This is a genomic window from Variovorax boronicumulans (assembly GCF_040544675.1).
In the GTDB taxonomy this organism is placed as follows: Bacteria; Pseudomonadota; Gammaproteobacteria; order Burkholderiales; family Burkholderiaceae_C; genus Variovorax; species Variovorax boronicumulans_D.
This window is the reverse complement of sequence record NZ_JBEPKK010000013.1, coordinates 1-56,761: the sequence shown is the minus strand read 5'-3', so window position 1 is coordinate 56,761 and position 56,761 is coordinate 1. Positions and strand designations below refer to the sequence as shown.

The following is a 56,761-nucleotide window of genomic DNA, read 5'->3' as shown; positions in this document are numbered from 1 at the left end:
TCACGGCCATCGTGCTGGCGGGCGCCGCGGGCCTGCGGCTGGGCTATTCGTGGATCGCGCCCGGCCGGCACACCCGGCTCGAGGCGCTGCGGCTGGCTTCGCGCCACGCGGTGGTGGTGATCTACGGCGTCATCGGGCTGCTGCTGGTGGCGGCGGCGGTCGAGGCTTTCTGGTCCTCCGCGCGCTGGGTGGCACCGGCCGTGAAGTACGGCGTGGGCGGTGCCTGCTGGGTGCTGGTGCTCGCCTACCTGGGCTGGCAGGGCCGGCCGCGCGCGGCGGCCTCCAATGGAACGGCCGCAGCGGCCACCGCGACCGCAACAACGACCAAGGCCGGCCATGCAGGTTGACGGCCTCGCGATCGTGCTGCGCCCCCGGCCGATGGCCGAGGCGGCGGACCTGGGCGCCACGCTGGTGCGCCACCACGCGCGCTCGGTGTGGTTCACCTTCCTGCCGGTGTATCTGGTGGTGGTGGCGCTCGCGTTCTGCACGGTCGAGATCGCCGGCTGGCTGCCGACCCTCGTGATCTTCTGGCTCAAACCCTGGCTGGACCGCAGCCTGCTGTTCATCCTGTCGCGCGCGGTGTTCGGACAGGACACGCGCTGGGCCGATCTGTGGGCGCAGCGCCGCGCGGTCTGGGGCGGCCAATGGCTGCGCACGCTGGCGTGGCGGCGCTTTTCGCCCTGGCGTTCGTTCACGCAGGCCATCGAGCAGCTCGAAGGCCAGCGCGGCGGCGCGCGCCGCAAGCGCCGCACCCAACTGCTGCGCGCGCGGCGCGGTGCAGCCACCGGCATGCAGCTGATCTTTGCCAATGTGGAGATGGCGCTCAATGTCGGCCTCCTGTCGCTGCTGGTCTGGTTCGCGCCCGAAGGCGATGCGAAGGAGGTCATGACCTGGCTCATCTCCAGCAGCACGGGCGAGAGCCTGCTGGCCGCGGCGGCCTACGCGCTGGTCGTCGGGGTGCTGGAGCCGTTCTACGTGGCGGCCGGTTTTGCGATGTATCTCAATCGCCGGGTCGAGCTCGAGGCCTGGGACATCGAACAGGAGTTCCGGCGTGGCTTTCGCTGACACCCGGCCACGGCTGCTGGCCTGGGCGCTGGCCGTGCTGTTCGCAGCCGGCGCGCCGGCCGCATGGACGCCCGCGTCCGCGGCACCGGCCTCGCCGGCCCAGGCGGTCACGCGCGAGCAGGTGAACGCCGCCGCCGAGCGCGTGCGCGCCGATCCGAACATGCCCGGCACCAAGACCGAGAAGAAGCTGCGCTTCAAGGACCGCGACGAGGAAGAAGACGAGCCCGAGAAGAAAACCGACAGCCTCGACTGGCTGCGCGATTTCGTGCGCTCGATCGCCGACGGCGCACGCTGGCTGGTGTGGGCGCTGGGCGCCCTGGCGCTGGCGTGGCTCGCGGTGCGCATCCATCGCTGGGTGAAGGTGCGCGCCGTGGGCGCCAGGCCTGGCAAGGAGGCGCTGCCCAGCCATGTCGGCAGCCTGGACATCCGCCCCGAGACCCTCCCCGACGACATCGGCCAGGCAGCCGCCGCGCTGTGGCAGCGCGGCCAGCAACGCCAGGCGCTGTCGCTCCTGTACCGCGGGGCGCTGTCGCGCCTGGTGCATCTGCATGGCGTGCCGGTGCGCGCGGCGAGCACCGAAGGCGAATGCGTGGCGCTCTCGGCCACGCGGCTCGCCCCGGCGCCGCAGGCCTTCTTCGTGCGGCTGGTCGATGCATGGCAGCTCGCGGCCTACGGGGGCCGGCTGCCCGCCACCGCGCAGGTGCTGGCCGTGTGCGCCGAGTTCGACGCGCATCTTTCCGTGGCCGCGGCTACAGGCGCTGCGGCGGGCAGTCCGGCAGGCACGCCAGGCGAGGTGCCCGCATGAACGTCTGGCTGGTCCGCATCGCGTCGGTGCTCGCGCTGGTGCTGCTCGGTGCGTGGCTGGTCTCGGCCACCGAATGGGCCGACGCCGAGGTGCCCACACCCGCCAAGGGCGAGGCCAGGACCAATTCGCTGTACGCCACGCAGGCGCTGCTGCGCGAACTGGGCGCCAAGGTGGTCAAGCGCGACAGCCTCGATGCCATGCCGCCCGCCGGGGCGCGGCTGGTGCTCGCCTCCAACCACTGGGACCTGTTTCCCGAGCGCGGCCAGCGCCTGCGCGCGTGGGTCGAGCAGGGCGGCCACCTGGTGATGCCCAGCTACCTCGTCGGCGAGGACATGCTGGAAGACTGGGTGCCGCTGGTGGAAGAAGAAGACAAGCCGGTCGTCAAGAAGGACACGCCGATACCGACGCCGCCGTCCAAAAAGAAGTCGCGCGACCAGGCCGAGAAGGACGCGAAAGACGAAGACTGCCATTCGGTGGTCGAGCCCGACACCGTGCCCGCCAGCTTCGCCGGCGGCCGCCGCTTCAGGCTCTGTGCCGCATGGTCGGGCACGCAATACCTGCCGTCCGACGAGAAGCCGGCGCTGTGGGCGGCCGAGGGGCCCAGCGGCACCGAGGCGGTTCGCGTGGGCGTGGGCCGCGGCACCGTCACCGTGATGCCCTGGGGCCTGCTGCACAACACCAGCCTGCTGCGCGCGGACAACGCGCTGTTCGCCACGGCCGCGTTCCAGGCCCGGGCCGGCAGCGAGGTCTGGTTTGTCATGGAGGAGGCGCGCGAGCCCTTCCTGAAATGGATCTGGCGCCATGGCTGGGCGGCCATGGTCGTCGGCCTGCTCGCGCTCGCCGTGGCGCTCTGGCGCGCGGCGGTGCGCTTCGGGCCGCTGGCGCTTTCGGCCGGCACGCACCGCCGCTCCATGGCCGAGCAGGTGCGCGGCACCGCCGGCTTCCTGCACATGCACGGCAGCGGCGCGCTGCACGAGGCGCAACTGCGCGCGCTCAACGAATCCGCCGGCCGCCACCTGCGCCGCTACCGCGATCTGGCGCCGCCTGCGCGCGCGGCCGCGATCGCACAGGCCACGGGGCTCGCGGCGGCCATGCTCACACGCGCGATGTCCGCGCGCGCCCGCGCCCCCGAAGCCATGGCGGTCGACCTGGAGGTGCTCGAAACCGCGCGCCGCCGGCTCGAGGCCAACGGGCCGCGCCAGCCTTCATCTGTTTTGCCTTCCTCACCCTCCACCACCACCTCCTTCTGAAACCAGAGACCTCCATGCAAGCCATCTCCCCCGAAGAACTGACGCGTGCGTCCCAGTGGCTGCAAACCCTCCGCGCCGAAGTCGGCCGGGCCGTGGTCGGTCAGCTCGAAGCCGTCGACCAGACGCTGGTGGCGCTGGTCGCCTCCGGCCACGTGCTGATCGAAGGCGTGCCGGGGCTGGGCAAGACCCTGCTCGCGCGCGCGCTGGCGCAGGCGATGACCTTGCGCTATGCGCGGGTGCAGTTCACGCCCGATCTGATGCCCTCGGACATCACCGGCCATTCGGTGCTCGACCCCTCGGTGCGCGGCGACGGCGGCATCGGCACGCTGCGCGTGCACCAGGGGCCGGTGTTCACCAACCTCCTGCTGGCCGACGAAATCAACCGCGCGCCGGCCAAGACACAGAGCGCATTGCTCGAAGTGATGCAGGAGTACCAGGTCACGCTCGAAGGCAAGGCCATGCCGCTGCCCAAGCCCTTCATGGTGATGGCCACGCAGAACCCCATCGACACCGAGGGCACCTATCCCTTGCCCGAGGCGCAGCTGGACCGGTTTCTGTTGAAGATCGACATCGGCTTTCCGAGCCACGCCGAAGAAAACGCCATCGTGCAGCTCACCACGCTGCAGCGGGCAGGCAACCAGTTCCCCCTGGAGGCGGTGGGACCCTGCCTGGACGAAGCGCAGGTGATCGAGCTGCAGCGCCTGGCCTGCCTGGTGCAGGCCGACGAGCGGGTGATCGACTATGCGGTGCGCATCGCGCGGGCCACGCGCGACTGGCCGGGCCTGTCGTCGGGCGCGGGGCCGCGCGGCACGATGGCGCTGGTGCGCGCGGCGCGTGCCGCCGCGTTGATGGGCGGGCGCGATTTCGTCACGCCCGACGACGTGGCGCGCCAGGCGCTGCCGGCGCTCCGGCACCGGGTGATGATTTCGCCCGATGCGCAGCTGGAAGGCGTGGGCGTCGACGACCTGCTGCGCGCCGCGCGCGACAGCGTGGAAGCACCGCGCTTATGACCTCCCCCAGGCGGTACTTGGACTCGCCCCCAGGCTGCGCGCACTTCGTGTCGCTTCGCCAACCCCCTACCGGGGGCACCACGGGTGGCCCGGCAAAGCCGGCTCCACCGTGGTCCACGAAGGGGGCAAGGCGGCGGTGAGGCGCGTGGTTGCTGTTCCTTCGCGGGCGCTGGTGCTGGCATTGGCGGGCGTGGCCGTAGTGGCCGCTGTGGTGCTGCTTTTCGGGGTGCCGGTCAATCGCGTCGCGGCCGTGCTTGGCGTGCTGCTTCTGCTGGGCTTCGTGGGTGTGGGCTTCGATGTCTGGCGCAGCTGGCGGCTGTGGCGCGCCGCGCCGCTGCGCATCGAGCGCACGTTGCCGGGCGCTTTCTCTCTGGGCGTGCCGACGGTGCTGACGCTGTCGTTGGTCAACGAAGGCGCGCAGGGCTGGCAGGTGGCGGTGTTCGACGAGCTCGATGCGCACTTCGCGTTCGAGGGGTTGCCGCAGGCGGTGACGGTGCCGCCGGCCTCGCGGGTCGAGCTGCGCTACACGGCAACGGCCACGCAGCGCGGGGTGGCGCAGTTCGGGGCCACGCAGTTGCGCTGGCGCACGCGGGCGGGGAGCTTCGAGGTGCGCCAGACGCTGGGCGAGCCGCGGCGGGTGCGGGTGTATCCCAACTTTGCGGCGCTCGCGCGCTATGCGTGGCTCTCGGGAGACCGGCGGCTGGCGCAGATCGGCATCAAGACCTATGCGCAACGCGGGCTGGGCACCGACTTCCGGCAACTGGCCGACTACAAGACCGGCGATTCGCTGCGCCACATCGACTGGAAGGCCACGATGCGGCACCGCCGCCCGATCGTGCGCGAGTTCCAGGACGACCGAGACCAGTGCGTGTTCTTCCTGCTCGACTGCGGCCGCCGCATGCGCGCCGACGAGGGCGGCGCCGCGCAGCAGGCCGGCAGCCATTTCGACGAGGCCCTCAACGCGCTGATGCTCCTGAGCTACGTGGCGCTGAAAGAAGGCGACGAAGTGGGCGCCATGACTTTCGGCAGCCCGCCCGAGGAGCGGCGCGACTTCGCCCCGCGCAAGGGCACGGCCACGCTCAATGCGCTGATGAACCGGCTGCACGACATCCAGCCCGGCGCCACGCATTCGGACTACCTCCTGGCCGCGCAGACGCTGCTGGGCGTGCAGCGGCGGCGCGCGCTGGTCATCGTGCTGACCAACTTCCGCGACGAGGATGCCGCCGAGCTGCGCCCCGCGATCAAGCTTTTGCGCCGCAAGCACCTGGTGCTGGTCGCGAGCCTGCGCGAGCGGGTGCTCGCGCGCATCGCCGGGCAGCCGATGGCGCAGGCGCGCGATGCGGTCGATGTGGCGGCGGCGCACCTGTTCGAGCAATCGCGGCGCGACGCCTTCGCCCGCGTGGTCGGCAACGATCCGCTGTCGGTCGATGTCGAGCCGTCGGAGCTTGCCGTGGCGTTGGTGAATCGCTACCACGCCGTCAAAAGGGCTGGCCTTCTGTAGGCCTCCCTGACCACAATGTCCATTCCAACAACAGAGGAGAAGGCCATGTCAGAGATGCTGAGTTCCAACCCCTATGCCGCCCCCAATGCGGCGGTGGCCGATATGTACGACGAGGCGCGCGTGCAGCCCGTCAAGTTGTGGTCCGCCAAGGGCCGGATCGGGCGGGTGCGCTTTCTGGCGTATTCGTTCTATTCGTACCTGATCTTCATCATGGCGGCCATCGCGCTGGGCGTGGTGATCGGGCTTGCCGGCGTCGGCAAATCGGAAGGCGCCGTCACGCTGGTCACCATGGTGATCGCCATTCCGTACCTGGTGTTCTACGTGCTGATCGGCATCCAGCGCTCGCACGACATGGACTGGTCGGGCTGGATGCTCTTTCTGGCGCTCATTCCCTTCGTCGCGCTCATCTGGGTCTTCAAGCCGGGCACCAAGGGCAGCAACCGCTTCGGCGCGCCGCCGCCGCCGAACACCCTGAGCGTCAACATCGGCGCATGGCTCCTGCCGATCATCGTGGGGCTGGGCATCGTCGCGGCGATCGCGCTGCCGGCCTACCAGGGCTATGTGAACAAGGCCCGCGACGCGCAGGTCGAGCGGCCCTGATCCTAGGGCGCCGTCAGCGCACCAGCGTCGACTTGCCGAACAGGCTCTCGATGAGCTCGACCGCCACTTCGGCGGTCTGGTTGCGCACATCGAGCGCGGGGTTGAGCTCCACCACGTCGACGGAGCCCAGCCGGCCGGTGTCGGCGATCATTTCCATGCACAGCTGCATCTCGCGGTAGGTCGGCCCGCCGCGCACGCCGGTGCCCACGCCGGGCGCGATGTTCGGGTCCAGGCAGTCCAGGTCGAAGCTCACATGCAGGTGGGTGTCGTCGTCCACGTCCTGCAGCGCCTCGGTCATGGTGGTGCGCATGCCGTGCTCGTCGATGTGGCGCATGTCGAACACGCTCAGGCCCAGCGTGCGAATGGCTTCCTTCTCGTCGGCGTCCACGCTCCGGATGCCGATGAAGCGAATGGACTCGTGCGCCAGCGCCGCGGGCTCCCCGCTCCAGCCGGTGAGCACCGCGGGCCCGTGGCCCAGCAGGCAGGACACCGGCATGCCGTGCAGGTTGCCGCTGGGGCTGGTGGTTTCGGTGTTCACATCGGAGTGCGCATCCAGCCACAGCACGCGCAGCTTCTTGCCGCGCTTGCGCGCATGCCAGGCCACCGCGCTGATCGAGCCGATGGCCAGGCAGTGGTCGCCGCCCAGCATCAGCGGCACATGGCCCGCGCCCAGCGCGCTGTCGACGGCGTCGTACACCGAGCGGTTCCAGGCGACCACTTCGTCCAGGTGGCGCAGGCCGTTCGCGGGCGCGGTCCACGGCGTGGCGGGGCCGGCGAGGTTGCCACGGTCGATGACGGCAAAGCCCTGCCGCGCGAGCGCCTCCGGCAGGCCCGCCACGCGCAGCGCGTCGGGGCCCATGCCCGCGCCGCGAACGCTGGCGCCGATGTCGGTCGGCGCGCCGATCAGCGCGAGGGTGGATGCAGTGGAAATGCTCATGCCGCCGGCCTTCCGATGTGCTGCCACAGGTACGCATAACCCAGGGCATCCATGAACGCGGATTCCTTGTTGTCCGAGGCCGCGCTGTGGCCGCCTTCCAGGTTCTCGTAGAAGCTGGTGGCATGGCCCTGCGCGGCCAGCTTCGCGTGCATCTTGCGCGCATGCACCGGGCCCACGCGGTCGTCGCGGGTCGAGGTGGTGAAGAGCGCGGGCGGATAGGCCTGGCCCGGCTTCGCGTTTTCGTAGGGTGAGAAGGTCTTGATGAATTCCCACTCGTCGGGCTGCTCGGGGTCGCCGTACTCCGCGATCCACGAGGCGCCGGCCGACAGCTGCGTGTAGCGCCGCATGTCCAGCAGCGCCACCTCGCTCACGATGGCGCCGTAGAGCTGCGGGTACAGCGTGAGCATGTTGCCCATCAGCAGGCCGCCGTTGCTGCCGCCCATGGCGCCCAGGTGCGCGGGCGAGGTGATGTTGCGCGCGATGAGGTCCTCGGACACCGCCGCAAAGTCTTCGCAGGTGCGCAGCCGTTTCTCCTGCAATGCGGCCTGGTGCCAGCGCGGCCCATACTCGCCGCCGCCGCGGATGTTGGCGATGACGTACACGCCGCCCTTCTCCAGCCATGCGCGGCCGATGCTGCCGCTGTAGCTGGGCTGCAGCGAAATCTCGAAACCGCCGTAGGCGTACTGCAGCACGGGGTTGCGGCCGTCGGCCTTGAGGTCCTTGGCGGCGATCTCGAAGTAGGGCACGCGCGTGCCGTCCCTGGACACCGCAAAGTGCTGGCTCACGGCGTAGCGCGAGGCGTCGAAGAAGCCGGGGCTGATCTTCAGCACCTCGGGCTCGCCCTGTCCGATGGTGCCGATGTAGAGCGTGGTCGGCTGCAGGAAGCCGCTCACGGTGAGGAAGTAGTCGTCGCCCTCGTCCTCGTCGATGCCGGCGGCCGCAATGGTCGAGAGCGCGGGCGCGCCGCCCAGGCTCTCGCGCTTCCATGCGATCGATGCGCCCGAGCCGGCGGGCGGCGGCGTGAGCACCTCCAGCTTGTTCACCACGTCGTGCATCACGTTGAGGATCAGGTGATGGCGCGTCCACGAATGGTCGTCCAGCGCGGTGGTGTCGTCGGGCTCGAACAGCACGGTGAGCTCGCGCTTGCCCGCCATGTAGTCGTCGAACTTCGCGGCCAGCAGCGAGCCCGAGCGGTAGGTGGTGCCGCCCACGGTCCAGTCCTCGCGCGGCTCGATCAGCATCCACTCGCGGGTGATGTCGGTGTTGGAGTCGTCGGGCACGTCGATCTTCACGAGCGCGCCGTCGGCGGCGCGCAGCCAGGTTTCGCTTTCGTAGAAGTCGATCTGGCGCGAGACGAAGTCGCGCTCGAAGCCCGGCGTGTTGTCGCGATAGGCGCTCACCGACATGTCCTCGTGCGCGCCTTCGTACACCGTCATGGCGCTGGACAGCGGCGTGCCGCGCTTCCACTCCTTCACGATGCGCGGATAGCTGGAGCTGGTCATCGAGCCCGGGCCGAAGTCGGTGGCCACGTAGAGGTGGTCGATGTCTTTCCAGGCCACGTGGTTCTTCGCCTCGGGCAAGGTGAAGCCGCCTTCGACGAACTGCCTGGTGTGCAGGTCGAACTCGCGCACCACGTCGGCATCGGCACCGCCGCGCGAGAGCGAAACCAGGCAGCGCCGGTAGTCGGGCTCCAGGCAGTCGGCGCCGTGCCACACCCAGTTTTCCTTGTCTGCCGCGGCCAGCGCGTCGATGTCGATCACGGTTTCCCATGCCGGCTGCGGCTTGCGGTACTCGGCCAGCGTGGTGCGGCGCCAGAGGCCCTTGGGGTGGTCCTTGTCGCGCCAGAAGTTGTAGAAGTTCGCACCGATCTTGCGGACCATCGGGATGCGGTCGTCCGAGTCGAGCACTTCGAGGATGCCCGCTTCGAGCGCCTTGAAGGCGGGCGATTGCGCATAGGCCTCGACGGTCTTCGCGTTCTCCCGGCGGGCCCAGTCCAGCTGGGCTTTGCCGTCGATGTCTTCGAGCCAGAGGTGATCGTCCGGCGGCGTATCGAGCGCCTGTGCGGCGGGCTTTGGTTGGAGGCTGGATGTCATGGCCTCAGTGTACGGAGCCCTTGTGAAAACGGCACCGCGAGGGCATGGTGCGGCAGCGGACGCTTTTTCATTACTTGGGGCAAACCCCGGTGCCTCCCCCGGTGGAAACACTGAAGCAGGCGGTGCCCGGGAACGGCGCGCCAGGGGTATCCTGCCGGACGGCGCATGCCCCACCAAGGAGACACAACACATGAAACACCTGAGCGGTCTTGATGCCACCTTCCTGCACCTGGAGACGCCCGAGATGCCCATGCACGTGGGCTCGCTCAACGTGCTGGACCTGCCCGAGGGCTACACGGGCGACTTCTACGAGGACGCCAAGGCCTTCATGGCCAGCCGCATCCACCTGGCCGATGTGTTCACCCGCAAGCTCGCGCTGATGCCATTCGACATGTCCAACCCGGTGTGGGTGGACGACGAGGACATCGACATCGATTACCACGTGCGCCACATCACGCTGCCCAAGCCCGGCACCAACCGCCAGCTGCAGCAGTACGTGGCGCGCCTGCATTCCACGCTCATCGACCGCAGCCGGCCGATGTGGGAGTTCTTCATCATCGACGGCCTGCAGAGCGGCCAGGTGGCGCTCTACACCAAGGTGCACCATGCGGGCATCGACGGGCAGGCCGGCGTGGAAGTGGGCAAGGCCATCTTCGACCTCGAAGCCACCGGCCGCGTGGTGAAGCCGCCGCGCTCGCGCCCGCGCGGCAACGGCTATCAGCTGGGCATGGCCGAACTCGCCACGGCGGCGCTGCGCAACACGGCGCAGCAGTACGTCAAGCTCTTCAAGATGGCGCCGGCCATCGCACGCGCCATCGGCGGACTGGCCAAGCCCGACGAGAAGGCGGCCGAGAAGGCCACGGCCACCGCGGCGAAGAAGTTCAACCTCTTCGCGCCGCGCACCTCGCTGAACGTGTCGATCACCAACCAGCGCACCTTTGCCGGCCGCACGATCTCGCTGGCGGAGACGAAGTACATCGCCAAGCACTTCGGCGTGTCGCTCAACGACGTGGTCATGGCCACCGTGGCCGGCGCGCTGCGCCACTACCTGGCCGACAACAACGAGCTGCCCGCCAAGCCGCTGGTGGCCGGCGTGCCGGTGAGCCTGCGCGAAGCGGGCGACGACACCGCCAACAACCAGGCCAGCATGATCCTGGTGAGCCTGGCGACCGACATCACCGACCCCGTGCAGCGGCTGAAGGCGATCAATGCCTCGTCCAACAGCTCCAAGTCGACCATGAACCGCTTCAAGGCGGTGATCCTGGACGACTTTCCGACCTTCGCGGCGCCCTGGCTGGTGTCGGGCATCGCCTCGATGGTGGGCCGCTCGGGCCTGGTCAACCTGCTGCCGCCGGCGGCCAACGTGGCCATCTCCAACGTGGCGGGCGCGCCCTTTCCGATGTACTTTGCGGGCGCGCTGGTGACCTGCTACTACCCGGTGTCCATCGCCAGCCATGGCACCGCGCTCAACGTCACGGTGCAGAGCTACAACGGCCGCATGGACTACGGCCTCATCGCCTGCCGGCGAGCCGTGCCCGACATCACCGAGATCGGCGACTACATGCTGGCCGAGCACAAGCTCCTGATGGAGCTGACGCACAAGCACCCCTCGGCCGCCGGCGCGACGGCCGGCACCGCGGCCACCAAGCCGGCCGCGGCGACCGCATCGACGGTGGAGCCGGCCAAGACGGCCGAGCCTGCCGCGCCGCCGGCCGCGAAAAAACCGGCCGCACGCAAGAAGGCGCCGGTCAAGATGCCGGCGAAGGCTGCGGTGGTGAAGAAGGCGGCCGCCAAGAAAGTCGTTGCCAAGCCGGTCGCGGTCAAGAAGGCTGTCGCCAAGGCCGCCCCGGCCAAGACCCCCGCCAGGAAGGCGGCAAAGGCCGCCATCAAGACCACCACAGCCGCCGTCAAGCCCCCAGCCCGCAAGGCCGCGCCGGCCAGGCGCTCCGGCGGCTCGCGTGCCGCCGCGGCCTGATGACCGGCGGGCGGCCGTGGCCTGAAGAAAATTGGGGCAGTTGGACTAGATTTCCCACCGTTCTAGTTTTCCAGGCCTAGGCCCTCCGGAAGAAGATGAGCCCATCGCAAAAAAGCGACCCACTCAACTTCAAGGAAATCCTCATGACCACGCAAACCACCATCGCCTCCGCAGCCATCCACGTCGTCGGCCAGTACAACGACGCCGGCAAGACCCTGGTCAGCGCCTACCGCACCGGCATGCATCGCCTCCTGGGCGGCGCCGCTTCGCGCTACAGCAACTTCCTGGGCAACCGCCAGATCCCGATGGTGAGCGAGCAGATCAAGGCCAACCTGATCGGCGCGCAAGAAAAGGTCAACGGCTTCCTGGCCAACCGCCTGGACATCGACACCAGCCGCATCGTCTCGGTGATGGACCGCGTCGCCGCCGGCACCACCAGCGGCATCGAAACCGTGGCCAGCCGCGTGGCCCGCGTCGAATCGCCGGTCGTCACCTCGGTGCTGAACACCCTGCACGCCGTCAACCAGCCGATCGCCACCGTCTCGGTGCAGATCGCCGACAAGATCGCCGCCGGTGCCAAGCAGATCGAAACCCGCGTCGGCGGCGAAGCCGTGGTTGCCAAGACCGTGCGCACCGTCAAGGCCAAGGTTGCTGCGGCCAAGAAGCCGGTTCGCCGCGCTGCTGCCCGCAAGGCCGCCTGACCCCCGCGAGGCGCCTGGCGCCTCTTTTTCTTTTTGGTACCTGGAGCATCACTGAATGGCGACCCGCACTGACGAAACTGCAAAGTTGAAGAAGAAGGCGACGCCTGCGAAGAAAGCTCCGGCGAAAAGAGCCCCGGCGAAGAAGGCCGCGGCGCCCCGCAAGGCGGCGCCCGCAGCGAAGAAGACCGCCCGTGCCACCCCCGCCCCCGGCAAGGCCGAAGGCCTGCTGCGTGCCGGCCTGAAGGCGCTGGACAACGTGCGCAACGACGTCGCCAAGCGCCAGGCCAACGTGATCGAAGGCCTGCTCGGCATCGGGCAGGGCAAGGCCGACGCCACCACCGGCGCCAAGGCGGTGCTCACCCGCGGCTTCCCCAGCCTCGACAGCTTCGGCATCCGCAAGTTCGAGGACGTGTTCGACCAGCGCGTGGCCACCGCCCTGCAGCGCCTGGGCATGCCCGGCGCCGACGAAGTGCAGGCGCTGCGCGACGAGGTGGCGCAACTGCGCGAACGCATCGCGCAACTCGAGAGCAGCGCCGCGCCGCAAGGCGGCACCGGCACCATCGGCCGCAAGCGCTGAGCGACGGCACAAGCCCAGCCGGTTGTGGCCAGCTCCAACACCACGCGCGATCGCATCCTGCAGGCCAGCCTCGCGCTGTTCAACGCCGAGGGACTGGCGGCCGTGTCCACGCACAAGATCGCCGCCGAGCTCGGCATGAGCCCGGGCAACCTGCACTACCACTTCAAGGCCAAGCAGCTGATCGTCGAATGGCTGTTCCGGCGCTTCGAGCAGCGCATGGAGGCGCTCAACGGCTCTTCGGCATCGATTGCCGCCATCGACGATCTCTGGCTCGCGCTGCACCTGCGCTTCGAGGCCATCGACGAATACCGTTTTATCTACCGCGACATGGCCTTCCTGGCCGCCGAATACCCGGTGCTCGGGCAGCGCGCGCAGGCGCTCACCGCGCAGAACCTGCTGGCGGCCCAGTCGCTGTGCGAAGGGCTGGTGAGTTCGGGCGTCATCGAGACCAGCGCCGAGCAGGCGCGCATCCTGGCGCTGCAGATGGTGTTCACCACCACCTGCTGGCTGTCTTTCGAACGCCTGGTGCCGGGGCGCGACGCGCTGGCGCAGGCAGACCCCGGACTGGCGGCGTTCTACACGCTCACGCTGGTTTCCCCGTATGTTTCCAGCGAATCGAGGGCTTACCTCGATTACCTGAGGGGCAAATACCTCGGATAAATGACGATGTCGTCCGACGGGAGAGTGCAACCATGGCCCCTCATGCTCGTCCTGCACATGCAAAAACGCCAAAGAAAGCCGCATCCATGACCACCGCCACCCACGATCACATCGCACCGCCTTCGCGCCTGCTGCTGCTGGCCGAAGCGCGCGCCCTCTGGGAAACAGGGGCCGGCATCGCCATGTGGCCGCTGCTGCAACTCACGCCGCGCGGCGACGGGCACCCGGTGCTCGTGCTGCCGGGCCTCGTGGCGGGCGACGGTTCCACGCTGCTGCTGCGCCGCTACCTGCGCAGCCGCGGCTACGACGCCCACGGCTGGGGCCTGGGCCGCAACCTCGGTCCGCGCCAGGGCGTGGAAGCCGGCATGGTGCAGCTGCTGCAGAGCCTCAACGAGACGAGCGGCCAGAAGGTCAGCGTGATCGGCTGGAGCCTGGGCGGCGTGTATGCGCGCCTGCTGGCGACCGCGCAGCCCGACCTCATTCGCAACGTCATCACCCTGGGCAGCCCGTTCTCCGGCAGCCCGCGCGCGACCAACGCTTGGCGCGTGTACGAAGGCGTGAGCGGCCAGAGCTCGCACGACCCGCGCCGCATGAAGTACGTGCAGCCCACGCCGCCCGTACCGACGACCTCGATCTTTAGCCGTACCGACGGCGTGGTCGCCTGGCGCTGCAGCATCGAGAAGACCGGCCCGCAGTCGGAAAACATCGAAGTGGTGGCGAGCCACCTGGGGTTGGGCGCGCACCCCGCCGTGCTCTATGCGGTGGCCGACCGGCTGGCGCAGGCCGAGGGTGAATGGAAGCCCTTCAACCGGGGCTTGCTGGGGCCGCTGGTTTATCCGGATCCCGACCGGGACATGTGAATCTTTGAATTGCGCACCATGCAAAAGGCCGGCACTCGCCGGCTTTTTTCATGGCTCGCGCATTGATCCCGGAAGCGTTTGATCAAGTCGCAATTGGTTTGATGACGAGTTGCGTGTTGTCCCTCTTCTGACCTCACTGATGCGCCCGCAAAACAAAGGAAGCCCCGCAGGGCTGCGTAGAACGCTAGCTAGCGAATTGGCCGCAGCTGTTCGTCCGCCATGCCGACCAGCAGGGCCGAGCCATTGGGCAGGATGCGGAACTCACCGTAGCGCGCATGCGTGAACCTCTCTGCATCACCTTCCTTGAAGAACCACGCATCGGTGACGAAGACCCAACTGCCGTCCTTCGCGCTGAGCGGGACTTCGAGGTCGCCGTTCTGCCGTGGTTCGCCGGCCGAAGGCAGGTGCAGCGTGTAGGTCGAGGGTAGGCGCGGATCGGGCCGCACCAGCACGGTTGGTCGACGGCCACCCTCCGGGCTGTCGCTCCGGCTCCATCGGTCGGGCAGCGCAAAGTTCAGCCGCATGTAGTCGCCCTGCATGAGCGAACGCGGATCGACCGGTGCCAGCTGCACGAACACGGGCTGACCGTTTCGGATGATGTTCTCTTTCTCGAAGATCGCCCCGTTGGCAACCAGCAGTGTGCCCACGCCTGTCAGCACCATGCCCGCGAGCCGCTTGTTCTTCCGCCAGTTGCCACTGGCCGGGTCGACGGGGGCAGCGGTGATTGCATCGGCGGATGATGTGTTGCGCGACGCCAGCCAGACCAGCGCGCCCAGCGCGGTGCCTATCAAGACCAGGAGCAGCGCCTTGTCGGCCAGCGGCCACGTCAGCTGATAGTAGAAGCTGCCCACGATCCACAACGCCGCCGCGCAGCCCAGAGCGGCAAGACGCCAGCGCCCCGTGGTGGCAAGGGCGGCAGTGCAAAGGCAGGCTGCGCCGAGGCTGGGCACAAATCCGCACAACGCCGCCAGCAGAAGGGCCACACCCAAGCCCAGCGCGGGGGCTTGGCGCAGTGCTGGCCAGCAACGGCCCAGCAGCACGGCCGCACCTGCCGCGCACAGCACCGACACCAGGTTCTGGAGCTTGGCCGCAATGCCGGCTACGGCACCGACGCCGACGAGTTCTCGGCCCATGTCGCTGCCCGGGGCCATGCCGCCGAGCATGAAAGTGGCGCCCGACAGCAGCGCCAGTGTCAGCAGGAGCTGCACGCACCAGCCGTCGGCCAGGCTTGTCAGCAGACTGCCGGTGCGCGCGCCCGGTAGCCGCGGCAGCAGGTAAAGCACCAGCAACCACACTGCCAGGCCGAGGTGGGAATAGAGCCACCACGTCCAGCGGAAGCGCTCAAGCCAGAACAGATCCCAGAAGGCCCTGTCGCCGTTCGACCAGGCCATGGCGGCGATTGTCAGGAACACGCCCAGCATCACGCCGAGCAAGGTGCGCAGCCAGTGCAACGGCGTGAGCCACGCCAGCACCAGGCTGACGATACACATGCCCAGCGCGCCGTTGAAAATCGAACTGTCGCGGAACAGCGCCCAGCCCAGGCAGCACAGGCCCAGCGCCATGGCCGGCAAGCAGAGCTGTTCGACGAACAGGGCCAGGCCGCGCTGGCACAGGATGAGCACGCTGACCGCCAGCAGGCCAAGGCCGAGGACATACAGGGCGGGGCCTTGTTTCAGCAACGCGTTGCCGAAGGCCATGGCCATGGCGCCCAGCAGTGGCAGCACGGCGAGCCAGGCGCCCAGCGCGGTCAACAGCAGCACGGGCCAGGGGCGGGATTCGTCCTGCGGCCATTGCGCGTCCGGCGGCAACAGGCCCTGGTCGATCGCGTGTTGCATGAGTCGAGACGGGGTGGTCATGCGGCTGCTCCGTCTTGCTGCACAGCAGCCAGCACGGTGTTCTGGCGCCGCATAACCCACGCCACCGAACCCGCCAGGATCCCCGCAGCCAGGAGCCCGATCACAAGCAGCAGGCCCATCGTGTCACCGCCGCTGTTCTTGAAAAGAAAGTGCGCCAGGCCGGCAACCAGCAAGGTGTCCAGACACAGCACCGCCGTGCTCAGGCCCACGATGTCGAACCATCGCCGCTGCATCAGCAGGCCGCTGGAGCCGGCCATCAGCACGAGCCCCAGAAAGTAGTGGAGCGCGACTGCGGAGCGAAGGAACAGGCCCGCCAGCGCGGCCAGCGTCACGCTCACGGCCATGGCCAGCAGGGCCAGCCGGCGCGACCAGTGTGTCGTTCCCACCCAGCGTTGCGCCCACGGGCTCAACGCGAGCACTAGCATTGCGCCCAGCCCCCAACTCGCCAAGTGAATCGGCAGATCGCGGTTGTCGGCCAGCCAGCGGTGTCCCGTGTGTGCATAGGCCCAGAGGCTGATCGCGCTGCAAGTCACCATCACCCACGGAAACCACAGCACGTCGCTGCGTACGCCCAGGCACAACGGCAGGGTGAGCAGCGCCCACAGCGCGAAAAGCTGCCACGCATCGGCGCCTGTCTGGTAGGTCTGGCCGTAGTAGGCAAACAGTGCGCCCGTGCCCAGCAGGCACAGCAGGCCCATCGGTGTCCGCAAGGCTGGGCTGCGCCATGCTGCCAGCGCGGTCAGCAGCACCCAGCCCTGCAGCAATGCGAACTGTCCGGTGCGGCCCAGGGCGCCCCAGTTGGCGGCAACCCACATCACCAGGCCGAAGCCGCCGAGCCCGGCGGCAAGCAGCGCGACGGTGCGCCAGAAACGTTGCGGCAGGTGCGACGGCTGCGCATCGAGTTCTGCGAGCGCAAACAGCGTCTGCATCCGCGTCGCCGGCAGTCGATGGGCGCGGGCCAATTCGTAGAGTGCGAGTCGAAGGTTCATGAACGTTGAGGCAGGCTGGATTCAAGGGCAAAACTTGTCGAAATACGCCTTCAGCGAATCGCCGCCCTCGGGCAACGCCGCCTTGACCGAGCCGGTCTTGCCGTCCACCGTCGAGACGCTGAATGTCACGGACTTTCCGACCACCAGCGCATCGCGCAGTGCCACGGCACTGTCTGCCGCCACATTGAAGGTGCTGCGAGAAAACTGCTTCGCATCGAAGGTCTTGCCATCGACTTCGACCACCATGGTGCCGCGCGCCTTGCTGTTCGAGTCGTAGGCCGCATCGAACGGAAGCTCCACCGACGCCGCCCATTTCTGGTTGCTCGGGCCACCCCAGGCGGCAGGGCATTGCAGGCGGATGCGCGTATTGCGGAAGGCCATCGGCCCTTCGTTCTTCAGGCCAGCGAAGCTCAGGTAGGCCGCGCCCTGGAAGCTGCTGCCGTTGCCCGCGCTGGGCGCTGTGACCTGCCAGCGCTTGCCGGCCATCACGTCCATCGCGCCACCCATCGCCTCGATGCCGGCGACATCCGAAGCGCTCTTGAAACCCAGCGCCGCATAGCAGGCCAGCTTCTCCTTGTCGTCGGCGATGGCCACGCATTCGGCCAGCTTGTAGCCCTGCGCGGAAATGACGCGCGCGGCGCTGTCGAATGCGGCCGGCAAAGGCTGCGACGGTGCGGACGATGTGCCTGTCCTGGCCGTGGCCGGTGTGCTCGTTGTCTTGTCGCAGGCTGTCAATGCGGCGGCCGCTACCGCTGCGATTGCGAGCAGCGCGGCGGGCGCGATGCGCTCCAGATGCATGCAGGTACTCCCTTGGTTTTCAGGTCTGCCCGCGTCTGCTGGCCTTCGCACGAAGAGGCGGGTGGCCGGATGTTAGCGCCCTGCTTTTCTTCTTCGGTGCAGGCGGCGGCTTCACCGCGGTGCTCTTCACCGGCGCCGCGGCAACCTCGCCCGCCTTGACCGCAGGCGGCGTCTCCAACGCCCGCTCCATCAGCAGCCTGTGCTCCAGCAGCATGTAGTCGCCGATCTCGATGATGTCCGGCACCGCGCGCCGGCAGGCGATGAGGCCGTAGTCCATGCGGCCGTTGTAGCTTTGCACCGTCACGTTGAGCGCGGTGCCGTGCGCTGCGATCGACACCGGGTAGTTGCAGGTCACCAGCGCGCCCGCGAAGTACATCGGAAAGGGCGCGCCCTGCACGTTGGAGATGGCCACGTTGATCATCGGCGGCAGCACGTTCACCAGCCCCGAGCGGCCGACCAGCGAGGCCATGCCCGACATGAACCACGGCGCGGCGAAGCTCGGGAAATCATCGAGGATCAGCGGCTTGAAGCGGTTCACCACCGACTTCGAAGTGTTCGACGACAGCGCGATCTGCCGGAGACGCTCCACCGGGTCCGCCACATCGCTGGCCAGGCTCACGATCATTCCCGTCACCTGGTTGTTGGCGGTGCTGTCGCCGGCTTCACGCAGGCTCACCGGCACGCCGGCCACCAGCGACTTCGCGGGCAACTCGTTGCTGTCGGCGAGGTAGCGTCGCAGCGCGCCCGAGATGGTGCCCATCACCACATCGTTGAGCGAGACGCCGAAGTGCCGCGCCAGCCCCTTGGTCTCTGCCAGCGAAATGGTGCGGCCCGCAAAGCTGCGCTGGTTGGTGATCGACACGTTGAACGGCGTACGCGGCGCAAGCAGGTTGAAACGCCTGCCAAGTGAGCGCGGGCCTTGGGGCGTTGCCTCGCCGCGCTGCGCGAGTCCGCGCGCTGCACGTCCCAGCGCGGGCAGCAGCTTCACCACCTTGACGTATTGCGCCGCCGTGTTGCGCAACGCCGCGCCGTAGAGCTCGGCCACGCCCAGCTGGTAGCTGCTGCGGCGCGCACGCGGGCGCGGCGGTTTCACCACGCGGCCCGTGGGTGCGATGTCGAAGATGGCCTTGCCCACCTCGATGCCGGCCTGCCCGTCGATGCCCGCGTGGTGCATCTTGGTGTAGAGCGCGACCTGTCCGCTCTTGAGCCCGTCGATGATGAAGAACTCCCACATCGGCCGGCTGCGGTCCAGCAGCGTCGAGTGCAGGCGCGCCACGTACTGCTGCAACTGGCGGTTGGTGCCCGGCTGCGGCAGTGTGATGTGGCGCACGTGGTAGTCGATGTCGATGTCCTCGTCCTCCACCCACACCGGGTTGGACATGTCGAAGGGCATCAGCGCGAGCTTGCGGGTGAACACGTTGGCCAGGTGCAGCCGCGCCGCGAGGCAGGCCTTGGCGTCTTCGTAGAAATCGCCCTGGTAGCCCTCGGGCAGGTCGAGCACGTTGAGCGAGCCCACGTGCATCGGCATCTCGGTGGTCTCGAAGTGCAGGAAGGTGGCGTCGACGCCGCTCAGGTGTTTCATGATGGGCAAGCCTCAGGGGTGGAGCTGCGATTGTTCCCACCGGCACGCGCTTTGACGCAGTGCGCGCGCCGGTGTTTACCCGGCAGCTTTGTATGCCCGCGCAGGTACCGCGCCGGCCCATACATTCCCGCCGGGAAACTCCGCATCCGAATGCGTGCCGCGAGCCTCCACGAACCAGGGGCAACGGCGTAACGTGCCTCCTGCCGTTGTCACACACCCAGGGAGCTCGCACGCATGACCACCACAACCCCAATGGCCAAGGCCCACCCGTGGGTCTCTTCGTACCCTGCCGGCGTCCGATGGGACGCGCCGCTGGCGCAGACGCCCGTGCCGCGCCTGCTCGAGGAGGCGGTGGCGCAATGGCCCAACCGGCCCTTTCTCGACTTCATGGCGCGCAGGATCAGCTACCGCGAGTTCGGTGCGTTGGTGGACCGCGCAGCCGCCGGCTTCCAGAAGCTGGGCGTCGGACCCGGCGTGCACGTGGGGCTGTACCTGCCCAACTCGCCGCACTACCCGATCGCCTTCTTCGGCGTGCTGCGCGCCGGCGGCACGGTGGTCAATTACTCGCCGCTCGATGCAGAGCGCGTGCTCGAACACAAGGTGCAGGACAGCGAGACCGACTTCCTCGTCACGCTCGACCTGGCCGCGCTCTATCCGCAGATGGCGCGGCTCATGGGGCATTCGCGGCTGAAGAAACTGATCGTCGGTGCGCTCGACGAGTACGCCGCGGCGCCCGGGCCCACGCGCGCCCACATGCAGGGCGCGGGCCTTCTTGCAGAAGTGGCGGACGACGCACACCGCATGCGCTTTGCGCAACTGCTGGACAACGACGGCGGTCACCACTATCGCCCGGTCTCCGACCCGGCCGATGCCATCGCCGCGCTGCAATACACCGGCGGCACCACCGGCCTCCCCAAAGGCGCGATGCTCACGCACGGCAACCTCACGGCCGCCTGCGCCCAGTATGTGGAAAGCCTCTCGGGCGACGAACCCATCGTGCGCTTCGGCGAGGAGCGCATCCTCGCGGTGCTGCCGCTCTTTCACATCTATTCGCTGGTGACCAATCTGCTGATGGGCATACGCCTTGGCGCCGAGATCGTGCTGCACACCCGTTTCGACCTGGACACGGTGATCAAGACTTTCGACGCGCGAAAGATCACCATCTTCTCGGGCGTGCCGACCATGTACATGGCCATGATCAACCACCCGAAGGTGAGCGAGCTGGACCTGCGGTCGCTGCGCTCCTGCGGCTCGGGCGGTGCGCCGCTGCCGGTCGAGGTGGCGCACAGGTTCTTCGAACTCACCGGCTGCCAGCTCAGCGAAGGCTGGGGCATGACCGAGACATCGCCCACCGGCAGCTTCACGCCCGCGCGCGGACGGCGCAAGGCCGGCTCCTGCGGCATGCCGCTGCCGGGCATCACGCTGTCCATGCGCGACCTGGCCGACCCCGAGGTGGAGATGCCGACCGGCCAGCGCGGCGAGTTGTGCATCGCCGGCCCGAACGTGATGAAGGGCTATTGGAACAACGAGGCCGCCACGCGGGCCAGCATGACCGCCGACGGTTTCTTTCGCAGCGGCGACGTGGCCTACATGGACGAGGACGGCTTCGTCTTCATCGTCGACCGCACCAAGGACATGCTGCTGTGCGGCGGCTTCAACGTGTACCCGCGCACCATCGAGGATGCGATCTACGAGCATCCGTCGGTCGAGGAGGTGTCGGTGATCGGAATCCACGACGAGTACCGCGGCCAGTCGCCCAAGGCATTCATCAAGCTGAAGAACGGCGCTCAGCCGTTCACGCTCGACGAGCTGAAGAATTTCCTGAAGGACCGGCTCGGCAAGCACGAGATGCTGCAGGCCATGGAGATCCGCGCCGAGTTGCCCAAGACGGCCGTCGGCAAGCTCTCGAAGAAAGAGCTCTACGACGAAGAGAACGCGAAGCGCGGCGCGACTTCCTGAGGCGCCACGGTGAGCAGTTCGTAGCCGCGCTTGTAGGCGGCGCGCAGCAGCACGCCGTTTTCTTCGCGCAGGTCCAGCTTCTTGCGCACGCCCGCCGCGGCGATGTCGAGTGCGCGTGCACCCTTGCGCGGCAGTTGCTTCCACAGCGCGATCCACAGGAAGTCGCGCGTCAGCAAATGATCGGGATTGCGGAATAGCATGCAAGCAAGCTCGAACTCGCGCGGATCGAGCTTGAGTTCCCGGCCCCGGTGCAGGACGGTGCGGCGCTGCACCAGCAGGCGGTAGTCGCCGCACACCACGTCGTCGGTGCGCGCGGTGTGCGGCACGGGACCACGCGCCCGCGAGATCAGGGTGCGCATGCGCCATTCCAGTTCGTGGTCGGCCATGGGCAGCGCGGCGAAGTCGACGATGCCGTGGTTCCGGCTTAGGGCGTCGAATTCGGGCGGGGCGTGCCAGAGCGGATCGTCGGTCAGCAGCAGCATGGGCAGGCCTTGTTGCCGGCAGGCGGCGGCCAGTTCGTTCCAGGGCACGGTGTCCGAGGGGTTCAGCAGCAACAGGCCGAAGCGCCAGCCGTTGCGCAATGCGGCCAGCAGGTCGCCCGGGTTGCGCAACGGTGTGGGCGCATGGCCCCTGGCGGTCAGCCGGCGCTGCAGCGCGGCCCTTTGAATCACATCCCCGTCCACGACAGCCACGCGCAGCGGTTCATCGGCCCTGACCATGCTCCAAGTCTCCCCGGTTCCAGAAGTTGAACGAATCGCGAAGTCTCGAAATCGCGATGCCGTTGATCTTCTGCGGGGAGGCCTAGGCGTAAAAAACTAGAAGCGCGGGAAAGCTAGTCCAAATGCTCCAACTTTCTCTGGCGTGGTCAGCTGCCGGCCCACACGTCCAGCACATAGCGCTGGTCGGCAATCATCTTGTCCATCCACGCGGTGCTGTCGTGGCCGTGCTCGCGTGCGATGTCGGTCAGCGTGCGCCGCACGTCGGGCTCCATGCGCGAGCCGTCGCCGCACACGTAGACCACCGCGCCGGCTTCCAGCAGCTTCCAAACGGCCGCGGCCTGCTCGCGGATCAGGTCCTGCACATAGACCTTGCGCTCGCCCGAACGCGAGAACGCGGTGTGCAGCTTCATCAGGCCGCGGTGCGACCAGGCCTGCAGCTCCTCGGCATAGATGAAGTCCTGCTCGGGGTGGCGGCAGCCGAAGAACAGCATGGCGTCGCCCAAGGCCCCGCCGCGCTCGACCTGCGCCGCACGCTCCTGCAGGAAGCCGCGGAACGGCGCCAAGCCGGTGCCGGGGCCGATCATGATCAGCGGGCGCTTCACGTCCTCCGGCAGTCGGAAGCCCTCGGCCGTGGTCTCGCGGATCACGCCGTGCACCGTGTCGCCCGCCTCGGCGCGCGCCAGGTAGTTGGAACACACCCCCTCGAAGGTGCCGTTGCCCGACAGCGCCGGCGCGCTCACCACGCCCACGGTGACGCTGCAGCGGCCCGGCGTCATCGAGGGCGACGAGGAGATCGAGTAGTAGCGCGGCGACAGCGGCGACAGCATTTCCAGGAAAACTGCGAACGGCACCTGGCAGGCGCGGTGTTCTTCGAGCAGTTCGAGCAGCGACTTGCGCTTGTGCAGCACCTCGGCCTTGTAGGCGGCCTGCGAGGCTTCGTCGCTGCCCGACAGCGCCACCAGCTTCGGCTTGGTGAACGGGCATTCGGTGTACGCCGCGAGCGTGGCGATCTGCTTGCGCGTGGCCACGTCCTGCAGCTCGACGTAGTCGCCCAGCAGCCGGTCCACCGCGATCACCTGCTCCACCGGCAGCGCGGCCTTGCGGCCCGGCACGGCCGAAAGGCGCACATGCGCCGCGCGCTCGAAGCCGAAGCGCGCCATCGCACGCTCGACCTGCGCCGGGCTGTTGCGCGGCACCACGCTCAGGTGGTCGCCGGGCACGTAGTTCAGGCCCTCGGGCAGCATCAGCTCCACATGGCGCGTGGAGCGGCTGCCTTCGCTTTCGCTGCCGGGACTTTGCAGTTCGCGGTTCTCGACGACGCGCAATGCGACGGCGCCCAGCGCATCGACCAGCGCATTTTTCTGCGGCGGCGGCAGCTCTTCGAGCGTGTAGAGCGGCTCGGCCTCGGCGGGCGTGTCGGCGCCGGCCTTGATGTCGAAGGCCTTCACCAGCGTCGGCCAGAGCGCATCGCTCCAGTCCTGGAAGGCGCCGTCCATGTCCTCGCGCGCATCGCCTTCGCCGCGCGGATGCACGCGGGTAGCGCCCAGGGTTTCGAGCCGCTCGTCGATGCGGCGCGGCACGGCCTGGTAGGTGGCGGCCCAGTCGGTGTTGCCGCAGCCGAACACGCTGAAGCGCACGCCGTTGAGCGCGTCGTCGGCCTTGTCGAGCCAGCGATGGAATTCGGCCGCGTTGTCGGGCGCCACGCCGTTGTAAGACGCGCAGACGATGGCCACCGCGCCGTTGGCCGGCAGACGCTCGGCGTAGTCGTCGAGCGAGGCCACCTGCGTGGAAAAGCCGCGCAGCTCGCCCGCCTCGGCCAGTTGGCGCGCGAGGTCTTCGGCGGTGCCGAGGTTGGAGCCCTGCAGCACCAGCAATGAGGTGCCGTGGCGCGCCGCCTGGGGCTTGCGTGCGGTGGGTTTGGCGGGTGCGTCCGGCGTGGCGTTCGCTTCGCCGTTGCCGCGCGGTCGCGAAACCGGGTCGCGCAAGAGCGCCTTGATCTTGAAGTTCTCCGGCTTGATCGTCAGCGCTTCCTTGATCTTGAGCTTGTAGCCCGTGTGATCGACCAGGTTGAAGCGCTGCAGGATCATGCCCAGTGTGAGCACTGCCTCCTGCAGCGCAAACTGCCGCCCGATGCAGGCGCGCTGCCCGTTGCCGAAGGGCTTGAAGGCATTCACCGGCCGTTCGCGCTCGGCTTCGCGGCTGAAGTGGTCGGGGTTGAACTGATCGGCGTCCTCGCCCCACACGCCCTTGTCGCGATGCAGCGCAAGCGCATGCATGATGACCATGTTCTTCTTCTTGATCGTGTACTGGCCGCCGATGGTCGTGTCTTCCTTGGCGCGCATCGCGATGGCCGGCGCGGTCGGATACAGGCGCAGCGCCTCCTTGAGCACCTGCATCACGTACTGCAGGCGGTTGACCTGCGCATAGGTGGGCTTCTGCGAGGTGTCGCCGCCGAATACGCTGTCGACCTCGGCCTGCGCCTTGGCCATGGCCTCGGGGCTGTTGAGCAGAAAGTAGATCGCGAACGACAGCAGGCCGCTGGTGGTTTCATGCCCTGCGATGAGGAATTCGATGCACTCGTCGCGGATCATCTTGTCGGTGAGCTGCTCGCCGCTCTTCTTGTCCACGCCCGCGATCATGTAGCTCAGCAGGTCGGGCTTGGTGGCGATGTCGGCACCGCTCGCGCGCCGCTCCTCGATGATGTCTTCCACCATCTTGTGCATGAAGCGGATGTCCTTGCGCTGCTGCGTCAGTTCCTTCTTCAGCATCAGTTCCTCGAGCGGCAGGCCCCGGCGGTTCTGCACCGTCTCCAGCGTGCGCACCATCGCATCGACAAAAGGATGGAAGCCCTCGCGGTAGAACGAATTGAAGCGGTAGCCGAAGCCGCACAGGCCGATGGTGTCCAGCGTGAGCGCGGTCATGTCGCGCACCACGTCCACCTCTTCGTCGAAGTTCAGCCGCTCCCACTTGGTGACCAGCTGGCCCGCGATGTCCAGCATCATCGGGTGATAGGCCTGCATCGCGCGCTGGCTGAAGTTGGCCAGCAGGATGTTGTGCGGCTTGGACCAGGTCTCCTCGTGCGTGTCGGAGGTGAAGAGGCCGTGCGATGCGGCGCGCAGCCGTCGCAATGCGCCGCGCGTGCTCTTGTCGAAGCGCGCTTCCTCGCAGAGTTCGTCCACCAGCGCGGGCGACGACACCACGATGACCGGCATGCCCGGCATGTCGAGCCAGTAGATGCCGCCCAGGTCCTGCGCGATCTTCCACATGTCGAGCACGGGGGAGTCGGAGCCGATCGACAGCAGGTTGCCGACGAAGGGTTTCTTCGCGGGATGCGGGATCGGATAGAGCGAGTTTTTGCCTGCCATGGGGTGTTGTGCCTTTTGGAATGGACCCGCTTCGGAAATCCGTGAGGTGCCACCCGGAGTATCCGGACGGCACAGGGGGCAGGCAGGACGGGGTTTCCCCTAGAAATTGTCTGTGGCCGTCATCGACCTTCGCGCCCGGTCAGGGCCGAACCATCTTGCACTCGGTCCCCTGCGCCAGCTCGTTGCCGGTGTACGCCGCATCGGTGCGAAAACCATAGTTCGTGCCTTCCCAGCCCACCTTGACCGCCTTGCCGTCCACCGGCGCGATGGTGTTCACCACCTGAGGCAGCAGCAGCTGATGGTCTTCGGCACGCATGCGCACCGGGCCCACCACCGAATCGAAGCTCAGGTCTTCGAGCGCGCGGGCCACCTTCACGGTGTCATCGCTGCCGGCCTTGTTGATGGCCAGCGCCAGCAGGCGCGGCGTCATGTCGATGCGCGGCGCAAGGAAGTCCTTGCCGGTCTTGGCCTTGTAGGCCTTGGCGAGTGCGTCGGCCTTCGGCGTATCGGCCTGGCCCGGATGCCATTCAGCCACCCAGGTCAACTGCCCCGTCTTCGCTTGCGACACCGCGGTGACCGTGCCGGGCACCGAGCCCGCGCTGTGGTTGAAGTAGCGCAGGTTGTAGCCCGCATCGCCCGCGGCCTTGAGCAGCAGCGTCATGTCCTGCCCCCAGTTGCCGGTGATGACCGAGTCGGCGCCGCTCTGGCGGATGTTGGCAATGTAGGGCGCGAAGTCCTTCACGCGGCCGATGGGGTGCAGCGCCTCGCCCACGAACTGCACATCGGGCCGCGCAAGGCCCACCATCTGCCGGCCGTAGCTCGCCCACTGCTTGCCGTGCGCGTAGTCCTGATTGAGAAGGTAGACCTTCTTCACGTCGGGCGTCTTCTTGATGTAGTTGGCCAGCGCCTTCATCTTCATCGCGGTGTTGGCCTCGGTCTGGAAGTGCCAGAAGCTGCAGTTCTTGCCTGTCATCTCGGGGTCGATGGAGGAGTGATTCAGCACGATCAACTCCTTGCCCGGGTTGCGCTGGTTCCAGCGCGTGACCGATTGCACCAGCGCCGCGACCACCGACGAACCCGAGCCGCCGGTGACGATGGCCTTCGCGCCCTGGTCGATGGCCGCCTGCAGCGCGCTCTGGCTCTCTTGCGCCGAGAGCTTGCTGTCGAACTGCAGCAGCTGAAGCTTGGTGCCGCCGAGCACGCCGCCCTTGGCGTTGATGTCCTCGATGGCGTACTGCGTGTGCATCAGCATCAACTCGCCGACATTCGCGAAGGGGCCGGAAAGTGGATCGATGTAGGCGATCTTGTAGGTCGGCTGCTGCGCGTGTGCGGCACCCGCAAGGGCCAGCAGGGATGCGAGCGCGATCGGCGCCAGGGGCGCGTGCTTGAACTTCATGGGTTGTCTCCGGAGGGTTTTTTGTTCGTCAGTCTTTGGCGCGCAGGCCGATCACGCGGCTCGCGAGCTTCGTGAGCTCGGCCACCACCTCGTCGGGCGAGAGCCGACCGCCGGGGCGGTACCAGCTGTACAGGAAGCCCGGCAGGCTGCAGGCCGCCAGCGCGGTGATCTTGGTCTCGGCAAAGTCCAGGTCGCCGTCGCGCCGCGCCTCTTCGAGCAGCGGGCACAGCAGGTCGTAGAAGTGGTGCGCGAGCTTCTTCTGCGCCGCGATGTACTCGGGCCGGTACACCTGCGGCTCGCGGTACGGAAAGAAGGCGCAGGGGTGATGCACGATGGTCGCGCGGATCAGCCGCTCGATGCCTTCGAGCACCTTCTCGCTTGCGCGGCGCGGATCGCCCTCGGCGAAGTCCAGCGCGGTGAAGCAGTCGACGGCGGGGCGCCACGAGAGCGTTTCGAAGATCTCCTGCTTGTCGCGGAAGTAGTAGTACACGAAGGGCTTGGTCACGCCCAGCGCGCGAACGATCTGCGCCATGGTGGTGTTGGCGTAGCCCTGCGCGGCGAAGAGTTGCGCGGCCGCCTGCAGGATGCGCTCGCGCTGCGCGTCGGTGCTCTGCGTCGCGGCGCGCTGGCGTCCCGTGCCCTGCGGCAGGTGCGGCTGCGCCGTGGTGGCCGTCGGTTGCCTGTCGGCCCCAGAGGGTTTGTGCCGTGTCGCGGAAGTTATACCCATGGGTAGGATTGTTCGTGCACGATGCACTATTGGCAAGCGCCTGCCCGGTGCAGGCGGCTATCGATAACCCTGAGAAAGAGACGCCATGGAGACATTGCCCGACCGCCCGCTGAAGCCGCTGCACGACTACCTGCGCACCCATGCGCGCGAGCGCGGCGACAGCGCCGCCTGCATCTGGTACGGGCAGGCCATGAGCTGGTCCGAACTCGACCGCGCGAGCGATGCTTTCGCGGCGCGCCTGCAGGCCGTCGGCGTTGCGAAGGGCGAGCCGGTGGTGCTGTTTCTCAACAATTGCCCGCAGTACCTGGTCGCGCACTTCGGCATCCAGAAGATCGGCGCCATCGTCTGCCCGAGCGGACCGCTCAACAAGGAGCACGAGCTGGCCTACCAGGTCAACGACCTGAAGGCGCGCGTGATCGTCGCGGCCGCGCCGCTGCTGCCGGTGGTGCGCAAGGTGCAGCCCGGGAGCGCGCTCGCGCACGTGTTCGTCGTGCACTACGCCGACCTGCTGCCTGCACCGGCATCGCTGGACCTGCCGGCCGAGCTCGCCGCGGAGCAGAAGGCCGAACGCAGCGTGCCGGCGGACTGCGAAGACTTTCTCGCGGTGATGAAATCCGGCGCCGTGCCGGCGCCCGTGGCCATCGACATGGACGACGTGGCGCTCATGACCTACACCTCGGGCACCACGGGCCTGCCCAAGGGCGCGATGCTGAGCTACGGCAACGCGCTCTTCAAGACGCGCGCCGCGGCCGACTGCAACGGCGTGGGGCCGCGCGACGTGCTGCTGTCCATTGCGCCGCTGTATCACATCGCCGGCATGCTGATGGGCGTGAACGTGCCGGTGCTCAGCGGCGCCACCTCGGTACTGTTGCACCGCTTCGACCCCAAGGCTGTGCTGCAAGCCATCGCCACCTACAGGGTCAGCTGGTGGTACAGCATCGCGCCGATGAACGTGGCCTGCATGCAGGTGCCCGACATCGCAAGCTTCGATCTGTCCAGCCTCCGGATGAACCCGGTGACCAGCTTCGGCATCGCCTTCACCGAGCCGCTGGCGGCCCAGTGGCGCTCGCATGCCGGCAACTGCACATCGTTCGAGGCGGCCTACGGCCTGAGCGAGACCCACACCTGCGACACCTACACGCCGCACCATGCGCCGCGCTGGGGCACGCAGGGCATTGCGGTGCCGGGCGTGACGATCCGCATCGTCGACGCCGACACGGGCGCCGACATGGCCACCGGCGAGGTGGGCGAGATCGTGCTCACCAGCCCGGGCTCCTTCAAGGGCTACTGGAACAAGCCCGAAGCCACCGCCGCAACGCTGCGCAACGGGTGGGTGCATACCGGCGACATGGGCAAGCTCGACGCCGACGGGTACCTCACCTTCATCGGCCGCTTCAAGGAAATGATCAAGGTCTCGGGCTACAGCGTGTTCCCGGAAGAGGTCGAGACCATTCTCATCAAGCATCCCGCCGTGGCGCAGGCCGCAGTGATCGCGCAGCCCGATGCCGAGAAGGGCGAAGTCGTGAAGGCCTTCATCGTGCGCAAGCCGAATGTCGAGCTCGATGCCGACGCGCTCATCGCCTGGTCGCGCGACAACATGGCCAGCTACAAGGCGCCGCGCGCCGTGAGCTTCATCGATGCGTTGCCGACCACCGGCGCGGGCAAGGTGCTGCGCCGGTTGCTCAAAGACAAGGCCTGAAAGGTTTTTGCGTGTTCTCCAAAGTTCTGATTGCCAACCGCGGCGAGATCGCCGTTCGCCTGGTGCGCGCCCTGCGCGACCTGGGCATTGCCAGCGTGGCGGTGCATGCGCGTGACGATGCGTCCGCGCTTCATGTGCAACTGGCCGATGTGACGGTCGCGCTCGATGCGACCGGGCCCTCCGCGTACCTCGACGTTGCCGCGCTGATCGCCGTCGCGAAGGCGAAGGGCTGCGATGCGGTGCATCCCGGCTATGGCTTCCTGAGCGAGCGTGCGGATTTCGCGCAGGCCTGTGCGGATGCGGGCCTGGTCTTCATCGGGCCGACGCCCGAGCAGCTGGGCCTCTTCGGCGACAAGGCGCGCGCACGGGAGCTGGCCACGCAATGCGATGTGCCCGTGATGCCCGGCAGCGCCGGCGCGGTGACGCTCGCAGAGGCGCAGGCCTTCTTCGCCGAGCAGCATGCGCAGGGCGCGGGCGTGATGGTCAAGGCCATCGGCGGCGGCGGCGGGCGCGGCATGCGCGCGGTGCTGAATGCCGAGGAACTGCCCGAAGCGCACGCGCGCTGCATGTCCGAGGCCAAGGCCGCCTTCGGCATCGAGGGCGTTTATGTCGAGCGGTTGATGCGTAATGCGCGGCACATCGAGGTGCAGGTGCTGGGCGACGGGCAGGCGGTGGCGAGCCTCGGCGAGCGCGAGTGCACCTTGCAGCGGCGCTTTCAAAAGCTGGTGGAGATCGCGCCCAGCCCTTCGCTGCCGGAAGCGTTGCGGGCGCAAGTCACGCAGGCGGCGCTGCGCATGGCAAAGACGGTCGGCTATCGCGGGCTCGGCACTTTCGAATTCCTTGTCGATGCGGCATCGGCCACGCTGCCCTTCGTCTTCATCGAGGCGAATCCGCGGCTGCAGGTCGAGCACGCGGTGACCGAGGCCGTCACCGGGCTCGACCTGGTGCAGCTGCAGATCGCGGTGGCGGCAGGGCAGTCACTGAGCGAATTGGGCGTGGAGGCCGATCGCACTGCACCGCAGCGCGGCTTTGCGGTGCAGTGGCGCATCAATGCCGAGACGCTCGATGCACAGGGCAACGCGCGGCCATCGGGCGGCACGCTCGCGCGCTTCGACCTGCCGAGCGGACCCGGCGTGCGCGTCGATACGCATGGCTACGCGGGCCTCGCGCCATCGCCGCACTACGACACGCTGCTGGCCAAGCTGATCGTGCATTCGCCTTCATCGAACTTCGGCGATGCGCTGCGCCGCTCGCTGCGCGCGCTGGACGAGTGCCGCATCGACGGCATCGCGACCAACCTCTCGCTGCTGCGCGCCATCGCCTCGCGGCCCGAGTTCGCGACGCAGGCGGTGCACACGCGCTTCGTCGAGGCGCATCTGGGCGATCTGCTGGCGGCTGCGGCATCGCTTGAAAAGCATGCGAAGCAGATCGCTCCTGTCGCTGCAGAGGCTCTGACCTCCGCAGGCGATGAAGCAGACGACCTCACCGTCAAAGCCCCAATGCCCGCGAAGCTGGTGCAGTTCGAAGTGGCCGTGGGCGACGTGCTCCCCGCCGGCGCACAACTCGGCGTGCTCGAAGCCATGAAGATGGAGCACCTGTTGCATGCGCCTTTTGCGGGCCGCGTGGTCGCACTGCTCGCCGAGCCCGGCGACTACCTCGTCGAAGGCCAGTCGCTGGTACGGCTGGAAGCGGTCGATGCGCAAGCCGTCGAAGCCGAAGCGCGCACCGAGCATGACCTCGACGCGATCCGCCCCGACCTGCAGAAGGTCATCGACCGCCACGCACCCACGCTCGACGCCAACCGCAAGCCCGCCGTCGACAAGCGCCATGCACAAGGCGGCCGCACCGCGCGCGAGAACATCGCGGACCTGTGCGACACGGCGGCCGATCCCGGCAACTTCATCGAATACGGCGCGCTCGCCATCGCCGCGCAAACGCGCCGCCGCACGCTCGAAGACCTGATCGCCAACACGCCGGCCGACGGCATGGTGACGGGCTTGGGCAGCATCAACGCCAAGCAGTTCGGCCCCGAGAAATCGCGCTGCGCCGTGTTGGCCTACGACTACACGGTGCTGGCCGGCACGCAGGGCATGCGCAACCACCACAAGACCGACCGGCTGCTGGCGGTGGCGCACCAGCTGAAGCTGCCGGTGGTGCTGTTCGCCGAAGGCGGCGGCGGGCGGCCGGGCGATACCGACATGCCCATCGTCGCGGGCCTGAACAACCACACCTTCAGCCAGTTCGCCGCGCTCTCGGGCAAGGTGCCGGTGGTGGGCATCGTGCACGGCCGCTGCTTCGCGGGCAATGCGGCGCTCTTGGGTTGCGCGGACGTGATCATCGCCACGCGCGGCAGCAACATCGGCATGAGCGGGCCCGCGATGATCGAAGGCGGCGGGCTCGGCACCTTCGCGCCCGAGCAGATCGGACCGAGCAGCGTGCAGTCGCGCAACGGCGTGATCGACATCCTGGTGGAAGACGAAGCCGCCGCCGTCGCCGCAGCAAAGCAATACCTCTCCTACTTCCAGGGGGCGACCGCCGACTGGCAGTGCGCCGACCCGCGCACGCTGCGCCACGTGGTGCCCGAAAACCGACTGCGCGTGTACGACGTGCGCGCCGCGATGCGCGGCGTGGCCGACACCGGCTCGCTGCTCGAGCTGCGCGCGGGCTTCGGCGCGGGTATCGTCACCGCGCTCGCGCGCATCGAGGGCAAGCCCGTCGGCCTCCTGGCCAACAACCCGCATCACCTGGGCGGGGCCATCGACGTGGAGGCCGCCGACAAGTCCGCGCGCTTCATGCAACTGTGCAATGCGCACGGGCTGCCCATCGTGTCGTTGTGCGATACGCCCGGCTTCATGGTCGGCCCCGAGATCGAGGCGCAGGCGCAGGTGCGCCATGTGTGCCGCATGTTCATGGTGGCCTCGCACCTGCGCGTGCCCTTCTTCGCGGTGGTGCTGCGCAAGGGCTACGGCCTCGGCGCGCAGGCGATGACGGCCGGCGGCTTCGATGCGCCGGTGTTCACCGTGGCGTGGCCCACGGGCGAGTTCGGCGCGATGGGCCTCGAAGGTGCGGTGCGGCTGGGCTTTCGCAAGGAGCTCGCGGCGGTGCCTGAAGGCACTGAGCGCGATGCGCTCTTCAAGCAACTCGTGGCACAGCAGTACGCGAACGGCGAAGCAATCCACATGGCGCAGACGCTGGAGATCGATGCGGTCATCGATCCCGCCGAAACGCGGACCTGGCTCGCACGAGGGCTGGCCTCGGCCACGCGGCCACCGGCGCCTGCCTCGCCGTACGTAGACACCTGGTAAGGGGGCGCTAAACCCCGCCGCGCCAGAGGGCAAGGTGGCTCCGTACACTGGGCTGCTTTGCACGCATGAAACTGCTTGTCCGCTGGCTTTGCCACTTTCGCCAGACAGCCTTGGCGCACCGGGTGTCAGCTTTCCATTTCGCGATGGCGACGGTATTGGCAGTGCTGGCGTTGGGTGTGCAGGCGGCGACGCCCGACCCACACCCGCGCCAACCCTCCCGGGCTCACTGGGTCGGCAGCTGGGCTGCCGCGCCGCTGGATTTTCGCGAGCTGGCGGCCAACCCGGCCGTGGCACACAAGCCCGCGCCCGGTGGCGATCAGTTCCGCGGGCAGACGCTGCGCCAGCAACTGGCGCCCAGCATCGGCGGCGAGCGCATCCGCATCCGTTTTTCGAACCGCTTCGGCAAGGCGCCATTGCGCATTGCAGCCGCGAGCGTGGCGCGCAGCACCGGGGCCGATGCGATCTCTCCCGCGAGCTTGCGCGTGCTTCGTTTCGGCGGGCGCGGCAGCCTCACCATCGCGCCCGGCGCCGAAGCCTGGAGCGACGGTGTCGATCTGGCTGTAGAGGCGGGGCAGACGGTGGCGGTCAGCGCGTTCTTCGACCGCGCGACTCCCTACGCCACGGTGCACCTGCTGAACATCGACACCAGCTGGGCCGCACCCGGCAATGCGGTGGCTGCGGCGAAGCTGCCGGGCGCCATGCCGCTTGCGCAGAACCACATCGTGACGGGCCTGGACGTGCTGACCACCAGGTCCGTGCGCATGGTGGTCGCGTTCGGCGACTCCATCACCGCGGGTGCCGGCGAGGCCGGCGACGGCGCATACCCCGACATGCTGGCCACGCGCCTGCGCGACGGCCCGCAGGCGCAGCACGGGGTGGCGGTGCTCAATGCGGGCATCGGGGGCAACCGGCTGCTGCTGGACGGCATCGGGCCGAACGGGCTCTCGCGTTTTGCGCGCGATGCGCTGGGGCAGAGCGGCGTGACGCACACCCTGGTGCTGCTGGGCACCAACGACATCGGCCGCCGCGCGTTCATCGGCGCGCCCGGCAATCCGGACACGCCGCGCGATGCGCCCACCGCCGAGCGCATCACCGACGGCCTGCATCAACTGGTGAAGCAGGCGCGCGCCAAGGGCATCAAGGTGCTGATCGGCACGGTGCCGCCGTTCAAGGGCACGCCGTACTGGAACGAGGGCAACGAGGCGATGCGCAGCGCGGTCAACCGCTGGATTCGCAGCCGGCAGGACGTGGACGGCGTGATCGATTTCGACGCGGCCCTGCGCGACCCCGCGGACCCGCAGGCGCTGGATCCGCGCCTGCACAACGGCGATCACCTGCACCCCAACAAGGCCGGCCATGCGGCGATGGCGGCGGCCATCGATCTGAAGGAATTGAAGGAGTGAGCCGGGCGCGGGGCTTTCAAGCCAGCGATGAAACCGCGGAAAAGCGGCGAAAAAGCAGCGATACAGCTTTACACAAGATTTCGCGTAAGGCTTACAGGGGCTTCACAAGCGCCGATCAGGATGAAGTCTCCAACCACTCATGAGGAGACCCCCATGAAAAAACTCGCAATTTCCCTTTCCATCGGCGCCGCCACCTTTCTGTCGATGGGCGCCGCCATGACCGTTCCCACGACCGCGCAGGCGCAGCCGCTGGTCATCCAGGTCGCACCGCCGCCGCCGCGTGCGGAGCGCGTGCCGCCGCCGCGCCGCGGCTATGTGTGGGCGCCGGGTCACTACGAATGGAAGCGCGGCCGCCACGTGTGGGTTCGCGGCGAGTTCGTGCGCGCACGTCCGGGCTATGCGTACCGCGCCCCGCAATGGCGTGAGAACAACGGCCGCTGGGAATACAACCGCGGCCGCTGGGACCGCGACGGCGACGGCGTGCCGAACCGCCGCGACCGCAATCCGAACAACCCGTACCGCAACTAACCGGCTGAGCGCCCGGCGGCGATGCCGGGCCGAGCCTCCGCCCGCAATGGCGGGGGCTTTTTTTTCAGCGGAAGACGACCGTGCGATGCCCGTTGAGCAGCACGCGATGCTCGCTGTGCCACTTCACCGCGCGGGCCAGCACCTGGCTCTCGGTGTCGCGGCCGCGGGCCGTGAGGTCTTCGACGGTGTCGGTGTGGTCGGCGCGGGCCACGTCCTGCTCGATGATCGGGCCTTCGTCGAGGTCGGCGGTCACGTAGTGGGCGGTGGCGCCGATCAGCTTCACGCCGCGGTCGTGCGCCTGGTAGTAGGGCTTGGCGCCCTTGAAGCTGGGCAGGAACGAGTGGTGGATGTTGATGGCGCGGCCGGCCAGGTTGCGGCACAGGTCGTTGCTCAGGATCTGCATGTAGCGCGCGAGCACCACGAGCTCGGCGCCTTCGGCCTCGATGATTTCCAGTTGCTTCGCCTCGGCCTGCGCCTTGGTCGCGGCCGTCACCGGGATGTGGTGGAAGGGCACGTTGTAGCTGGCGGCCAGCTGGTAGAAGTCGCGGTGGTTCGAGACGATCGCGCGCACGTCGATGGCCAGCAGGCCGCTCTTCCAGCGGAACAGCAGGTCGTTGAGGCAGTGGCCTTCCTTGCTCACCAGGATCACCGTCTTCATCGGCTCGGCGGCGGCGTGCAGCTGCAGGTTCATGCCGAAGCCGGTGGCGAAGGCCTTCAGCTCGTCGCGCAACGCGGCTTCGCTGTGCTCGCCGCAGGCGAAGCGCACCCGCATGAAGAACAGACCGGTGCCGTGGTCGTTGTATTGGGCGGCCTCTTCGATGTTGGCGCCGCGTTCGAGCAGGAAGCCCGAGACGGCGTGCACGATGCCCGTGCGGTCGGGGCACGAGAGGTTCAGGATGTAGGCGGGCCGGGCGGCCGAGGGGGGCGTTTGGGTCGTCATGAGGGGCGGAATTGTCGCAGGGGTGCCAGAATCGCGATTTTCCTCCCCCCGTATCCCCCGCACACACCACAGCAGGAGCGAGACATGGCTTACCAGGACTTCAACATGGGCAACCAGTGGTTGCCTTTCACCCCCAACCGCCATTTCCAGAAAGATCCGCGCGTCTTCGTGGCGGCCGATGGCATGGCGTTCACCACGCACGACGGCAGGAAGGTGATCGACGGCATCTCTTCCCTCTGGTGCGTGGGCGCGGGCCACAACAGGAAGCCCATCAACGAAGCGATCAAGAAGCAGCTGGACACGCTCGACTACGCCACCGCCTTCCAGGTCAGCAACGACAAGGCCTTCAAGGCCGCCGAGATGATCGCCTCGCTGGCGCCCGGCGACCTCAACAAGGTGCTGTTCTGCAATTCGGGCAGCGAGGCGGCCGACACCTCGATGAAGGTGGCGCTGGCCTATCACCGCGCACGCGGCGAGGGTCACCGCAACGTGTTCATCGGCCGCGAGAAGGGCTACCACGGCGTGGGCTTCGGCGGCATGTCGGTGGGCGGCATTCCGGGCAACCGCAAGGTGTTCGGCTCGGCCTTTCTGCCGCGCGTGGACCACATGCGCTTCATCCACGATCCGGTGAACCACGCCTACATCCACAACGAGGAGCCGGTGTGGGCCGAAGACCCGCTGGTGGAGCTGGAGACGCGCATCCTGCCGCTGCACGATCCGAGCAACGTGGCCGCGATCATCGTGGAGCCTGTGGCCGGTTCGGCTGGCTGGTACCTGCCGCCCAAGGGCTACCTGAAGCGCCTGCGCGAGATCTGCGACAAGCACGGCATCCTCCTGATCTTCGACGAGGTCATCACCGGCTTCGGCCGCATGGGCACCAACTTCGCATCGGACTATTTCGGCGTGGTGCCCGACATGCTGAACTTCGCCAAGTGCGTGACCAACGGCGTGATTCCGCTGGGCGGCGTGATCTGCCGCGACAAGCTCTACGACGCGATGATGAAGACCGACGCGCCCGAGCACGTGGTCGAGTTCTTCCATGGCTACACCTACTCGGGCCACCCGGTGGCCTGCGCCGCGGCCATCGCGACGCTCGATCTCTTCAAGGAAGAAAACCTGTTCGCGCGCGCCGGCGAGATGGGCAAGGTGCTGGGCGATGCCTTCCACAGCACCTTCAAGGGTTTGCCGAACGTCGTCAGCATCCGCAGCCTGGGCCTGGCGGCAGCGGTGGAGCTCGCGCCGATCGCGGGCCTGCCGGGCAAGCGCGCCTACGACATCTTCCTGGACTGCTTCCACAAGGGCGCGCTGGTGCGTGCCGCGGGCGACGTGCTGGTGATCGCGCCGCCGTACATCGTGGAGAAGTCGCACATCGACACGCTGGTGAACACGCTGGCGGATTCGATCAAGAAGAACGCCTGAGGCGGCGGCGCCCTGAGCCTGCGGTGCCTGCTGCGCGCGCTTGCTGCCCGGTGTCTCAGGAGGCGGCCGGCGCCTTGGTGGGGCGCCGGAGCTGGGCGCAATAGTCCTTCTCGGGCAGCGGCGGGGTCTGCCAGGTGCGGTCGTATTCGCCGGGCACCGCGTCGTTCGTCGATGAAGCGAGCAGTCGCACCGAGGCCACCTTGATGTCGTCCGGCAGGTGCTGCGGCACGCCCAGGGTGCGCACCGTGTGTCCGGCGCCGGCGATGAGCAGCACGGTCTTGCCCGGCTGCCTTGCCTTGACGATGGCCTGCGCCATGGCGCGGTCGCGGCCCACCTGGATGCGCGTCATCGGAATGATCTGCGACTCGGGCAGCAGCTTGCAGTGGCCTTCGCGCACGGCGTCCTGCTGGGCGGTGTAGGCCTCGCCGTTGAGCTGCACGTCCAGCGACACGTCGGCCATGGCGTCCTTCATGCGGGCGCGCGGCAGGTTGGCGCCGACCACCGGCACGCCGGCGCGCACGGCGGCCATCACGGCGGGGCCGTAGCTTGCCCAGGGCCAGGCCTTGTCGTTCCAGCCGAGGGCCGCCTGCACCTGGGCTTCGCTCGCGGTGGCCGCGACATGAGCGGTGCTGCGGCCTTCCTCGGCCATTTCGAGGGCCAGCGCGGCCAGTCGTCCATTCGCGACCAGGGCCTCGACGGTCTCGCGCTCGATCGCGTGGTGCTCGGGGGCATCGTGCTGCTCGCCGAGCAGCAACGCGTCGACCGGCAGCAGGGCGGAGACGCGGCGCGCAACCGGCGCATCGGCGCCCGGTGGCAGCAGCGAGCAGGCCGTAAGCATGGCGGCGGCGAGCAGCGGGAAGAGGAAAAGGGGAGCCCGTGCGGGTCGGCGTTGGAAGAGCATCGGGCCATACTATGCCGGCGCTGCCCCGGCACCGTGCCATCCATTTCCGCTTTTTTCTGCCCGTCTTCCGTCCGTGCATCCCCGTTTTCTCGTTCGCGTGCTCGCCACGCTGCTGCTGGCGCTCGCCGCGGCGGGCGCCTGTCTCGCCCTGCGCACGCCGCTGCCCTGGATGATCGGACCGCTGCTGGCGGTGTCGCTGGCGTCCATGGCAGGGGCGCCCACCGCCAGTTCCACGCCGCTGCGCAACGCAGGGCAGTGGACCATCGGTGCCGCGCTGGGGCTTTATTTCACGCCGCAGGTGGTGTCGCTGGTGGCTGGCGTCTGGTGGGCGATTGCGCTGGCCATCGCGTGGGCGCTGCTGCTGGGATGGGGGTTCGGACGCTGGCTGCACGGGTTGCACGCCGCGCGCATGCCCCATGTGCCGGCGAAATCCATGAGAGCCACGACTTACTTCGCAGGTGCCATCGGCGGCGCCTCGGAGATGACGCTGCTGGCCGAATCGGCCGGCGCGCGCACCGACCTTGTCGCCGCCGCGCACAGCCTGCGGCTGGTGGTGGTGACGATCACCATCCCCTTCGCGATGCAATGGAGCGGGCTGCACGGCCTGGAGATCAACCCGCCGGGCGTGCGAGAAGTGAACCTGGGCGGGCTCGCGCTGCTGGCGCTGGCCACGGCGGCCGGCGGGCTGGCGATGTGGGCGCTGGGCCGCGCCAACCCGTGGTTCATCGGCCCGTTGCTTGTGGCGATGGGTTTCACCATCGCGGGGCAGTCGCTGTCGGCGGTGCCGGCCTGGATGTCGAACGCCGCCCAGCTGGTGATCGCGGTGAGCCTGGGCGTGCGCTTCAGCCGGGAGTTCCTGCACACGGCGCCGCGCTGGCTGGGTTCGGTGGCGCTGGGCACCTGCGCCATGCTGGTGCTGTGCGGCGGGGTGGCCTGGCTGCTGGCCCGGGCGACCGGTCTGCATCCGGCCACGATGCTGCTGAGCACCTCGCCGGGCGGCATCGCCGAGATGGCGATCACGGCGAAGGTGCTGCAGCTCGGGGTGCCGGTGGTCACCGCGTTCCAGGTGTGCCGGCTGGTGGCGGTGCTGTTGCTGGTCGGGCCGATGTTCCGGTGGGTCTACCTGCGCAAGACCGCGCGCCCATGAAAAAAGCGCCCGGCGGGCGCTTTTGGCGGGCGGAGGCCGGTGGGCTCAGTGCACCAGCACGGGCGTGTGGGCCAGCTCGGCGTAACCCTCGAGGGTGTCCTCGACTTCTTCCTGCGTGGGCGTGTTGAGCTGCCAGGCGGCAATTTGCTGCTGGAACAGCTCGGCCCAGGAACCGTCGAGGTAGACCTCCTTGCCCGAGCGTTTGTCCACGATTTCAAAGCCGTGGCGCTCCAGCACAGGCACATTGGGCTTCGCGGGCTCGTCGCCTTCATTCGACTGCACGTGCACGACGACGAAGGACTCCGAGTCGTAAAGCATGTTCATGGCGGGCCCGGTGAGGATGTCGATGGCGTTCATAACGGGTTAGATAGCAATCAACGCGCCAGTTTCAAGAAGAGTTGTCCGATGAGCGTCGATCCGAGCCTCTTTTTTGCCTCAGTTCGCGGCCGGCGCAGGTAGGGGTTTGCGCAATTGGGCGTCAGCGAAGTCGCCGTTGGCCTCCGTCTGCTTGATGCGCACGGGCAAATAACCGTACTGCGGCGCCAGCCAGAGCTCCAGTTTCCGGTCGAAGTCCTTGCGCGGCGTGCGGGTGAGCTTGCGCGCGGTGAACTCGCCGGCCGGGAGGCTGAGCTGTTCCTCGTCGCCGACCACGAAGACCCAGACGTCGCCGTCCCGCACGCCCACGGTCTGGATCGAGATCCGCGTGCCCGCGGGATAGCGGTCCGGACTGGCCGCCATCAGCCCGCCCAGCTGCATCATCACGCTCATGCGGTCCTGCGCGCCGGCCAGCAAGGGCACGCTGGGGGCGTTGTTGCTGAACACGATCTGCCCCGTGTCGCGCACGAAATGCGAGGCCACCTCGGACTTTCGGCTCTCCGAGTAGCGCTCGGGCTCCAGGCCCGAGGGGCCGATGCGGCCGGTGCTGTGCCAGTTCAGCAGCGTGAAGAACACCGCCTTGAGCGTGAGCCGCCCGTCGTAGCGGCTGCCGTCCTGCAGCCAGACCAGCTCGCCGAACACGCCGCGCTGAGGGGAGGCGCCGGTCTGTCCCGTGGCTTCGAAATCGAGGGTGACCGAGCCCGGAATGCGCAGCGCCTGGGTGCCGGCGATGGTGCCCGAGGCTTCGCTACCGGCCGATGCGCCGCTCCCGGTGCCCGCCGCGGCCGTTGCGGCGGCCGGCGCGCTGGCGGCTGCTTCGGGGGGTGTTGCGCCTGAATCGGTCGCGGCCTGCGCTGTCTGGTCCGGTGTTTCGGCGGGCGATTCGGCGGGCGTTTGTGCCGGGGCCTCGGGAACGGGCGCCGGTTCCACCACCGGCTTCGGCCTGGGCACAGACGGCGCGCGAGGACGCCGGGGCTTGACCGGCGCCGCCGGCCTGGCTTCCACAGGTGCGGCGGCGGGTGCGGGCGCGGGAGCCTCCGCCGCGGGCGGCGCGATCACGATCGTGCGGGTGCTGAACTTGTTCGCCAGCGGCGAGGGCTCCGGCCCGACGGCCATCGGCGCCACGCCCAGCACCAGCAGGTGGACCAGCGCCACCGCCAGCGTCAACCCGGCCATCACCCGCCAGGACGGGCGCCCGGGCAGGCCGGCAGGCAGCGAAGAAGGCGAAGAGGGGGCGACGAGCGTCGGCATCAGGTGTGGAGTGGGCGAATGCGCGGAGGTTCGGCAAGACCGTCTCGGTACACTGCCGCCCGTTCAACCAGTTTAGTGGGAGCGGCGCCCGGCCTTCGTGTTCGCGCCGCGTCCTTCATCACGCACCGCATCATGAAACTCGCCACCCTGAAAGACGGCTCGCGCGACGGCCAGCTCGTCGTCGTCTCGCGCGACCTCACGCTCGCCCACTACGCCACCGGCATCGCGAGCCGGCTGCAGCAGGTGCTGGACGACTGGGGATTCATGAGCCCGCAGCTGCAGGACCTGTACGACGCCGTCAACACCGGCCGCGCGCGCCATTCGTTCCCGTTCGATCCCGCGATGTGCATGGCGCCCCTGCCGCGCGCCTACCAGTGGGCCGACGGCTCGGCCTACCTGAACCACGTCGAACTGGTGCGCAAGGCCCGCGGCGCCGAGGTGCCCGAGAGCTTCTACACCGACCCGCTGATGTACCAGGGCGGCAGCGACGACTTTCTCGGTCCGGTCGACGACGTGGTCGTGCCCAGCGAAGCCATGGGCATCGACTTCGAGGCCGAGATCGCCGTGATCACCGGCGACGTGAAGATGGGTGCCACGCCCGACCAGGCGCTGGACGGCATCCGCCTGGTGATGCTGGCCAACGACGTGAGCCTGCGCAACCTGATCCCCGCCGAACTGGCCAAGGGCTTCGGCTTCTTCCAGAGCAAGCCCGCCACCGCCTTCAGCCCCGTGGCCGTGACGCTCGACGAGATCGGCGAAGCGTGGCAGGCTGGCCGCGTGCACCTCACGCTGCAAAGCAGCTGGAACGGCCGCAAGGTCGGCATGTGCGATGCGGGGCCGGAGATGACCTTCCACTTCGGCCAGCTCATCGCCCACATCGCCAAGACGCGCAACGTGCGCGCCGGCAGCATCGTCGGCAGCGGCACGGTGAGCAACAAGGGCGTCGAGAAGAAGGACGGCCAGACCGATTGGCCGAAGGGCTACTCGTGCATTGCCGAGAAGCGCTGCATCGAAACCATCCAGACCGGCGCGCCGGTCACCGAGTTCATGAAGTTCGGCGACACGATCCGCATCGAGATGAAGGGGCTGGACGGGCGGTCGCTGTTCGGGGCGATCGAGCAGGAGATCGTGTCGACGAGCGGGAGGCCGAAAGAGGCGCCGGTGTCGTTGGTGAAGCCGGCCGCAGAAGCGCAGGAAGAAGCCGCGGAAGACTGAGGCTGGCCCTTGAAGTTCAGCGCGGCCCGGCGCCGCGCAGCAGCTCCTTCTGCGTCCTGATCCCCAACCGCCGGAACGCCCGGTACTGATGCGTGCGCACCGTCGTCAGCTCCACGCCGATTTCCCGTGCCGCTTCCTTCGCCGTCTTGCCCGCCATCAGATGGCCGATGACTTCGCGTTCGCGCAGGCTCAACGTCAATAACCGCGAGGCCAGGGCGGGCGCCACGGACTCCCGCGCGGCCACGGCACTGCGGCCATGTGCTGCGGTGGCATCGGCCAGCAGCGTGGCGTGCGCCTCGATCAGCGCGAAGTCGCCCGCATCGAACTCCGGCTGAGCGAGGCTTCGATAGAAGCTCACCGCCACGCGCTGGCCGGTGGGCAGCAGCAACAGCACCGAGGCCCGCTCGCGGATGCCGACGTCGCCGTAGCAGGCGGCGCGGTAGGCGGGGTCGGCCACTTCGTCGGCGCGCTGATGGCCCAGCCAGAGCTGTGCGCGCTGGGGCAGCTTGCGCGCCGCGAGCCAGGCCATGTTGGGATCGAGCAGGTCGAAGCGCTGTTCGACATAACGCTCGCTCGTGCGCTCGGCCGTGCTGCCGTAGCTGCTGGCGGCCGACACCGCTTCGATGCGGCCGGTGGCGCCGACCGCGAACACGGTGCAGAAGGTGACCGGCATCACGCGCTGCATTGCCTTCAGATAGCTGGCCGCCAGATGGGCAGTGCCCACGCCGGAGAGCACGTCGCCGACGACGGCCGCGGCCAGGGCGGCATCGGTGGGGGGCAGGCGCCAGCGTCTCATGCGTTCCGATGAATTGAGGGTAAATACTTCGTACGAAGTTATGACATTGGCGGCCGCCGTGCATCCGGACAATCCCGTTGCATGACGAACCCCTCCGTTGTTGTTGCCGCCGACGCCGCGAGCGGCCCCGTGCCGCCGACCCCCAGTGCGACCGAGTTGCCGCCCTCGGTCGGCGCCTTCCACTACACGCGCTACAAGGCCTGGACGCCGCCGCTCGAAGCCGGCGGCACCGAACCCGGCCGCCATCCGGTGGTGATCGCGGGCGGCGGGCCGGTGGGCATGGCGCTCGCGCTGGGGCTCGCCAACCACGGCGTGCGCTGCGTGATCCTCGAAGCCGACGACACGGTGTGCGTTGGCAGCCGCGCGGCCTGCATTTCGCGCCGCAGCCTGGAGATCATGGAGCGGCTGGGCGTGCGCGCGTCGTTCATGGCCAAGGGCCTGCCGTGGACCGGCGGGCGCAGCTACTACAAGACGGCCGAGGTGTTCCGCTTCGAGATGCCGCACGATGCGCAGCAAAAGCTGCCGCCGATGATCAACCTGGAGCAGTACTACGCCGAGCACTACCTGCTCGAAGAAATCTTCCGCCGCAACGAGGCGACGCCGGGGCTCATCGACATCCGCTGGGGCACCGAGCTCACCGGCCTTGCGCAGGACGACGACGGCGTGACGCTGGACGTGCGCAACGCCGAAGGCAGCTACCGCCTGCACGGCCAGTGGCTGGCGGCCTGCGATGGCGGCCAGAGCTTCGTGCGCAAGGCCTTGGGGCTCGCGCTGGAAGGCACGGGCTACGAAGGCCGCTACGTGATCATCGACATCGAGCTGCACAGCGGCCACCCGACCGAGCGCCGCGCCTGGTTCGATCCGCCGTGGAACCCCGGTTCCACCGTGCTGATGCACCGCCAGCCCGACGACATCTGGCGCATCGACTACCAGTTGCGCGCGGGCCAGAGCACCGAAGAAGCGCTGCAGCCCGCGGCGGTGGCCGAGTTCGTGCAGCGCCATCTCGATGCGATCGGCGAGGGCCACCTGCCATGGAAGACGGTGTGGACGTCCGTGTACCGCGCCGGCGCGATGACGCTCGACAGTTACCGCCACGGCCGCGTCGTGTTCGCGGGCAACGCGGCGCATGCGATGCCGATCTTCGGCGTGCGCGGGCTCAACTCGGGCTTCGACGATGCGGACAACCTCGCGTGGAAGCTGGCGCTGGTCGCGCGCGGCGTGTCGGATGCGGCGCTGCTGGATTCGTACTCGCAGGAGCGCATCGCCGCCTTCCATGTGAATGCGGAGAACGCGATGCGCAGCACCGAATTCATGTCGCCGCCTTCGCGCGGTTTCGATCTGTTGCGCGAGGCGGCGCTGTCGCTGTCGGAGGCGCACCGAGGCATCGCGCAGCTGATCAATCCGCGGCAGACGCAGGCGGTGCGCTATGCGGCGTCGCCGTTGTCGAGCGAGTGCGATGCGCTGTCCGCAGGCCCGTTGCCGGGCGAGGTGATGCCGGAGCAGCGACTCGACCAAGGCCACCTCACCGATTTGATCGCGCCGGTCTTCACGCTGCTGGTGCTGCGGCCGAATGCCGATGCGGCGCCGTTGCCCGAAGACGATGTGAAGCAGGCGCAGCAAGGCGACTTGCCCTTCGCCATCCGCACCATCGCCGCCCAGGGCATCGACGGTGCCGATGCGCATGCGAGCCCCGCCGTCTTCGAAGCGCTCGGCGCGCGCGGCGGGTCCGTTTACCTGCTGCGCCCCGACGGCCACGTGGCTGCGCGCTGGCACCGCTTGCCGCCCGGCGCGTTGCAACACGCACTGGCCCGCGCAGCCGTTTCACTGGAGCCCGTACTCGCATGAGCCACACCACGCTTCTTCATCCCGACGCCCGCGACCGGCTTTATGCCGAGTGCGCGCGCGCCATCACCGAAGCGGGCGCGGAGCGCGAATCGCTGTTCCTTGCGCGCCTGGCGCTGCTGCTGTTCGAGCAGGTCGGCGACGAGGCGCGCTGCCGCGCCGCGCTGGCCGACGCACTGCACGCGCTGCCCGTACCATCGCTTTCCGCAACCGAACTACAAACTGGAGACTGATCCATGGATCGCCGCACCCTTCTCGCCACGCTCGCCTCCGGCGCCGCCGTGGCCGCCTCGCCCTTCGCCCATGCGCAGGAGTACCCCGCGCAGCTCATCAAGTGGGTCGTGCCGTACCCGGCTGGCGGCGGCACCGACGTGATTGCCCGCGTGCTGGCCGAGGCCATGCGCCAGACGCTGGGCCAGCAGATCGTGGTGGACAACCGCCCCGGTGCCTCGACCAACATCGGCGCCGACCTCGTGGCCAAGAGCAAGCCCGACGGCTACACCATCCTCTCGGCCGACAACGCGGTGCTGGCCTTCAACGAGCACCTGTTCGGCAAGCTGCCGTTCAACCCGGAAAAAGACTTCACCTACATCGGCGCCATCGGCAAGTTCCCGCTGGCACTGGTGGTGCACCCGGACTTTCCGGCGAAGAACTTCAAGGAGTTCCTGGCCTACGTGAAGGCCAACCCCGGCAAGGTCAACTACGCCTCGCCCGGCAACGGTTCGCCGCACCACCTGGCGATGGAAATGTTCAAGGTGCGTACCGGCACCTTCATCACCCACATTCCGTACCGCGGCGCCGCGCCCGCGATGGCCGACGTGATGGGTGGGCAGGTGCCCTGCATGTTCCTGGACCTGGCGTCGGGCCTGTCGATCATGCAGAGCAACAAGGTGCGCGTGCTGGCCATCGGCTCGGGCGCGCGCTCCAGGCTGCTGCCCAATGTGCCGACGCTGGCCGAAGTGGGCGTGCCCAACACCGAGGTGTTCGCGTTCCAGGGCATCCTGGGCCCGGCCGGCCTGCCGGCTGCGGTGGTGAGCAAGCTCAACGCCGACCTGAACAAGGCCTTCGGTGCGCCGGCCGTCCAGAAGCGCTTCGAGGATTTCGGGATGGAAGCGATGCCCGGCACGCCGGCGCAGTTCGCGGCGCTGTCGCGCGCGGAATCCAAGCGCTGGGGGCCGATCATCAAGCAGGCCGGCATCAAGCTGGACTGACGCTCGCCACGAAGGCCTCGCCTATTGCGTGAAGGCTTTGCGCGAGCCGTCTTCAAAAACTTCGTCGTCGCGCTGCAGCTCGCCGCTCTCGTTCCAGGCGCGCTCGCGCGTCACGCGGCCCTGGGCATCGAAGCTGGATTCGGCGATCAGCGTCCCCTTCTCGTCGAAGCGCTGGTGCGTGCCCACCGGCACCTGCCGGCCGCGCCCCGGCGCAAGATAGCGGCCACTCGCGGCGCGCTGGCCGCTGTCGTAGAACTCGGTGACCTCCACCATGCGCGCAGAGCCCGCGCCGCTGTACACCGACCTGCTCCGCGGCTGGCCGTTCAGGTGGAAGCTGTCGTCGCGTATCGGATCGCCCGCCGGGGTCCAGCGCTGGTCACGCACCAGCACGCCCTTTTCGGAGAACTCCTGCTCGCGCTGGCGGACCGCGGTGCGCTCCACGAGCAGCCATTCGGTCTCGCGGCGCTTGATGCCTTCGGACGAAAAACTACGCTCGGTGCGCCGGTTGCCCGCGGTTTCGTCGAGCGTGGAGGGCTTGCCGTTGTCGTAGAACTCCTGGCTGCGCACGCGCTTGCCCGAGGCATACGACACTCGCGAGCGCAGCGTGCCGCGCGCATCGAACAGCTCGACCTGCGAGCTGCCGCCCACGAAGCCGCACAGCCTGGCGTCGTCGGCCACCGGCGCCAGCACCGGGGTTTCGCCGCAGCGCAGCATGGCCATCTGGCCGCGCTCGGTGAACTCGACGAAGGCGCGGTCCTTGCCGGTGCCGGTGTAGAAGGTGGCGCGCCGCAATTGCCCGCCGGGGTAGAAGCTGCGCACCAGTCCGCGCTCCTGGCCGTCGTCGTAGACGGCCTCGCGCAGCACCTGGCCGGTGGGCGAGAACTCACGCGCGCGCCCCTGGATGTTGCCTTTGGCGTTCAGGCTGTGCTCCCGCGCGAGCTTGCCTTTTTCGTAGAAGCGCACGAGGCCCATGAACACGCCGTTCTGCACCTGCTGCTCGCGCTGGATCTCGCCGCTCGCCGTGTCCTTGCAACGCATGAGGCCGGTCTTGCCGGCCGTGGTGCTGCCGTTGGAGGGGCTCACGCTCTGGCCGTTGAGTTCGCAGACCTGCGCCGCCCGGGCTGCGCTCGCGCCCAGGAAAAACGGCAGCGGGAGCAGGGTGGTCAATGTGACCCGGAAGAACCGGGCGGCCATGGAGGAGGGCGCTGCGAAGAACGGCATCTGGACGGCTACCTCCCCATTTCTGAGGCCAGCAGCTTGACGCCGCGGATCATCATCTCGACCGCCACGGCCACCAGGATCAGCCCCATCAGCCGCTCGAAGGCCAGCACCAGGCGCTCGCCGACCAGCCGCTGGATGCGTTCGGCCAGCACCAGCACGACGGCGCACACGGCCATGGTGACGCTGAGCGCTGCCACCCATTCGAGACGCCGCTCGGGCGCCTGCGACACCAGCAGCATCACCGTGGCCAACGCAGAGGGGCCGGCCAGCGCGGGCACGGCAAGCGGCACGATCAGCGGCTCCTGGGCCGGCGCGGCGTTCGGGTCGACAGGCGCCGGGCCGTGCTCGGGCGGAAAGATCATGCGCAGCGCGATCAGGAACATGACCACGCCGCCCGCAATCTGCAGCGACAGGCCCGACAGACCCATCACCCGCAAGAAGCCGTCGCCCACGAACATGAAGACCAGGAGCAGCGCGAAGGCGATCAGCACCTCGCGCATGATGACCCAGGTGCGCCGCTCGGGCGCCACGCCCTTGAGCGCGTTGGCGAAGATCGGGATGTTGCCCAGCGGATCGGTGATCAGCAGCAGCAACACGGTGGCCGATGCGAAGGTATATCCCACGTGGCTCTTACTTGTCGTAGACCGTGGCCAGCGAGCGGAAGCCCTTGACCTCGATCGGGTTGCCGAAGGGATCGCAGAAGAACATCGTCCATTGCTCGCCCGGCTGGCCTTCGAAGCGCACCTGGGGCGGCAGCACGAAGTCGGTGTTCGCGGCTTGGAGCCGCTCGGCCAGCGCCTGCCAGTCGGGCAGGGCCAGCGCGAGGCCGAAGTGCGGCATCGGCACCATCGTGTCGCCGACGCGACCGGTGCGCGCGGTGGCGAAGGGCTCGCCCAGGTGCAGCGAGACCTGGTGGCCGAAGAAGTCGAAATCGACCCAGGTGTCGGTGCTGCGGCCTTCGGCGCAGCCGAGCACGTCGCCGTAGAAGCGGCGCGCACCGTCCAGGTCGCGCACATGAAAGGCCAGATGGAAGATGCTCTGCATGGTTTCGGATTATGGGCAGCGGTGCTGTGAGAATGCCGGACTTTCTTTCTTTCATCATGGAGCGGGCCTTGCGGATACTCCGGATCCTCGCTGCGCTGAAGCGCACTCTCGATTCAATGGCGCCCCTGCGTCCGGCGGCGCCGCTGCCTTGGCGGATCGCGGCCGGCGCACTCTGTGCCCTGGGCGTCTTCGCCGTACCTGCCCATGCGGCCGACTGCCCCCCCACCGCCATTGCAAGCCTCGCCAAGCTGGGCGGCGGCGTGCGTCACGGCGTCGACCGCGGCATGCTTTGGCGCATCGAGCGCGACGGGCGCACCTCGTGGCTCTACGGCACCATTCACATCGGCCGCGCCGAGTGGGTGCGGCCCGGCCCCACCGTGCAGAAGGCGCTCGGGCAGAGCGACGTGCTGGCGCTGGAGATCGACACGCGCGACGAAGCCGCCACCCGCGCGCTGTCGCAGCCGGCCGATCCGGGCTTGTTGCAGCGGGTGCTCAGCGGCGAGCGCGCGCGGCGCTTGGAACGCCAGAACGCAGAGGCCTGCGTGCCGGCGGGTTCCACCGCCAGGCTGCAGCCGATCCTGCAGGTCACGTCGCTGGCCGGGCTGGTGGCGCGCGCCGACGGGCTGTACCCGGAATTCGGCGTCGACGAGACGCTGGCCGTGTCCGCCCGCAACAGCAACAAGCCGATCGTCTCGCTGGAGAACGCGGCCGATCAGCTCAAGGCGCTGGCCGGCGACTCCGAGGCCGAAGAAGCCGAACAGATCGACGCGGCGCTCGACGAGCTGGAGTCGGGCAAGCTGCGCGGTCAGATGAAGGAAATGGCCGAGGTCTGGGCGCGCAGCGATGCCGACAAGCTGGCCCGCTACGCCGACTGGTGCGACTGCCTTCGCACGCCCGCTGAACAGCGGCTGATGAAGCGCCTGCTCGACGATCGCAATCCGGGCCTGGCCGACGGCATCGAGCGCCTGCATGCGAGCGGCAAGGGCGTGTTCGCCGCGGTCGGTGCGCTGCACATGATCGGCGCGCAGGGGCTGCCGGCGCTGATGGCCGCGCGCGGCTTCACCGTGACGCCGGTGCTCACCAGCGCGCAGGCGCAGACCGCGGTGGTCATGCCGGCGCTCTCGGCGCCCGAGCCGGCGCCACGGGCGGTGCGCGGGGGCAAGGCGGTCAAGGGGCAGAAGGGGCAGAAGGTCCAGAAGACGCAGAAGGGCGCGACTGCAACGAAGGGTGCGACTGCCGCGAAGGGTGCGAAGAGCGCGAAGTCCTCCAGGTCTGCGCCGGCCAAGGCCGCGCCCCGCAGCGGCGCCGGGGCTCGCGCCGCCGCGCCCGCCGCCAAGAACAAAGTGCGCCGATAATCGCGCCCGCCATGCACCTGCAGCGTCCCCACTCCCGCTTCATCGGCCTTGTCGGCCGTTGGGTGCTGCTGTGGTTCATGCTGTCGCTGGGCGTGGCGGTGGCGTCGCCCCTCGTGCATCCGCAGGCGATGGAGCTGGTGTGTTCCAGCGCCGGGTCCATCAAGGTGGTGGTGCACACCGAAGACGGCGCGCAGGAAATGGGCGCCTCGCACATGGACTGCCCGCTGTGCGTGCTGACCGGCGCACCGCCGCCGGCCATGGCAGCGGCCTCTTTCGACCTTCCCCTCCCGCTGGGCCGCGTGGTCCAGCCTATTCCCGCCGCGCGCCTTGCCGCGGCCACCGCGGCGCCGTTGCCGGCGCGCGGGCCCCCGAACCGCTCCTGAATCTTTCAAACCCTCGCCGCATGTGCCCGATGGAACGGGTGTCTGCGGTCTGTCCGTGTTGAAGTTCGTGAAGCAGGTTCTCCGTGAAAAAACATTCCCGCGCCTTGGCGATCGCCATGGCATTTCCCCTCAGCGCGCCCGTCTGGGCGCAGCAGCAAGCAGCGACCGAGTCGCCTGAAGTCGGCACCGGCCACGCCTTGAGCACCGTCACCGTGAGCGGCGGCCGTCCGACCTCGCTGCCGGCGCAGATCCCCACCACCATCGAAGGCGTGACGCACGAGCAGATCGCCGAGACCGTCAACGCGACCGACAGCGAAGACGCCCTCAAGTACCTGCCGAGCCTGGTGGTACGCAAGCGCTACATCGGCGACTTCAACCATGCGGTGCTCGCCACCCGCGCCTCGGGCACGGGCAACAGCGCGCGCTCGATGGTGTTTGCCGACGGCATCATGCTGTCGAACCCGCTGGGCAACGGCGCCACCTATGCGCCGCGCTGGGGCATGGTGTCGCCCGAAGAAATCGAGCGGGTCGATGTGCTCTACGGGCCGTTCTCGGCCGCGTACCCGGGCAACTCGGTGGGCGCGGTGGTCGACTACGTGACGCGCATGCCCACGCAGCTGGAGGCGCACGTCAAGCTCAGCGGCTTTGCCTCGAACTTCGATCTGTACAACAGCCATTCGTCACCCGCCGGCCAGCAGCTGGACATGTCGCTGGGCAGCCGCAGCGGCGACTGGTCGTGGTGGCTCAGCGCCTCGCGCACCCACAGCAAGGGGCAGGCGCTGGTGTTCGGCAACCGGCTCCTGAGCGCCGGCACGGTGGGCAATGCGGGCACGCCGGTCACCGGCGCGGTGCTCGGTCTCAACCCGTCGAACCAGCCTTGGTGGCTGGTGGGCGGCGCCACCATCTACGACACCACGCAGGAGCAGGCCAAGCTCAAGGTGGCCTACGACTTCTCGCCCACCGTCCGCGCCACCTACACGCTGGGCGCCTGGAACAACACCACGCACGGCAGCGTCGACACCTACCTGCGCAATGCGCTGGGCCAGCCGGTGTACGGCGGGCGGGTGAACATCGCGGGGCGCACCTACAACCTCGATTCACCGAGCGCCGCGCTGGCGCCGACCGAGACCGCGCTCACCCACTACATGCACGGCCTTTCGGTCAAGAGCCACACCGGCGGCGTGTTCGACTGGGAGGTGGCGGCGAGCCTGTTCGACTATTCGAGCGACACCTCGCGCACGCCGACCACGCCGCTGCCCGGCGCCTTCAACGGCGGTCCGGGGCGCACCACCGACATGGGCGGCTCAGGCTGGAACACCTTCAAGGCCGCGGGCACCTGGCGGCCCACCGGCTCGGCCGAAGGCGTGGGCGCGCACGTGGTCGACTTCGGCTTCCAGCAGGACACGGCGCGCCTGCGCACCAGCGTCGGCAACACGCTCGACTGGATCGGCGGCCCGGCCGTGACGCCGTTCTCCGCCTTCAACGGCAACACCCGGCTGCAGTCGCTCTACGTGCAGGACACCTGGCGCTTCGCGAAGGACTGGAAGACCACGCTGGGCTTGCGCCACGAACGCTGGGAAGCCTACGGCGGGCAGCTGGGCAACGCGACGCGGCTGCTCGACTTTGCGCCGCGCAAGAACAGCTACGACTCGCCCAAGGCCGCCATCGCCTGGCAGGCCACGCCCGACTGGCTCTTCAAGGCCTCGACCGGCCGCGCGGTGCGCATGCCCACGGTGAGCGAGCTCTACCAGGGATCGATCGACGGCAACCGCATCGTCAACACCAACCCGAACCTGCGCCCCGAGCGCTCGTGGACCACCGAGCTCACCGCCGAGCGCGACCTCAAGCGCTGGGGCCTGGACGGCATGCTGCGCACCACGCTCTTCTTCGAGAACACGAAAGACGCGCTCTACAGCCAGGCGCTCAACAACCTGGTGAGCACGGTGCAGAACGTCGATGCGATCCGCACCCGCGGCCTCGAAGTGGCGATGAATGCGGTCGACGTGGGCGTGAAGGGCTTCGACCTGAGCGGCAGCCTCACGCTGACGAATTCGAAGATCACCGCCAACAGCGGCTTTCCGGCCAGCGTCGGCCGCGAGCAGCCGCGCGTGCCCAAGGTGCGTGCCGCGCTGCTTGCCACCTACCGGCCCGATGCCAACTGGAGCTACACGGTCGGTGCGCGCTACAGCGGCAGGCAGTACGGCGCGCTGGACAACAGCGACACCAACGGCGCCGCCTACATGGGCTTCTCGAAGTTCTTCGTGGTCGATGCGCGCGTCCGCTACCGGATCGACCGGCAGTGGAGCGCCGCCGTCGGCATCGACAACCTGAACAACAACAAGTACTGGGCCTTCCACCCGTACCCGCAACGCACTTACGTGGCCGAGCTCAAGTTCGACCTTTGACTCTCTCGATCATCTTCTGCAAGGACATGACTTCATGAACGCCTCCCACCTCACCCTCAAGACCCTGGCCGCCTGCGCCATGCTGACCGGCGCCGCCGCCGCGCTGGCCCACGTGACATTGCCGCCGGGCGGCGCCACGGTCGGCAGCGACTACAACGCCGCCTTCCGCGTGGGCCATGCCTGCGAAGGCGCCAAGGCCACCACCGGCCTGGCGGTGCGCCTGCCCAAGGGCTTCGTGCTGAGCGATGCCCAGGCCCGCAAGGGCTGGAAGCTCGATGTGAGCAAGAGCGGCGACGGCGAAGTGCGCTGGACCGCCGAAACGCCGCAAGACGCGCTGCCGGGCAAGGAGCGCGCCGAGTTCGTGCTGCGCGGCAAGGTGCCGCCAACGCCCGGCACGCTGTGGTTCAAGGTGCTGCAGACCTGCGATGTCGGCGTTGCCGACTGGGCCGAGGTGCCCGCGTCGGGCAACTCGACCGCGGGGCTCAAGGCGCCGGCCGCGAAGCTCAACGTGGTGGCACAGGGCGTGGCCACGGTCGATGTGCGCGATGGCTGGGTGCGCCAGTCGGTGCCGGGCCAGAGCGGCACGGGCGCCTTCATGAAGCTCACTTCGCCCACGGGCACCCGGCTGGTCGGCATTTCGACGCCGGCCGCCGGCACGGCCGAGGTTCACGAGATGAAGATGGACGGCGACGTCATGAAGATGCGCGAGCTGCCCGCCGGCCTGGACTTGCCCGCGGGCCAGACCGTCGAGCTCACGCCCGGCGGCTACCACGTGATGATGATGGACCTGAAAGGCGCGTTCACCAAGGGCGCCACCGTGCCGGTCACGCTGAAGTTCGAGGACGCCAAGGGCGTGAAGACCGCGCTCGACCTGACGCTGCCCGTGGGCGCGCCTGAGGGTGCCGATGCGGGCGCAGCCCACCAGCACAAGCACTGAGCGCTTCCGTCGGCTACAGCAGCTCGTCGGGCGCGAGCGGGCCGAAGAGCTTGAGCATCAGGCGCAGGGTGGCGCTGGCGTCCGGCTCGGTGGTGGTGTCCTGCAGGCCGCTGCCTTCGGGGGCGTGCCACACCAGCGCACCGTCGACCGCTTCGACGTGCCAGGAGCGCTCGCGCATGCCGCGTTCGATCTGTTCGGCGGCCACGCGCGAGAGCTCGGCGCTGCGGACCAGCAGCGCGATCTCGGTGTTCTGCAACTGCGAGCGCAGGTCCAGGTTCATGGAGCCGACGACCAGCAGCCGTCCGTCCATCACCAGCACCTTGGAATGCAGCATCGCGCGCGATTCGCCGGTGGCGCTGCTGCCGGCGCCCGATGAGCCGAAGACGTTGCCGAAGTTCGTCTGTTCGCTGCGCAGCTCGTAGAGCTCGACGCCCATCTTCAGCAGTTCTTCGCGGTGGCGCGCGTACCCCACGTGCGCCACCGGCGCGTCGTTCGAGGCCAGCGAATTCGTCAGCACCCGGATGCGCACGCCCCGGGCACGCGCCGCGGCAAAGGCCTGCTTCATGTCCTGGCCCGGCACGAAGTAGGGCGAGATGATGAGCAGGTCGGAGCGCGCTTGGCCGATGAGTTGCAGCAGTCCTTCGACCACGGTGTCGCCGCCAGCGGCCAGGTCGGAGGCGGCTTCCAGCGACGCGGCACCGCGTGAGCCGCGGGCCGCATCGCCGGGCTGGCTCACGACGAGGCCGGGGTCGCGGGTGGCGCCGGGGCCGGTGTCGGCAGGGATCTTGCCGGGCTGGTCCGCCAGCATCACGGCGGGCGCCCAGACGAAGGTGGCGGTGCGCAGGTCCAGCGGTTTCTCGTCCCAGGCGCGCGCGCGTTGCTCGGGGGTGGGCCGCGCGTCGGCGGCGCCTGTTCTTGGCTGGCCGGCTTCGTCGTCCGAAGGCGTGTCGGCCTTGCGCGCGCGGTCGCGGATTTGCTGGTACTCCTCGCGCGAGACCATCGATTGCACCGGGAAGGCGCGCTCGTTGTTCCAGTAGCTGTCGAAGCTGCGCGAGAGGTCCTTGACGATCGGGCCGGCCGCAAGAATGTCCACGTCGATGAAGTTGCCGGTGGCGGCATTGCCGAAATAGGCGTCGCCCAGGTTGCGCCCGCCGGCCACGCCGAGCACGTTGTCGGCCAGGAACAGCTTGTTGTGCATCCGCTGCTGGATGCGGGAGGCGTCGCCTATCGAGTTGAAGAGACGGCTGAACGTGGAGTCGCGCGCGCCCGCGAGCGGGTTGAAAAGGCGCATCTCGATGTTGGGAACGAAGGCCAGGCCGAGCACCAGGGCGTCGCGGCCGGTGCTGTGGAAGTCGTCGAGCAGGATGCGCACCCGCACGCCGCGCTCAGCCGCCTCCTTGAGCCCGCGCAGCAGGCGGCCGGTGCTGGCATCGGCGTGGATGGCGTAGTACTGCAGGTCCAGCGTCTTCTGCGCGCCTTCGATCAGCGCGAGCCGGCTGCCGTACGCCGCCGGCGGACCGCCCAGAAGCATGAAGCCCGATTCGAAGCGGGCCTTGTCGGCCTGGCGGCGCTGCTGGACCAGCGCGCCCAGCGGGGTGTCGTTGGGCGAGGCGAGCGCGGTCGTGACGGGGCGGTCGACGTCCTTGGGCAGTTGGGCGCAAGCGCCCAGCAGCAGTGCCGCGGTGAGCACGGCGTATCGACCGAAGAGCGCGAAAGGTGAAGGCATGCGGCAATTTCCAAGGGGCAGGATTCGGTGCCGCATGTATAGCGCAGTCGGCGGCTGCCCCGCGTCGGACGGGCGGACGCGCGGCGGCGGGCGCCGACTGGATTCAGCGCGCGACGCCCAGTTCTTCCTGGCGTTCGAGCGCGGCGAGCAGTTCGTCGTCGATCCTGGCGTGGCGCTCGCTCAACTCCAGGGCGCGCGAGGCGTCCGAGGCGTAGATGGCGCCGCCGTCGAGCGCGAGCATCTCGGCGATGCGCTTCTGCTCTGCTTCGAGGGCTTCGATCTGGGCGGGAAGTCCGTCGAGTTCGCGCTGCTCCTTGTAGGAGAGCTTCTTTCGGGGCGGCGTGGCCGATGCCTTGGGGGCTGCGGCTTCGGCGGGCGCAGCGGGCGCCGGCGCGGCCGATGGCGGCGGTGCCGCGGCCAGGCGTTGCTCGGCGATTTCGCGCGCGCGCTTGGACTGGATCAGCCAGTCCTGCACGCTGCCTTCGTACTCGCGCCAGCGGCCGTCGCCCTCGAAGGCGATGGTGCTGGTGACCACGTTGTCCAGGAAGGTGCGGTCGTGGCTCACGAGGAACACGGTGCCGTCGTAGTCCTGCAGCAGGTTTTCGAGCAGCTCCAGGGTGTCGATGTCCAGGTCGTTGGTCGGCTCGTCGAGCACCAGCACGTTGGCGGGGCGGGCGAACAGGCGGGCCAGCAGGAGGCGGTTGCGTTCGCCGCCGCTGAGGGATCGCACGGGGGAGTTGGCGCGCGCGGGGGAGAAGAGGAAGTCGGCCAGGTAGCTCTTCACGTGCTTGCGCTGGTTGCCGATTTCGATCCACTCGCTGCCGGGACTGATGAAGTCTTCCAGCGTGGCGTCCAGGTCGAGCTTGTCGCGCATCTGGTCGAAGTAAGCCACCTGCAGGTTGGTGCCGCGGCGGATCTTGCCGCTGTCGGGTTCGAGTTCGCCCAGGATCAGCTTCAGCAGGGTGGTCTTGCCCGCGCCGTTGGGGCCGAGCAGGCCGATCTTGTCGCCGCGCAGGATGGTGCCACTGAAGTTGCGAATGACGGTCTTCTCGCCGAAGGACTTGGTGGCTTCGGTGAGCTCGGCCACGATCTTGCCGCTGGACTGGCCGGAGGCGACGTCCATGTTGACGCTGCCCTGCACCTCGCGGCGGGAGACGCGGCTGGCGCGCAGCTCTTGCAGGCGGGTGATGCGGCTCTGGCTGCGGGTGCGGCGCGCTTCGACACCCTTGCGGATCCAGATCTCTTCTTGGGCGAGCAGCTTGTCGGCCTTGGCGCTGATGACGGCCTCCTGGGCAAGCTGCTCTTCCTTCTGTAGGAGGTACTGCTCGAAGTTGCCGGGGTAGGAGCCCAGCTTGCCGCGGTCCAGCTCGACGATGCGGGTGGCGACGCGGTTCAGGAAGCTGCGGTCATGGGTGATGGTGACAACGCTGCCCTTGAAGTCGATCAGCAGCTGTTCGAGCCACTCGATGGAGTCCAGGTCCAGGTGGTTGGTGGGCTCGTCCAATAGAAGGACGTCGGGGGCGGCCACCAGGGCCTGGGCCAGGGCGACACGCTTGCGTGTGCCGCCGGAGAGGGAGCCGACGAGGGCGTTGCGGTCCAGGTGGAGGCGGTGCAGCGTCTCTTCGACGCGCTGCTCCCAGTTCCAGGCGTCGTAGGCTTCGATCTGCGACTGCAGGGCGTCCAGGTCCAGGCCCTCCGCGCCTGATAGATAGAGGTCTCGCACGGCGATGACGCTTCCCAGGCCCTGGCTGGCGGCGGTGAATACGTCCGCGTTCATATCGAGCACGGGTTCCTGCGCAACGTACGCGACGCGCAGGTTCTGCTGCAATTGCAAGGTGCCGTCGTCTGTTTTCTCCAGGCCCCCCAGTATCTTGAGCATCGAGGACTTGCCAGCGCCGTTGCGGCCGATCAGCCCGATGCGCTCCGATTCGAGAAGAGAGAAGTCCGCATGATCCAGCAGCGGGACGTGACCGAACGCCAGTTGGGCGTCGAGGAGTGTGATGAGTGCCATGTGGCACGGATTATCGGAGGAGGCTCTCGATTTTGTTGGCCGGCATCTTGCGGCGCTCAAAATTTGTCATATACTCGTGGGCTCGACTGACAACGCAGCGATGCGTGGTTCAGGTGATGTGTCCTCAGGGGCTGATTGCTTGAACGGGTTGGTTGAAAAAACTTCCTTCGAAGTTGACCGGATTGCAAAAAACGGTGCATAATCGAAGGCTGCGCTGAAACA

47 protein-coding genes (1 of these 47 cut by a window edge) are annotated in these 56,761 nt (G+C 68.4%); 27 read left to right on the top strand and 20 right to left on the bottom strand.

Annotation, left to right across the window (positions count from 1 at the left end):
- The 7 genes from ABIC90_RS20985 to ABIC90_RS20955 form a co-directional block, all read left to right on the top strand.
- Positions 1–347, top strand: partial view of a stage II sporulation protein M gene (locus ABIC90_RS20985; protein ID WP_354357491.1) — the final stretch only. It extends 682 nt beyond the left edge of the window; the window shows 347 of its 1,029 coding nt (coding positions 683–1,029); its start codon lies off the left edge, out of view; its stop codon occupies positions 345–347.
- Entirely contained in the window at positions 337–1,065 is a 729-nt protein-coding gene (locus ABIC90_RS20980; RefSeq protein WP_354357489.1) for a hypothetical protein, read from the top strand. The genes ABIC90_RS20985 and ABIC90_RS20980 overlap by 11 nt, the downstream gene beginning before the upstream one ends.
- Positions 1,052–1,870, top strand: a complete 819-nt coding sequence (locus ABIC90_RS20975) for a DUF4129 domain-containing protein (RefSeq protein WP_354357487.1) — start codon at positions 1,052–1,054, stop codon at positions 1,868–1,870. Before ABIC90_RS20980 ends, ABIC90_RS20975 begins: the two co-directional genes overlap by 14 nt.
- Positions 1,867–3,120: a DUF4350 domain-containing protein gene (locus ABIC90_RS20970; protein ID WP_354357485.1), complete on the top strand. Its 1,254-nt coding sequence runs from the start codon at positions 1,867–1,869 to the stop codon at positions 3,118–3,120. Before ABIC90_RS20975 ends, ABIC90_RS20970 begins: the two co-directional genes overlap by 4 nt.
- Before the next feature lie 14 nt (positions 3,121–3,134).
- Positions 3,135–4,130 carry an AAA family ATPase gene (locus tag ABIC90_RS20965; RefSeq protein ID WP_354357483.1) on the top strand — a complete coding sequence of 332 codons (996 nt, stop codon included), beginning with the start codon at positions 3,135–3,137 and terminating at the stop codon, positions 4,128–4,130.
- A 145-nt stretch (positions 4,131–4,275) separates the two neighbouring features.
- The gene (locus ABIC90_RS20960; protein WP_354357481.1) at positions 4,276–5,631 is read left to right on the top strand and encodes a DUF58 domain-containing protein; all 1,356 of its coding nucleotides are present in this window, start codon (positions 4,276–4,278) and stop codon (positions 5,629–5,631) included.
- Positions 5,632–5,676: 45 nt separating this feature from the next.
- Positions 5,677–6,231, top strand: a complete 555-nt coding sequence (locus ABIC90_RS20955) for a DUF805 domain-containing protein (protein WP_354357479.1) — start codon at positions 5,677–5,679, stop codon at positions 6,229–6,231.
- Between the two features lie 13 nt (positions 6,232–6,244).
- Here ABIC90_RS20955 and rocF read toward each other — a convergent pair whose 3' ends face one another.
- A complete protein-coding gene (gene rocF, locus ABIC90_RS20950) occupies positions 6,245–7,168 on the bottom strand; it encodes an arginase (RefSeq protein ID WP_354357477.1) in 924 nt (307 codons plus the stop codon).
- Positions 7,165–9,261, bottom strand: coding sequence for a prolyl oligopeptidase family serine peptidase (locus ABIC90_RS20945; RefSeq protein WP_354357475.1), 2,097 nt, complete (start codon positions 9,259–9,261; stop codon positions 7,165–7,167). Before ABIC90_RS20945 ends, rocF begins: the two co-directional genes overlap by 4 nt.
- Positions 9,262–9,451: 190 nt before the next feature.
- Here ABIC90_RS20945 and ABIC90_RS20940 point away from each other — a divergent pair, with 190 nt between their 5' ends.
- From ABIC90_RS20940 to ABIC90_RS20920, 5 genes are all read left to right on the top strand, one after another.
- On the top strand, positions 9,452–11,236 hold the full coding sequence (locus ABIC90_RS20940; protein ID WP_354357473.1) for a WS/DGAT/MGAT family O-acyltransferase: 1,785 nt from the start codon (positions 9,452–9,454) through the stop codon (positions 11,234–11,236).
- A gap of 143 nt (positions 11,237–11,379) precedes the next feature.
- Entirely contained in the window at positions 11,380–11,937 is a 558-nt protein-coding gene (locus tag ABIC90_RS20935; protein WP_354357471.1) for a hypothetical protein, read from the top strand.
- Between the two features lie 55 nt (positions 11,938–11,992).
- Entirely contained in the window at positions 11,993–12,514 is a 522-nt protein-coding gene (locus tag ABIC90_RS20930) for a phasin family protein (RefSeq protein WP_354357469.1), read from the top strand.
- A gap of 24 nt (positions 12,515–12,538) precedes the next feature.
- On the top strand, positions 12,539–13,174 hold the full coding sequence (locus ABIC90_RS20925) for a TetR/AcrR family transcriptional regulator (RefSeq protein ID WP_354357467.1): 636 nt from the start codon (positions 12,539–12,541) through the stop codon (positions 13,172–13,174).
- Between the two features lie 86 nt (positions 13,175–13,260).
- Positions 13,261–14,034: an esterase/lipase family protein gene (locus ABIC90_RS20920; protein ID WP_354357465.1), complete on the top strand. Its 774-nt coding sequence runs from the start codon at positions 13,261–13,263 to the stop codon at positions 14,032–14,034.
- A 188-nt stretch (positions 14,035–14,222) separates the two neighbouring features.
- Here ABIC90_RS20920 and ABIC90_RS20915 read toward each other — a convergent pair whose 3' ends face one another.
- The 4 genes from ABIC90_RS20915 to ABIC90_RS20900 are packed head-to-tail and all read right to left on the bottom strand — an operon-like array spanning position 14,223 to position 19,259.
- Positions 14,223–15,890, bottom strand: a complete 1,668-nt coding sequence (locus ABIC90_RS20915; RefSeq protein ID WP_354357463.1) for a GDYXXLXY domain-containing protein — start codon at positions 15,888–15,890, stop codon at positions 14,223–14,225.
- Entirely contained in the window at positions 15,887–16,879 is a 993-nt protein-coding gene (locus ABIC90_RS20910) for a DUF2157 domain-containing protein (protein WP_354357461.1), read from the bottom strand. The genes ABIC90_RS20915 and ABIC90_RS20910 overlap by 4 nt, the downstream gene beginning before the upstream one ends.
- Before the next feature lie 21 nt (positions 16,880–16,900).
- The gene (locus ABIC90_RS20905; protein WP_354357459.1) at positions 16,901–17,677 is read right to left on the bottom strand and encodes a hypothetical protein; all 777 of its coding nucleotides are present in this window, start codon (positions 17,675–17,677) and stop codon (positions 16,901–16,903) included.
- 19 nt (positions 17,678–17,696) lie between these two features.
- A complete protein-coding gene (locus tag ABIC90_RS20900) occupies positions 17,697–19,259 on the bottom strand; it encodes a WS/DGAT/MGAT family O-acyltransferase (protein ID WP_354357457.1) in 1,563 nt (520 codons plus the stop codon).
- 234 nt (positions 19,260–19,493) lie between these two features.
- Here ABIC90_RS20900 and ABIC90_RS20895 point away from each other — a divergent pair, with 234 nt between their 5' ends.
- Positions 19,494–21,218, top strand: a complete 1,725-nt coding sequence (locus ABIC90_RS20895; protein ID WP_354357455.1) for a long-chain-fatty-acid--CoA ligase — start codon at positions 19,494–19,496, stop codon at positions 21,216–21,218.
- Here the strand turns inward: ABIC90_RS20895 and ABIC90_RS20890 are convergent.
- The 4 genes from ABIC90_RS20890 to ABIC90_RS20875 all read right to left on the bottom strand — a co-directional run bounded on the left by ABIC90_RS20890 (position 21,179) and on the right by ABIC90_RS20875 (position 27,425).
- Complete coding sequence (locus ABIC90_RS20890; RefSeq protein ID WP_354357453.1) at positions 21,179–21,937, bottom strand: response regulator transcription factor; 759 nt, start codon at positions 21,935–21,937, stop codon at positions 21,179–21,181. The two genes, ABIC90_RS20895 and ABIC90_RS20890, sit on opposite strands and share 40 nt — an antisense overlap.
- Positions 21,938–22,083: 146 nt before the next feature.
- Positions 22,084–25,302 (bottom strand): bifunctional cytochrome P450/NADPH--P450 reductase, encoded by a 3,219-nt coding sequence (locus ABIC90_RS20885; protein ID WP_354357451.1) that lies wholly within the window; start codon positions 25,300–25,302, stop codon positions 22,084–22,086.
- 139 nt (positions 25,303–25,441) lie between these two features.
- Complete coding sequence (locus ABIC90_RS20880; protein WP_354357449.1) at positions 25,442–26,698, bottom strand: branched-chain amino acid ABC transporter substrate-binding protein; 1,257 nt, start codon at positions 26,696–26,698, stop codon at positions 25,442–25,444.
- Positions 26,699–26,726: 28 nt separating this feature from the next.
- Positions 26,727–27,425: a TetR/AcrR family transcriptional regulator gene (locus tag ABIC90_RS20875; protein WP_354357447.1), complete on the bottom strand. Its 699-nt coding sequence runs from the start codon at positions 27,423–27,425 to the stop codon at positions 26,727–26,729.
- Between the two features lie 85 nt (positions 27,426–27,510).
- On the opposite strand from ABIC90_RS20875, the gene ABIC90_RS20870 reads away from it, so the two are divergent.
- From ABIC90_RS20870 to ABIC90_RS20855, 4 genes are all read left to right on the top strand, one after another.
- Entirely contained in the window at positions 27,511–29,124 is a 1,614-nt protein-coding gene (locus ABIC90_RS20870) for an AMP-binding protein (RefSeq protein ID WP_354357445.1), read from the top strand.
- An 11-nt stretch (positions 29,125–29,135) separates the two neighbouring features.
- Positions 29,136–32,429 carry a carboxyl transferase domain-containing protein gene (locus tag ABIC90_RS20865; protein WP_354357443.1) on the top strand — a complete coding sequence of 1,098 codons (3,294 nt, stop codon included), beginning with the start codon at positions 29,136–29,138 and terminating at the stop codon, positions 32,427–32,429.
- Positions 32,430–32,494: 65 nt separating this feature from the next.
- Positions 32,495–33,832, top strand: a complete 1,338-nt coding sequence (locus tag ABIC90_RS20860) for a GDSL-type esterase/lipase family protein (RefSeq protein WP_354357441.1) — start codon at positions 32,495–32,497, stop codon at positions 33,830–33,832.
- A 153-nt stretch (positions 33,833–33,985) separates the two neighbouring features.
- Positions 33,986–34,360: a YXWGXW repeat-containing protein gene (locus ABIC90_RS20855; RefSeq protein ID WP_354357439.1), complete on the top strand. Its 375-nt coding sequence runs from the start codon at positions 33,986–33,988 to the stop codon at positions 34,358–34,360.
- 64 nt (positions 34,361–34,424) lie between these two features.
- Here ABIC90_RS20855 and purU read toward each other — a convergent pair whose 3' ends face one another.
- A complete protein-coding gene (gene purU / locus ABIC90_RS20850; RefSeq protein ID WP_354357437.1) occupies positions 34,425–35,300 on the bottom strand; it encodes a formyltetrahydrofolate deformylase in 876 nt (291 codons plus the stop codon).
- An 84-nt stretch (positions 35,301–35,384) separates the two neighbouring features.
- Between purU and ABIC90_RS20845 the strand changes: the two genes are divergently transcribed.
- Positions 35,385–36,719 (top strand): aminotransferase class III-fold pyridoxal phosphate-dependent enzyme, encoded by a 1,335-nt coding sequence (locus ABIC90_RS20845; protein WP_354357435.1) that lies wholly within the window; start codon positions 35,385–35,387, stop codon positions 36,717–36,719.
- Between the two features lie 55 nt (positions 36,720–36,774).
- On the opposite strand, the gene ABIC90_RS20840 is transcribed toward ABIC90_RS20845, so the two are convergent.
- A complete protein-coding gene (locus tag ABIC90_RS20840; RefSeq protein WP_354357433.1) occupies positions 36,775–37,557 on the bottom strand; it encodes a ChaN family lipoprotein in 783 nt (260 codons plus the stop codon).
- A gap of 136 nt (positions 37,558–37,693) precedes the next feature.
- On the opposite strand from ABIC90_RS20840, the gene ABIC90_RS20835 reads away from it, so the two are divergent.
- On the top strand, positions 37,694–38,767 hold the full coding sequence (locus ABIC90_RS20835; protein WP_354357431.1) for an AbrB family transcriptional regulator: 1,074 nt from the start codon (positions 37,694–37,696) through the stop codon (positions 38,765–38,767).
- 45 nt (positions 38,768–38,812) lie between these two features.
- Here the strand turns inward: ABIC90_RS20835 and ABIC90_RS20830 are convergent, their stop codons facing one another.
- Positions 38,813–39,124: a BTH_I0359 family protein gene (locus ABIC90_RS20830; protein ID WP_354357429.1), complete on the bottom strand. Its 312-nt coding sequence runs from the start codon at positions 39,122–39,124 to the stop codon at positions 38,813–38,815.
- Between the two features lie 78 nt (positions 39,125–39,202).
- Positions 39,203–40,393: a DUF3108 domain-containing protein gene (locus ABIC90_RS20825; protein ID WP_354357428.1), complete on the bottom strand. Its 1,191-nt coding sequence runs from the start codon at positions 40,391–40,393 to the stop codon at positions 39,203–39,205.
- A gap of 132 nt (positions 40,394–40,525) precedes the next feature.
- Between ABIC90_RS20825 and ABIC90_RS20820 the strand changes: the two genes are divergently transcribed.
- Complete coding sequence (locus ABIC90_RS20820; protein WP_354357426.1) at positions 40,526–41,608, top strand: fumarylacetoacetate hydrolase family protein; 1,083 nt, start codon at positions 40,526–40,528, stop codon at positions 41,606–41,608.
- Positions 41,609–41,624: 16 nt separating this feature from the next.
- Here the strand turns inward: ABIC90_RS20820 and ABIC90_RS20815 are convergent, their stop codons facing one another.
- Entirely contained in the window at positions 41,625–42,404 is a 780-nt protein-coding gene (locus tag ABIC90_RS20815) for a helix-turn-helix transcriptional regulator (protein WP_354357424.1), read from the bottom strand.
- A gap of 81 nt (positions 42,405–42,485) precedes the next feature.
- Between ABIC90_RS20815 and ABIC90_RS20810 the strand changes: the two genes are divergently transcribed.
- From ABIC90_RS20810 to ABIC90_RS20800, 3 genes are read left to right on the top strand one after another with little or no spacing between them, the layout of a single operon-like run.
- Entirely contained in the window at positions 42,486–44,249 is a 1,764-nt protein-coding gene (locus ABIC90_RS20810) for an FAD-dependent monooxygenase (protein ID WP_354357422.1), read from the top strand.
- The gene (locus ABIC90_RS20805) at positions 44,246–44,479 is read left to right on the top strand and encodes a hypothetical protein (protein ID WP_354357420.1); all 234 of its coding nucleotides are present in this window, start codon (positions 44,246–44,248) and stop codon (positions 44,477–44,479) included. Before ABIC90_RS20810 ends, ABIC90_RS20805 begins: the two co-directional genes overlap by 4 nt.
- A gap of 3 nt (positions 44,480–44,482) precedes the next feature.
- Positions 44,483–45,457, top strand: coding sequence for a Bug family tripartite tricarboxylate transporter substrate binding protein (locus ABIC90_RS20800; protein WP_354357418.1), 975 nt, complete (start codon positions 44,483–44,485; stop codon positions 45,455–45,457).
- Between the two features lie 21 nt (positions 45,458–45,478).
- Here the strand turns inward: ABIC90_RS20800 and ABIC90_RS20795 are convergent, their stop codons facing one another.
- The 3 genes from ABIC90_RS20795 to ABIC90_RS20785 form a co-directional block, all read right to left on the bottom strand.
- The gene (locus ABIC90_RS20795; RefSeq protein ID WP_354357417.1) at positions 45,479–46,624 is read right to left on the bottom strand and encodes a toxin-antitoxin system YwqK family antitoxin; all 1,146 of its coding nucleotides are present in this window, start codon (positions 46,622–46,624) and stop codon (positions 45,479–45,481) included.
- A gap of 62 nt (positions 46,625–46,686) precedes the next feature.
- On the bottom strand, positions 46,687–47,301 hold the full coding sequence (locus ABIC90_RS20790) for a MarC family protein (RefSeq protein ID WP_354357416.1): 615 nt from the start codon (positions 47,299–47,301) through the stop codon (positions 46,687–46,689).
- A gap of 7 nt (positions 47,302–47,308) precedes the next feature.
- Entirely contained in the window at positions 47,309–47,722 is a 414-nt protein-coding gene (locus ABIC90_RS20785) for a VOC family protein (RefSeq protein ID WP_354357414.1), read from the bottom strand.
- Positions 47,723–47,838: 116 nt separating this feature from the next.
- Here ABIC90_RS20785 and ABIC90_RS20780 point away from each other — a divergent pair, with 116 nt between their 5' ends.
- From ABIC90_RS20780 to ABIC90_RS20765, 4 genes are all read left to right on the top strand, one after another.
- Positions 47,839–49,077, top strand: coding sequence for a TraB/GumN family protein (locus ABIC90_RS20780; RefSeq protein ID WP_354357412.1), 1,239 nt, complete (start codon positions 47,839–47,841; stop codon positions 49,075–49,077).
- Positions 49,078–49,088: 11 nt separating this feature from the next.
- A complete protein-coding gene (locus ABIC90_RS20775; RefSeq protein ID WP_354357410.1) occupies positions 49,089–49,460 on the top strand; it encodes a DUF2946 family protein in 372 nt (123 codons plus the stop codon).
- Between the two features lie 116 nt (positions 49,461–49,576).
- Positions 49,577–51,865 carry a TonB-dependent receptor gene (locus ABIC90_RS20770; RefSeq protein WP_354357408.1) on the top strand — a complete coding sequence of 763 codons (2,289 nt, stop codon included), beginning with the start codon at positions 49,577–49,579 and terminating at the stop codon, positions 51,863–51,865.
- 34 nt (positions 51,866–51,899) lie between these two features.
- Positions 51,900–52,802 carry a copper chaperone PCu(A)C gene (locus ABIC90_RS20765; RefSeq protein WP_354357406.1) on the top strand — a complete coding sequence of 301 codons (903 nt, stop codon included), beginning with the start codon at positions 51,900–51,902 and terminating at the stop codon, positions 52,800–52,802.
- A gap of 13 nt (positions 52,803–52,815) precedes the next feature.
- Here ABIC90_RS20765 and ABIC90_RS20760 read toward each other — a convergent pair whose 3' ends face one another.
- Together ABIC90_RS20760 and ABIC90_RS20755 are read right to left on the bottom strand one after the other, a co-directional pair.
- Positions 52,816–54,528, bottom strand: coding sequence for a phospholipase D family protein (locus ABIC90_RS20760; RefSeq protein ID WP_354357404.1), 1,713 nt, complete (start codon positions 54,526–54,528; stop codon positions 52,816–52,818).
- A 103-nt stretch (positions 54,529–54,631) separates the two neighbouring features.
- Positions 54,632–56,539 (bottom strand): ATP-binding cassette domain-containing protein, encoded by a 1,908-nt coding sequence (locus ABIC90_RS20755; RefSeq protein ID WP_354357402.1) that lies wholly within the window; start codon positions 56,537–56,539, stop codon positions 54,632–54,634.
- Positions 56,540–56,761: the final 222 nt, after the last annotated feature.

Coding starts and splice junctions, on each gene's coding strand:
- ABIC90_RS20980 (WP_354357489.1), top strand. CDS start 337: ATGCAGGTTGACGGCCTCGCGATCGTGCTGCGCCCCCGGCCGATGGCC.
- ABIC90_RS20970 (WP_354357485.1), top strand. CDS start 1,867: ATGAACGTCTGGCTGGTCCGCATCGCGTCGGTGCTCGCGCTGGTGCTG.
- ABIC90_RS20965 (WP_354357483.1), top strand. CDS start 3,135: ATGCAAGCCATCTCCCCCGAAGAACTGACGCGTGCGTCCCAGTGGCTG.
- ABIC90_RS20955 (WP_354357479.1), top strand. CDS start 5,677: ATGTCAGAGATGCTGAGTTCCAACCCCTATGCCGCCCCCAATGCGGCG.
- rocF (WP_354357477.1), bottom strand. CDS start 7,168: ATGAGCATTTCCACTGCATCCACCCTCGCGCTGATCGGCGCGCCGACC.
- ABIC90_RS20945 (WP_354357475.1), bottom strand. CDS start 9,261: ATGACATCCAGCCTCCAACCAAAGCCCGCCGCACAGGCGCTCGATACG.
- ABIC90_RS20940 (WP_354357473.1), top strand. CDS start 9,452: ATGAAACACCTGAGCGGTCTTGATGCCACCTTCCTGCACCTGGAGACG.
- ABIC90_RS20935 (WP_354357471.1), top strand. CDS start 11,380: ATGACCACGCAAACCACCATCGCCTCCGCAGCCATCCACGTCGTCGGC.
- ABIC90_RS20930 (WP_354357469.1), top strand. CDS start 11,993: ATGGCGACCCGCACTGACGAAACTGCAAAGTTGAAGAAGAAGGCGACG.
- ABIC90_RS20920 (WP_354357465.1), top strand. CDS start 13,261: ATGACCACCGCCACCCACGATCACATCGCACCGCCTTCGCGCCTGCTG.
- ABIC90_RS20915 (WP_354357463.1), bottom strand. CDS start 15,890: ATGACCACCCCGTCTCGACTCATGCAACACGCGATCGACCAGGGCCTG.
- ABIC90_RS20910 (WP_354357461.1), bottom strand. CDS start 16,879: ATGAACCTTCGACTCGCACTCTACGAATTGGCCCGCGCCCATCGACTG.
- ABIC90_RS20905 (WP_354357459.1), bottom strand. CDS start 17,677: ATGCATCTGGAGCGCATCGCGCCCGCCGCGCTGCTCGCAATCGCAGCG.
- ABIC90_RS20900 (WP_354357457.1), bottom strand. CDS start 19,259: ATGAAACACCTGAGCGGCGTCGACGCCACCTTCCTGCACTTCGAGACC.
- ABIC90_RS20895 (WP_354357455.1), top strand. CDS start 19,494: ATGACCACCACAACCCCAATGGCCAAGGCCCACCCGTGGGTCTCTTCG.
- ABIC90_RS20890 (WP_354357453.1), bottom strand. CDS start 21,937: ATGGTCAGGGCCGATGAACCGCTGCGCGTGGCTGTCGTGGACGGGGAT.
- ABIC90_RS20885 (WP_354357451.1), bottom strand. CDS start 25,302: ATGGCAGGCAAAAACTCGCTCTATCCGATCCCGCATCCCGCGAAGAAA.
- ABIC90_RS20880 (WP_354357449.1), bottom strand. CDS start 26,698: ATGAAGTTCAAGCACGCGCCCCTGGCGCCGATCGCGCTCGCATCCCTG.
- ABIC90_RS20875 (WP_354357447.1), bottom strand. CDS start 27,425: ATGGGTATAACTTCCGCGACACGGCACAAACCCTCTGGGGCCGACAGG.
- ABIC90_RS20870 (WP_354357445.1), top strand. CDS start 27,511: ATGGAGACATTGCCCGACCGCCCGCTGAAGCCGCTGCACGACTACCTG.
- ABIC90_RS20860 (WP_354357441.1), top strand. CDS start 32,495: ATGAAACTGCTTGTCCGCTGGCTTTGCCACTTTCGCCAGACAGCCTTG.
- ABIC90_RS20855 (WP_354357439.1), top strand. CDS start 33,986: ATGAAAAAACTCGCAATTTCCCTTTCCATCGGCGCCGCCACCTTTCTG.
- purU (WP_354357437.1), bottom strand. CDS start 35,300: ATGACGACCCAAACGCCCCCCTCGGCCGCCCGGCCCGCCTACATCCTG.
- ABIC90_RS20845 (WP_354357435.1), top strand. CDS start 35,385: ATGGCTTACCAGGACTTCAACATGGGCAACCAGTGGTTGCCTTTCACC.
- ABIC90_RS20840 (WP_354357433.1), bottom strand. CDS start 37,557: ATGCTTACGGCCTGCTCGCTGCTGCCACCGGGCGCCGATGCGCCGGTT.
- ABIC90_RS20830 (WP_354357429.1), bottom strand. CDS start 39,124: ATGAACGCCATCGACATCCTCACCGGGCCCGCCATGAACATGCTTTAC.
- ABIC90_RS20825 (WP_354357428.1), bottom strand. CDS start 40,393: ATGCCGACGCTCGTCGCCCCCTCTTCGCCTTCTTCGCTGCCTGCCGGC.
- ABIC90_RS20820 (WP_354357426.1), top strand. CDS start 40,526: ATGAAACTCGCCACCCTGAAAGACGGCTCGCGCGACGGCCAGCTCGTC.
- ABIC90_RS20815 (WP_354357424.1), bottom strand. CDS start 42,404: ATGAGACGCTGGCGCCTGCCCCCCACCGATGCCGCCCTGGCCGCGGCC.
- ABIC90_RS20810 (WP_354357422.1), top strand. CDS start 42,486: ATGACGAACCCCTCCGTTGTTGTTGCCGCCGACGCCGCGAGCGGCCCC.
- ABIC90_RS20805 (WP_354357420.1), top strand. CDS start 44,246: ATGAGCCACACCACGCTTCTTCATCCCGACGCCCGCGACCGGCTTTAT.
- ABIC90_RS20800 (WP_354357418.1), top strand. CDS start 44,483: ATGGATCGCCGCACCCTTCTCGCCACGCTCGCCTCCGGCGCCGCCGTG.
- ABIC90_RS20785 (WP_354357414.1), bottom strand. CDS start 47,722: ATGCAGAGCATCTTCCATCTGGCCTTTCATGTGCGCGACCTGGACGGT.
- ABIC90_RS20780 (WP_354357412.1), top strand. CDS start 47,839: ATGGCGCCCCTGCGTCCGGCGGCGCCGCTGCCTTGGCGGATCGCGGCC.
- ABIC90_RS20775 (WP_354357410.1), top strand. CDS start 49,089: ATGCACCTGCAGCGTCCCCACTCCCGCTTCATCGGCCTTGTCGGCCGT.
- ABIC90_RS20770 (WP_354357408.1), top strand. CDS start 49,577: ATGGCATTTCCCCTCAGCGCGCCCGTCTGGGCGCAGCAGCAAGCAGCG.
- ABIC90_RS20765 (WP_354357406.1), top strand. CDS start 51,900: ATGAACGCCTCCCACCTCACCCTCAAGACCCTGGCCGCCTGCGCCATG.
- ABIC90_RS20760 (WP_354357404.1), bottom strand. CDS start 54,528: ATGCCTTCACCTTTCGCGCTCTTCGGTCGATACGCCGTGCTCACCGCG.
- ABIC90_RS20755 (WP_354357402.1), bottom strand. CDS start 56,539: ATGGCACTCATCACACTCCTCGACGCCCAACTGGCGTTCGGTCACGTC.